Source organism: Photorhabdus bodei, assembly GCF_003287735.1.
GTDB lineage: Bacteria > Pseudomonadota > Gammaproteobacteria > Enterobacterales > Enterobacteriaceae > Photorhabdus > Photorhabdus kayaii.
The window spans coordinates 57672-115342 of the sequence record NZ_NSCM01000007.1 but is presented as its reverse complement, the minus strand read 5'-3'; the positions used below and the strand labels follow the sequence as shown (position 1 = coordinate 115342).

Here is a 57671-nt window from a genome sequence, read left to right as displayed (position 1 = left end):
GGGTGAGCGAGTGCAGCCAACAAAGAGGCAACTTGAAAGATGACGGGTATATTGGCCTTTGAATAACAAGACTCCATCAGGTTTATCTTGCCAGTAAGCCCATAATTCGATCTCAGTTGTGACTGCTCCCCGCCGTAAACGTGCTTACTTTTAAATGCCGGGAAACGCGCTTTCAATTTCGGATTAAAGAAGTTATCAAACGCGGTATGCAGGTTAATCACCGCCTGCTGCAAGGCAATAGAATCATATTTTTTAAGCCAGGCATATTGACGGGATTTTTTTGCTACTGCCAGCAAAGGCTTCAGGTCTTTACGCGGGTTTAAATTTACGCCGTAACGTTTATAAGCGTGTTTTTTGATGTGCAGAGCCTTGTTGTACGCGAAACGGACCGCACCGAACTGGGTAAGGGTTTACGGCGGTTTTTGCTAACATGATGGCCGATATTTTCGTAACGAATATGCGTAGGTGATAAACCTCGATAGTTGCGGGTTGATGTTCCTTCATATCGGAGTTCATAGCTAGTAGCGAATCCTGTTAAATAGCCATTTCTGAATAGAATACAGATTAATAGTAGTAAGCGTTATTGATATTTGTCAAGAAAATGGGGTTTAATTGGGTTTTTATTATTTTATAGGTAATATTAGATAGGAAATTAATTTGTAAAAAATTAAAATATCAATGTTCAGAAATAGATTTAATACAATTGTTTTAATATGTTGTTATCGGGTGTGTTAAATATATGATTAATAAATTTATTAGAGTTAATTTTAGGTCTGTTATTGTTTTTTTTATTACTCTCGTAAGTTTTTATTTTCTATTTGAAATGGTTTTTAAATTCATTGAATATAGATTAATGACACCGAAATAGCATTATTGAAATAAGATATTATTTATTAATTATCGTGAATTTATACCTTATGGATTTCAAGATGGATCGCGGCGGCAAGGGAGCGAATCCCCGGGAGCATAGATAACTATGTGACCGGAGTGAGTGAGTGCAGCCAACAAAGAGGCAACTTGAAGGATGACAGGTATAAAGCGGTGTTGTTAGAACAGGTAGAACCTTGTGATTAAGGTTCTGCCTGGAGAAGGGAGTAACTGGTAGAAAATATTTTTAGCTTTTACTCAACATCAGCTTTGTTCTACCAGAGAAATACTACACTCAATTTCTATTGTAACAATAAGGAATTAGGTGGAGCTATTTGGCAATTTATGACTTTATATTAAGAAGCCAATAATGTTGCGTTGTAGATATAATTGTAACCACCAGGAGAAACCGCTGATGAAGAAGTTATATTTACACGTTTGTTATTACTGCAAGCGTTCAGAAGAAGATGATACAGTGCTGAACCTCTGTAGTCCTGAGCATTCCACCATAACAGATAGTTAAATTTGCCGTTAGGGAACTGCATAGTGACAGTCACTTGCAATTGGTTTTGATCAGGTGCAGCCTGAACTGAAGTTACTGTACCAACAGCGAAATAGTAATTAGGGTTTGGAGAAGTCTGTTCAGGTTTATTTTCTGTTACCGCTTCATTAGAAGAAGGATTTGTATAGTTCATCGTGTTAACCTTTTAATTTAACGTAATTGAAAAATAGAATTTTTTACTAAAATGTACGGAGCAGTCATTTGTCCGCCGAAGAAATATAAGGTAATTTGTAATTGTAATCTATATTAAAAGTTTATCTGTATTATATAATTATTGATGCTGTTAAAAAGTCGCCAATAATATATTTCCTCTAAATGGTTATAATAATCAAATGCATCACTCTAATCAAAAAATAATATTGATATTTATTTACTACCGTTGAAATGGAGAAATTACAATCTGTTCCGGTGGGCATTATTTATGCAGGATATTCTTATTAATAGAGTATGGGTATGGAAGGGGCGGCAGGAATTGAAGCGTACTGGCAGTATGTGGTGAATGATTTAAATATTAATTTTCTAGTTGATATTTAAATAAAACATTATGAAATTATTCTTATCCTATAGTATTTCGCATGGATATATATGATTGCAATCTTTGAAATTAATTTACTTAAATCTATTTTAGATTTAATAATACCTAGGTGTATAATATTTTATTAACAATTACAATGTGTAAATATTATTGATGTAATTACCTATATTGTTAAGTATTTACGGGGTGCAATAAAGAGGTGTTGTTCTACCCTGTTTTTAAAGATTGAGTGGATGGTATGTGCTATTATTAAAATAATTTCTAAAATAAATTATTTTGAGTGAAATTAAATTTTAATAATAATATGTTGATATTTTTGTGTAAAATAGATAACTAAGGTAATTAATTTTAATTTATTGAAAATTTGTTTTCTGTTATTTTTATGATTTTCTTTTTTTTATTAAATGTAACTATTGCAGGCAGAACGTTAATATTACGCTCTGCCTTAGATAGGATAGAATGTGCTGTTATAAAAATCAGCTTCATTATACCAGAGAAATGTTGTGCCAAATTCCTATCACAATAGTACTGTATTTTGCGATCAATGAGATTGCTTCAATCAAATTGAGTTTCTATTAGGAGTCTATTATTTGGCCCAAGCATTTCAACAAGCAATTATTTTACATAGAGATTTCTACGCAATTAATGTAATCGCAGCCGAGAGGACCAACTTTTCCTACGGTGCCTATTTTCACATCTTTCTTAGCGCAAAGCGCTTCCATCAGGACTTTATAAATCGCCATGCCTCTATTGTCTAGCAGATTCCATTTCAAAAGCATTTCTTCACATGTGCCATCATGCATTAATACAGTCACCATAACTTGCATAACTTTGTCTGGCATAACTTTCATTGCAATGATTTTACAGCTACGTAGCATTACGTCATCTACTATATTAGTATCTTTAATTAAAGAAGGATGCATGTCATTAATCATAATATAAACTCCAAAATATAATTTAATTAATTGATAAATAAGCCTATATTATCTCAGAATAAATAACGGAAAACCGTCCGTTTGAGAAATATAAGGTGGTTGGTACTTCTACTATAAAAGCAATCTACATAAGAAATTTTTTTTGCGCTAAAAATATAGGACAGTTAACGTATTTAATTGGCATATAACATTTTCTCTAACACATATAACTATAGGTGCCATTTATAGGTTGTCAAATAAATTTGAAAAAATAATGTAATTATCTGATATATGGAGTCATTTTATTAAAAAATAGAAAATAGATTGTTGATATGAGAAATATAAAATAACTGGAATTTTTCACATCGTATATAATTATATTAAATTAAAATATAATTGAAAATTTATTTGTTTTGAATGATTAGTTTGATAATTAAAATTTTAAATTATATTTTTGATTGTTGTAAATAAATATGGTTAATTTATTTGTTTGAAATTTATATATACCTTATGGATTTCAAGATGCATCGCGACGGCAAGGGAGCGAATCCCCGGGAGCATAGCAAACTATGTGACCGGGGTGAGCGAGTGCAGCCAACAAAGAGGCAACTTGAAAGATAACGGGTATAGATTCAATCCAAGTAATGGACGAGATAATATTTTGACAGATATGCAGGTGTCGAAAATCAAGACGGGGAAATATATTGATCAATATGGTCATGATGAACAGTATGAGGTTCTTGGTCTCCTTGGTGGCATGGGAACATTTCCTTTACATTCAATATTCGGTACGTTTAGCAAAAACCGCCGTAAACCCTTGCCCAGTGCGGGCAGGGATATCAGGCGAAAAGCCCAAAGGGCTTTAGGGCTGGCTACTGCGACGTCTCCTGGCTGAATGGATATTTGCCTGTAAAACAGGCTAAAATGAATGCACTTTATTCATGAGCGCTGAATATGTTAAGAGCCATCAAAGTACGCATCTACCCCACACCCGAACAGGCCGAGTATCTTAACGCCCAGTTCGGTGCGGTCCGTTTCGCGTACAACAAGGCTATGCACATCAAAAAACACGCTTATAAACGTTACGGCGTAAATTTAAACCCGCGTAAAGACCTGAAGCCTTTGCTGGCAGTGGCAAAAAAATCCCGTCAATATGCCTGGCTTATCGTGTAGTTTAAATTTTTCCGCTAGCTAGCTCATGTCATTATTCGGTTGCTGCCCGCTTGAAGAGAACAGCAACCAAATATTTATTATGCAAACAGTGAGTAGAGGACAGCAGAGATAGCAACTAACCCCATAAAGACGATAAACAGATTACTCAGCTTGCCGCTATATTTGCGCATTGCAGGAACTTTGCTGATTGCATACATTGGCATAAGGAACAGCAACATTGCGATAATAGGACCACCTAATCTTTCGATCATTTCCAAAATACTTGGATTCAGAGTAGCGACAATCCAAGTCGTTACTAACATGAAAATGGACGTGATACGATTCAGCTTTTTAGGCTCAATAGTTTTACCTTGGTCACGCAATGTCTTAACCACGATACCATTAAAACCTTCACGTGCACCCAGATAATGACCAAGGAAAGATTTGGTAATTGCTATGAATGCAATAAACGGAGCAATGTAGGCAATCACTGGTGTATTAAAGTGGTTAGCCAGATAAGACAGAATAGAAATATTTTGTGCTTTGGCTTCTGCCAGATTTTCTGGAGACAGGCTCAATACGCAGCTGAATACGAAGAACATCACGGTTACAACCATCATGATATGGGCGTAAGCCAGAATGCGGGAGCATTTTTTCTCAGCATTTTCACCATATTCTCCACGTTTTGCCACAGCAAACGCCGAGATAATTGGCGAGTGGTTGAAGGAGAACACCATTACTGGGATCGCTAGCCATAGAGTGATGAGCAGCCCATGACTTGCACTCGATGCAGAAACGCTGATGTTTTCGAAGATTGCGGTATTCCAGTTAGGGATCAGATAAAACGCCAGTAGCATCAAAACGGCAACAAATGGGAATACCAGTACGCTCATTGCCTTAACAATAGCCTGTTCACCGAAACGGATGATGGTCATTACACCAATAATTAGGATCAGAGCCAGCAGGGCACGGGGGGGGGATGGCAGATGTAATTGGTGAACAATAAAGCTGTCTACAGTGTTGGTAATAGCAACGCTGTAAACCAAGAGAATCGGGTAGATAGCGAAGAAGTAGAGCAGGGTGATAAGTTTACCTGCCAGGCTGCCAAAGTGTTCTTCTACGACTTCGGTAATATCTTCGCCAGGGTTTTTACCGGATAGAACGAAACGACACATCCCGCGGTGGGCGAAGAAAGTCATTGGGAAAGCCAGTAGCGCCATCACCAAAAGAGGTAGTAGGCCACCAATACCGGCATTGATGGGTAAGAATAATACACCGGCACCAATCGCAGTACCATATAAGCCAAGCATCCATACTGTATCTGATTTACGCCAGGTTTTATAATCGCTTGGGTTGGTCGCCTGTGATGCGATCGTACCTGTTTGAGTCATATCCATAGTTATCTCCGAGAATAACGCGGTAAATTAAAAAATGAAATTACAATGCCGCAAGTATGCAATAAATGCAAATACATGTGGCCTTTATAAAAAATAAATTTTTTAAATATCTCTGGTGGTTATTTAAACATTTTTATTACCACATTAACATCTTGTTCGAAAATTGGACTTTAAATTAACAAGCCAAAATTTTCGCTTTACTTTCTTTTTTGAAAGAAAGTCTGGAAATTTTAAGACCAGACTTTTGATAGTGGCAAGATAGCGATTTTTAGTGAATAGTACCGTGATCATAGTCTCAAATGCGGAATATATCTCGGAAAGTCATCATGCCACGAGATTTAGTGTAATTGTTGCCTAAATATTGCGAATTTTAATGAGGTTAAATTATAACCTCAATTTGCCCATTACTCAACTCTTATTATTCTCTTATGTTTTTGTTATTTTCTGTCTATTTATTTACATATTAATGAATAAAAATAGCAAATAGAGTAAATGGTTAATAAATTGATAAATATCAATTTTTTACCAGATTTTAAAATAGATATCTCTTATGTAATGTTTGTATCTTTGTGAAAGATATAGATAAAACCAGAATAATAGATTAATAGCATCAATAATATGAATGAAAGATGTGCTAGCCATTCTTTGATCAAGTTTTAATAATCTCTTTCGTTATATATCTATTTACATAGTGATTTATATAGATTTATTGATTTATATGAAAATCGTTGAGTTGAATTTAAGCGCAAATAAATGCTAAATAGGGTACAGGATATTACCCTGCTGGTTAACTCATGTCCATTTTGGTATGTAAAATTAGCCAATAATTTCTAATAAAAAGACTTTGGTTGAAATAGCGTTCGTTTATCTCAAGTCACTAAGTTACATTTATGTTGCTAGCTTTTTATCCAGCCTTTACGGATAGGAAAAGCGCAGCAATGTTGGTACAGACTGTTCAATCTTTTTTGTAAACGTTCACCGGACAGGCTCCATATTATTTGTGCAAAAGTGCATCCCATTAGGCTGACGATAAATGCCCCGACCATATCCATCGGCCAGTGAACGCCTAAATAGACTCTGGCCCATGCAATTGCCAGTGCAATCGCCATCATGCATAAGCCCGGCCAAATCCTATACCAGAATAAAAAGGATAAAGCGAAAGTGAAGACGGTTGTTCCATGATGACTTGGGAATGAGGTTGTTGGCGCGTGAGGAAGAAAGTTATAACCAAAACCTTCTGCAAAAGGGCGGTCGTGAGGGCAGAGTAAACCGATACAGTATGAAGTTAGCATAGCAAAACAGAAGGCAACGGTGGTTTTACTGACGATAACCCGATGATAAGGGCGAGTACGCTCTGAACTCCAGAACCAGAAACTAGCCAATATTAGAGGGAAAATAAGAACCAGGTATTTTGCAATAAACGTCGCTATTGCAATCATGGCTGGTGATGATTCAGGCGTAGCATTGAAAAAGGTAAACAGATCATGATTTATTTGTTCTAACAAATCGGGCCTCACATATAGTCACTTATGTACATCACGACAGTCGGACGCAAGAGAGTAAAGTTGGCTGACCTGAGAGTAAAGCGTAATTATCTTAATTGTTGGTGTTATTTATTTTTGGTTTATATTTCCACCAAGGGAATATCTGGCGGTTATCCTGACAAAAACTAATCAATTCATTGATATATATGATGATAATATCTAGATCAGCGCGTTGATAGTATCGGTGGTTGATAGGTTGATCATCTGTAGAATCGGTTATGTGTTTATGAACGGTATACTCTTCAGACAATAAAAAAACCCGATAGTCTTGAACCAAAATGGATTAACTATCGGGTTCCTCAATATGGGGATATCAAAGAAAAGCAGTGGCATTAATTCAGACTACGGTTTGGCAAAAAAGTTCTTCGTGATAAGAAAAAAAAACAGATTTTTTTCAATTTGATGAAAATAACATTTTTTGCACAAATCAACCGAGCCCATTGTGACGAATAATCAATGGCGGTTTTTACCGCAGCGAAAGTAAAACGGGAAGTTCGATTATTGTAGCAATTGGTGTTCTTTTACGTACGCTTCGAAGTCAGTGCAGCCACCGATATGTTTCTCATCAACAAAAATTTGCGGGACGGTTTCTACGGGTTTACCAACTGTTTTTTCCAGATCAGCTTTAGTGATACCTTCTGCGTGAATATCAACATAACGGAAGTCAAAGTCATCACGCTGCTCTTTCAGTCGTTCCGCCAGCTCTTTCGCGCGGACACAGTACGGGCAGCCAGGACGACCGAAAATCACAGTAAACATATAAACTCCTCTTGGTTATATTAAAATAATGCGGTTTGATGCGTTACTCATGCTTATTTGATAGCTACTATGCCTGTATCGATCGGTAAAAAAAAGCAGAAATTGCCTTTTGTTTTAATTCATCATACCAATTTTGGTAACAGTGTTTCCGGTAGTATAATGTAGCATCAGGTTGTTAAGAGAGGATGCGATGAAAAGTCATCAAGGCAATATGAGTTCATTGGCAGATATGCCAAAACAGGTTATCCTGCTAGAAATTGTCGGAATTTTATGCTTAATCCTGTCATATTTGACTATTAATGATATTGTCATCTTAACAGATTTACTAATGACGCCAGAAGCACATGTTGTTATGATTTTCATCGGCATGGGTTGTTTGGTTCCTGCCGCGGTTAATATCATTTGGCGTGCAGTGTATGGCCTCTCTTTTTTGGGCGTTGATCATGCTGATCATAAAAAAGAGAGCAAAAATAAGGTAGAAGGTAGTGATAACGGTAAGTAAAAATAATTTATCAGTTATTGGTGATGGCGCGATAAAGAATTATTTCGTAAGCTATAGCGCTTTTTCATTTTCCGTTGTATGGGGTTGTTAGATGAGTTCACTTGTCATTCCTGACTTATCAGTATTGCGTGAGTGGTTGGATCAGCTCAAAATTTCCTACTTTGAGTGCGATTCATGCCAGGCGCTGCATCTACCTCATATGCAGAATATTGATGGTTTATTTGATGCTAAAATTGATCTGTTGGACAATGTAATCTTGTTTTCTGCGTTGGCTGAAGTTAAACCGACCGCCATTATTCCTTTGATGGCTAATCTAAGCCAGATTAATGCCAGTTCGCTGACAATCAAGGCTTTTCTTGATATTCAGGATGAAAACCTACCGAAATTGGTGGTGTGTCAATCTTTCCTTGTTTCAGCCGGGCTGACTTTTTCCCAGTTTTCTCATTTCTTGCAACAAAGCGAAGAGCAGATTGCGGGGGTGATTTTTGAAATTCACAGTAATAATTTGTTGTATATTAATCGTGATATCGAAATCGAGAGTGACATTGAAGAGGAAGAGGAATCACAAGCTTCTGCTAAGGTGCCGACTTTTACTTTGCACTAATATTTTCAACACGGTCATCCAACCATGCAATGTACGCATTATTCTGCGGGGCACTGTCACTCTTGTCAGTGGCTCGAAAAACCCTATTCTCAGCAGTTAGAAGATAAACAGCAGAATTTAAAGCAGTTATTACCTCAAGCTATTGTGAAGCAATGGTTACCTCCAATTGCCAGCCAACAAGATGCCTTTCGTAATAAAGCTAAAATGGTCGTCAGTGGCAGTGTGGAACGCCCATTGCTAGGCATGTTGCATCGTGATGGAACGGCGGTTGATCTGTGTCATTGTCCCCTCTATCCAGCGCATTTTCAGCCTGTATTCGATGTTGTTAAATCGTTCATTGCTTGTGCCGGCTTGACGCCGTATAACGTTGCTCGTAAACGGGGTGAACTGAAATATTTGTTGCTGACAGAAAGCCGTCATAGCGGTGAAATGATGTTACGTTTTGTACTGCGTTCTGAAACAAAAATTGCTCAACTGGAGCGTGCTTTACCCCGGTTGTGTGAGCAATTGCCACAGCTTACGGTGATCTCTGCCAATATTCAGCCAATCCATATGGCGATTTTGGAGGGGGAAAAAGAGATTCTGTTTACTGAACAAAAGGCGCTGAAAGAACAGTTCAATGGCATTCCTCTTTACATCCGTCCACATAGCTTTTTCCAGACTAACCCGAAAATGGCTTCTGAATTGTATGCAACAGCAGGGCGTTGGGTTCGTGAACTGAAAATCAGTAGCATGTGGGATCTATTCTGTGGTGTTGGGGGTTTTGGTCTGCATTGCGCAGATAAAAATACCTGTTTAACCGGCATTGAAATCAGCTCAGAATCCATTGATTGTGCCCGCGATTCGGCGAAAACACTGGGTTTGGAAAACATCGAGTTTCAAGCTTTGGACTCAACACATTTTGCTGTAGCAAAAGATAAAATTCCGCAATTGGTTTTGGTCAATCCGCCTCGTCGGGGAATTGGTAAGGTGTTGTGCGATTATCTCAGTAAAATGGCGCCGGATTATATTCTTTATTCAAGCTGTAATGCTCAGACAATGGCGAAAGACATTGCTGCGCTAGCTAACTATCGTGTAGAAAAGACACAGTTGTTTGATATGTTTCCTCATACTGAACATTACGAAGTTTTAGCGTTATTGATATTAAATCATAACTGAATAACGAAAGGATGTGTGGGGATGGGGTTCCAAAAGAGAACGCCCTATCCCGTTTAGTCATGGCGCTCAAAAGCAAGTGCACGGCGTTCAATCATCCGCATCAGCAAAGTCAGGATACCGTTGACACATAGATAAATCACCCCTGCGGCCATAAAAGCCATCACATCATAATTACGGCCAAATAGAAGCTGACTGTATCCCATTACTTCCAGCAAAGTAATAGTACTTGCGAGAGAAGTACTCTTGAAAATCAATACAACTTCGTTGGAATAGGAAGATAACGCCCGTTTAAAAGCATAGGGCAGCAGGATCTGCATAGATTGTGCTTTAGACATGCCCAATGCTTGACAGGATTGCCATTGACCAGCAGGAATTGCCTTTACTGCGCCATAGAATAGCAGAGTAGAATATGCCGCACTGTTAAGCGCTAGCGTTACCATTGCGCACAGCCAGGGCTCAGACAGTAATTGCCAAAGCCACGGGTACGCTTTTATGGATGGAAACTGCCCAGGCCCGTAATAAATCAGAAAGAATTGTACTAACAAAGGCGTACCGGTAAACAGAGTAATGTAGGTTTTTACCAGTTGTGTCAGTACTGGCAATTTCATGGTCAGAACCATAGTGAACAGGACGGACATCATGAAAGCAACACAAAGCGCTGTGACGGTCAGGCTTAGACTGGTTTGCAGACCTGGTAAAATTTGTTGAATATACTCAAACATCAGGGAGCACTCCGATCAAAGCGAGTGGTATGCATCTCAATTTTCTTTAGAATAAACTGACTGATCAGCGTGATAGCCAGATAGATAAGCGCCACAATCATATACCAGGTAAAGGGTTCCTGAGTGCGTGTGGCAATACTTTTGGTTTGCTGCATGAGATCATTCACACTGATAAGCGATACCAGCGCGGTATCTTTCAACAAAACTAACCATTGGTTACCGAGCCCGGGTAGAGCATGTCGCCACATTTGAGGCATGATCAGGCGGAAAAATATTTCAGCGCGACCAAGACCTAATGCTTGACCGGCTTCCCATTGGCCGGCAGGAATGGCTTTTATCGCACCACGGAGTGTCTGGGATGCATAGGCAGAGTAGAGTAGGGAAAGTGCAATGACACCACAAAGGAATGGGCTGACATAAAAGTCTTGAATATCTATCTGAATTCTGGAATGCCAGAAGATAAGATTAATGTCAAAGCCATCAGCCAGTATCATGAGAAGTTGTGATGCGCCGAAGTAAACGAACAGCACGACCAAAATTTCTGGCAATCCTCTGAACAGAGTGACCCAACAGGTGCCAAGTATGGCGAAGGGTTTCCAACGGGCTGATTCCCAAGCAGCAAATAGCATAGCTAAAATCAGACCAAGTACTAATGCAGACACGGCAAGGCCGACGGTGATGCCGGCGGCGCTTGTTAGAGATTGGAATTCATTCATAGAGATTCGGCTACTTATTTAAACCATTTTTTATAAATGATGTCATAAGTGCCATCTCGTTTGATGTCAGCGAGTGCTTTATTCAGCTTATCTTGTAGATCTTTGTTACCCTTACGAACTGCAATACCTAAGCCGATACCAAAGTAATTTTTGTCAGTGACTTTGTTACCTACGGTACTTAAGTTTTCATTCTTTTTCAGCCACTCGTTAACAACGGCAGTGTCACCGAAAACGGCGTCCAGACGGCCATTTTTCAGATCCAGAATCGCATTTTGATAGCTGTCATAAGGAACGGTTTTAATCTCTTTTCGTTGTTCCATCAGATATTTTTGGTGAGTTGTACCATTCTGGATACCCACAAGTTTGCCTTTCAGATCTGCGGTGCTGGAGACTTTGCCTTTAACGGAGATAAAAACCGCGGAGTTATCGTAATAAGTGTTAGTAAAATCAACCTGCTTTTGGCGTTCAGGGGTAATATCAATACCTGCGGCTAAAGCGTCGAAGCGACGGAATTTCAGGCTAGGGATCAGGCTGTCAAAGGATTGATTAGTGAAGGTACATGTTGCATTAATTTTCTCACAGATGGCATTGGCCAAATCGACATCAAAACCCTGAATTTTATTATTTGCATCGATGAACTCAAACGGAGGGTAAGTAGCTTCTGTGGCAAAACGAATGGTCTCTTTTTCCGTGGCGGTTGCAGATAAAGCTACTGTGCCTAAGAGGGCTGCAAAAAGTAGTTTTTTCATCGCTATATCCTATTAATAGTTAGTGTGATAGATAATTAGCAAAGGCTTTGGTTTGTGGTTGCGTAAAATGGCTGATATCACCTTGTTCTATAATGTGGCCGTTTTCCATATATACGACATGGCTTGCGGCCTTACGGGCGATTTCCACTTCATGGGTAACGATAATCTGTGTAATACCCGTAGCGGATAATTCATGGATGATATTGACAACCTGTGCTGTAATTTCTGGGTCCAGCGCTGCCGTTGGTTCATCAAATAATAAAACTTGTGGTTCCATCATTAATGCTCGTGCAATAGCAACCCGTTGCTGTTGCCCTCCAGATAAATGTTGTGGGAAGCGGCCAGCAAAATCATCTAAGCGCAAACGGGAAAGGAGCTTATCCGCTTTTTCCTGCGCTTGTTGCTTGGATAAACCCAGTACGCGACAAGGCGCTTCGATCAGGTTATCCATAACAGTAAGGTGTGGCCACAAGTGATATTGCTGAAAAACCATACCTACATTCTGGCGTAGAGAACGAATCTCCTTTGTTCCTGGTGTTTGTTCGAAATCGAATTGATGATTAGCAATATGCAACTGGCCGGATCGTGGTATTTCCAGCAGGTTTAGTACTCGTAACAATGTACTTTTACCTGCACCACTTGGCCCTAGCAAAACCATCGTTTCCCCTGAAGAACACTCAAGATTAATATCAAACAGTGCCTGATGGACACCGTAATAGCAATCAATACTTTTTAATTGAATACTCATGCTTTAATTCTGAATAGTCAGTGATTTAGTTCGATGCTAAACCCGTTAGCATAATTATGCAATATCTTATGTACAGAATATTATTAATTGATATTTCAATTACATGTCTGATTAACGTGCTCTATTTTCCCCTTAGTGCAATTTGCCAACAAAAGCTTATTTATTCTATTGGCATACTGCGAAAAGATGAATAGGTCACAAATGGGCCAGCATTAGGATAAGTAACCACTGTTGACGACTTATGACCATGAAACGCCCGAACTGTTATTTATGACATCAAGTATTATTGTGGCTCAAATTCTGGTTAAGTAAAGAATGCGATCAGCAAAGGTGCGAGCAAACTCAGGACGAAACCGTGAACTATCGCTGCTGGAACAATACTGACACCACCGCACCGTTGTAATACTGGCAAGGTGAAATCCATCGAAGTGGCACCACTTAATCCTAGAGCGCTTGAGCGATATCGATTGATTAGAATCGGAATTAGCATAATTGCTGCCAGTTCGCGTGCCAGGTCATTAAAGAATGCAGCACTACCGATTACCGGCCCGTAAGCATCAGAAAGTAAGATGCCAGAAAGGGAATACCAACCGTAACCGGAAGCCAACGCTAAACCTGTTTTCACTGGCAGCCCAAGAATAAGTGCTGCGATAGCCCCGCCAGTAAGCGCACTGACAGCAATGACAATTGCAATAATGGTACCGCGGCGGTTTAGCAATATCTGTTTCAGGCTCATACCGCTGTTACGTAATTGAATTCCGACGAGTAACAGTAAAACGATTAAGGCAATTTCACTGGCATGATTGGAGAAGTGCAGCCATGACCAGCCAGTGAGCCCAAATAGGAAACCTAAAATCAGTACACCACATAATTTCAGTGATTCAAAAATCATATGTAAACGGGAAGGGGGTTTTTCCTGTTTATGCGGACTAATAATCCAAGGATCGTGTTTTTCAAGCAGGAATAACGCTAGCATATTAGCAGTAAAAATACATAAAAAAAATGTTATCGCATATTGAAAGATAGAGAAGAGGTTACGGCCTAAATCGTCCAACAAAGCCAGGCTGATTCCCATTAAAAACAGGATGATATAGACCATTGCGTTAAGAAAGTGATGAACAGCACTTAACAGTGTCTTATTATTCAAATGGGTAAGATAGCCTAGCGTTAACGGCAAAAGAATGATCAGCAGCCCAGAGTACATAATTAGCATCCTTTAAAACGATTAACGTCTTTTTATCCAAATTCAGTATAAAAATCGATTGTAAAGACTATAAGAATAAAAGATAACAATTTTTTTACATTAAGAGAATAGCCAGGATAGAGTGAAATGTATTGTTGCTCAAAGAATTTTTTATTCTTAAGGTGGGTGTGTTATTAATAACTTTCAGTGGATATAAAACGTAAAGGGAACGGTATCTATCTGGAATGAGTGGAAATCTCAGGTTTTCGTGGTATTGCAAGAAATAAGTTTTTACTATTTTTCTGAATCCAATGCTTAATATGGTGATATTTAAATGAATTTTATTCGTTCGAAACGTCGATGGGTTGTATTGTTAGCTATTGTGACCGTTATCACATTGGTTCTGGGATATTTTCTGTATAGGCCAGAAGCGATTAAATATCAGACAGTCTCTATCATTAAAGGCGATTTGGAAAAAAATGTACTGGCAACGGGGAAATTGGATGCGGTCAGAAAAGTGGATGTGGGCGCACAGGTAAGTGGTCAGTTGCAGAATTTGTATGTTGAAGTGGGTGATAAGGTGACAGAAGGCCAGTTATTGGCATTGATTGATCCTAAACCTGCGCAAAACCAGGTCAAAGAAGTTGAAGCCACGATCAAAGAATTGAGTGCTTATTTGATAGAAGCCAAGGCACAATTGGAATTGGCGCAGGTGACATTACAGCGTCAGAATAATCTGGCAAAAGTGCGGGCGGTCTCACTTCAGGAATTGGATCAAGCTAAAACGGATGTTGAAGTGAAAAGAGCGAAGGTAGAAACTTTATTGGCGCAAATCAGTAAAAATCAGGCCAGCCTTGATACTGCTCAGACTAATTTGCAATATACCCGGATTACCGCGCCAATGGATGGTATCGTTGTCAATATCAAAACCCTTCAGGGGCAAACAGTCATTGCGGCACAGGAAGCCCCGACTATTCTGACACTGGCTGATCTGGGAACGATGTTGGTAAAAGCGGAAGTGTCAGAGGCCGATGTTATTTACCTGAAACCGGGCCAGAAAGCCTCTTTTACTGTATTAGGCGCACCGGATAAAAATTTTCCTGGTGTGTTGAAGGATATTTTGCCGACGCCAGAAAAGATTAATGATGCCATTTTCTTCTATGCCCGCTTTGAGGTGGCTAATCCTCAGCAACTTTTGCGTTTGCAAATGACCGCCCAAGTGAAAATTCAGCTTGATTCCCATCGTGATGTGTTAATGATCCCGATCTCTGCTCTGGGTAAACAGATTACGCCAACTCGCTATGAGGTGGATATCTTGAATGGCGATAAAGAAGAGAAACGAGAAGTGACCATTGGTGTGCGCAATGATGTAAATGTACAGATTCTATCTGGCCTGAAAGAACATGAGCAGGTGATCACTGGTCGTAGTGAAGAAGTCGAGGATGAGTAATGGATGCGTTACTTGAGCTGAAAGGTATAGAGCGCAGCTATCCCGCTGGTGAGCAGCAGGTAAAAGTACTAGATGATGTCACCTTGTCTATTCATGCCGGTGAGGTGGTTGCCATTATCGGCGCGTCAGGTTCGGGTAAATCGACACTGATGAATATTCTTGGTTGTCTTGATAAACCCAGTCAGGGTGAATACCGGGTCGCAGGACAGAATGTTGCTGAACTGAGTGATGATGAATTGGCAGCACTAAGGCGGGAACATTTTGGCTTTATTTTTCAGCGTTATCATTTGCTAACTCATTTGACCGCTGAACAGAATGTGGAAATTCCTGCTATTTACTCAGGAGCCTCTAAAGCGGTACGTCGCCAGAGAGCCATAGAATTACTTGGTCGTTTGGGGCTTGAAGAGAGAACCTGCTATCGTCCGGGGCAGCTCTCTGGTGGACAGCAGCAGAGGGTTAGTATCGCCAGGGCGTTAATGAACGGTGGTCAGGTCATTTTGGCCGATGAACCAACGGGAGCGTTGGATAGCTATTCTGGCGAAGAGGTGATGGCGATCCTCAAACAACTGTGTGAACAAGGGCATACCGTCATTATTGTCACTCATGATCCGAAAATTGCAGCGCAGGCACAGCGGGTTATTGAGATCAAGGATGGTCATATTATGAGTGATTCCGGCACGCAAAGGGGTAGAAAAGTCACTCAAACTCCGTCGTTAACATCAAAAATATCTTCGATACGCCAGACCCTTGGGCGGTTTAATGAAGCTTTATTCATGGCATGGCGGGCGATGGTTGCCAACAAGATGCGAACGTTACTGACCATGTTGGGGATCATCATTGGTATTGCTTCTGTCGTGACTATTTTGGTTATCGGAGATGCGGCCAGGGCATCGGTGTTATCCGATATTAAAGAGATTGCGACCAACACCATTGATATTTATCCGGGAGAAGATTTTGGCCTTGATGATCCGGTCAGTATGCAAGCGCTGAAAATAGAGGATGCAGACGCGATTAAAGCGCAACCCTATATTTTGGCGGTTTCACCAGAAATTGAGGGGCAAATGCGCCTTCGTAAAGGGAACATTGATGTTGCTTCGAGAGTGACTGGCGTTGGTGATGAATTTTTTCAGGTTTATGCTCTGCGTTTTGCTCAGGGAATGGGGTTTTCATTGGATATGATACGCCGTCAGGGGCAAGTTGTGGTTATCGATAAAAATACTCAGCGTAAATTGTTTCCTCACCAGAAAAAGGTGATTGGGGAGGTGATTTTGGTGGGTAATATGCCGGCCACAATTGTGGGAGTGATATCTGATAAGAGAGCTGCATTTGGCAGTAGCAAATCATTGCATGTCTGGTTGCCTCATAGCACGATGACTAGCCGTCTGATAAACCGGCATTATCTGGATTCAATTACTGTCAGAATAAAGGATGATTATAACTCTAAGGATATAGAAAAGAAGATAGTTCAATTGCTCACTTTGCGCCACGGCAAAAAGGATGTTTTCACCTATAACGTGGACATGATGGTAAAAGCAGCGGAAAAAACGGCCCATACTTTACAACTGTTTTTGACGATGGTGGCGGTGATTTCACTGATAGTTGGCGGTATTGGCGTCATGAATATTATGTTGGTTTCAGTAACTGAACGTACAAGAGAGATCGGCATCCGTATGGCAGTAGGCGCAAGAACCAGTGATGTGATGCAGCAGTTTCTGATAGAAGCTATTTTGGTTTGTCTGGTTGGTGGCGTTTTGGGCATTGCACTCTCTTATATGATTGCATTTATCGCTCAATTAGCGCTCCCTGGCTGGAGCTTTGTTTTCCAGCCTGTTGCTTTACTCAGTGCTTTCGCCTGTTCTACCGCAATTGGGGTGATATTTGGGTTTCTGCCGGCCCGTAATGCTGCTCGTCTTGATCCAATCGAAGCGTTGGCAAGAGAATAAGCGGAAATAATATGACGCCGCAGGTAATTGCCTGCGGCGTATGAAAATAATACCTGGTTATGACCCACAGGCCAGGCTATTTAGCCTTTGGGTTCGTTTTCAAGAGGAACAATAATACTGGCATGATTTCCCTTTGGTCCTTGGTGAACGCTGAAATTCACCTTTTGGCCCGCTTTCAGCGTCCGGTAACCGTCCATCTGAATGGTTGAGTAATGAGCGAATATATCTTCTCCGCCGCTTGCCGGGCAAATAAACCCAAAACCCTTGGCATTATTGAACCACTTAACAGTACCTGTCTCCATACTTCTACATCCCTCGTCTAATGATTTCGGTTGAGATGAGCCATTAATATAACAGTCGTAAACAATCACATGTAAACAGTGGCATTATCTATGTTTGTTCACAAAACATACTGTAGTAAAAATCAAATTCTCGTCAAGCACAGAACAAATGTCTGGTTGTTTTGAATGACTAAAGTTTGATATAGATAACGATATGAGTTTCGTTCATGCACTTTTATGCCGAGTTTTCATAGGGGAATAGTCTGTGGTAAAAGGAGTTGCCCAGATAATGATAAGATAAATGGCAACATAATTTATTTGCTGGCAGTGGCTGGTTTTAGAGATTAATCCGTTGGGAAAATAATGAGCGAGTATCATAACAATTTGAAAAGTAAGGAATCTATTAAGGATGAGCGACAACAAAAACTGCAACCGCCGTCAATGTATCAGGTCATTCTTAACAATGATGATTACACTCCGATGGAGTTTGTAGTTGACGTATTACGAAAGTTCTTTTCTTATGATATTGAACGGGCAACGCAATTAATGTTGGATGTCCATTATCAAGGGAAGGCTGTTTGTGGGGTTTATACTGCTGAGGTGGCAGAAACTAAAGCAGCCCAGGTAAATATGTATGCCAGGGAGTATGGGCATCCATTACTTTGTACGCTGGAAAAAGTTTGACCAGGTATACTGATTTTTAGGGGGAGGTGCTTATGCTCAACCAAGAGCTTGAACTTAGTCTTAATATCGCCTTTGCTAAAGCACGGGATAACAGACACGAGTTTATGACCGTGGAGCACTTATTGCTGGCGTTGTTAAGTAATTCATCAGCGCGTGAAGCATTGGAAGCCTGCAAGGTCAATCTGGCTCAATTGCGTAAGGAGCTGGAGAATTTTATTTCACAAACGACACCGTTGTTACCTGAAAATGATGAGCGGGAGACTCAGCCAACGTTGAGCTTCCAACGTGTTCTTCAGCGCGCGGTATTTCATGTTCAATCCTCTGGGCGTTCAGAGGTTTCTGGTGCTAATGTGCTGGTGGCTGTTTTTAGCGAACAGGAGTCTCAAGCGGCTTATTTGCTGCGTAAACATGATGTGAGTCGTCTAGACGTGGTTAATTTCATTTCTCACGGAACTCAAAAAGAGGACTCGGAATCGGATCATCAGGAGACAGGCACGCAATCAGCAGAAGAGCAGCTTACAGGAGAGGATCGGTTGGAAAATTTTACAACTAATCTTAATCAACTCGCTCAAAGAGGACAGATTGATCCATTGATTGGCCGCCAGGATGAGTTAGAAAGAACAATTCAGATATTGTGCCGCCGTCGAAAAAATAACCCATTGTTGGTCGGAGAATCGGGGGTTGGTAAGACAGCTATTGCAGAAGGGCTGGCGTGGCGGATTGTGCAAAAAGATGTACCGGAAGTGATGGCGGATTGTACGATTTATTCGTTGGATATTGGTTCATTGCTAGCGGGAACTAAATATCGTGGCGATTTTGAGAAGCGCTTCAAAGCATTGTTAAAAACCCTTGAGCAGGATAGAAAAAGTATTCTATTTATAGATGAAATCCATACCATTATCGGTGCGGGGGCTGCGTCAGGGGGGCAGGTCGATGCGGCTAATCTGATTAAGCCATTGTTATCCAGTGGACGTATCAGAGTGATTGGTTCTACGACCTATCATGAATTCAGTAATATTTTTGAAAAAGATCGGGCATTAGCGCGTCGTTTTCAGAAGATTGATATTGTTGAGCCTTCACCCGAAGAGACGGTACAGATTATTAGAGGGTTGCGGCCAAAATATGAGGCGCACCATGATGTACGTTATACCACGAAAGCTATCCGTGCTGCGGTTGATTTATCGGTGAAATACATTACTGATCGCCACTTACCGGATAAGGCGATCGATGTGATCGATGAAGCTGGGGCGCGTACTCGTCTGGTGCCGATTAGTCGCCGTAAAAAAACGATTAATGTGTCGGATATTGAATTCGTCGTTGCCCGGATTGCCCGGATTCCTGAAAAAACCGTTTCTGCCAGTGATAAAGATGTCCTAAGAACGCTGGATGAGCGGCTGAAAATGTTGGTATTCGGTCAGGATACCGCGATTGCGGCATTGACCGAAGCTATTAAGATGAGTCGTGCAGGGTTGGGGCAGGATAATAAACCGGTGGGTTCTTTCCTACTTGCAGGTCCGACAGGCGTAGGGAAAACGGAAGTCACCGTACAGCTTGCTAAAGTGTTGAATATCAAATTATTGCGTTTTGATATGTCAGAATATATGGAGCGCCATACAGTAAGTCGTTTAATTGGTGCACCACCGGGATATGTTGGTTTTGATCAAGGAGGATTGCTTACGGATGCTGTGATTAAACATCCTCATTCAGTATTGCTGCTTGATGAGATTGAAAAAGCACATCCAGATGTATTTAACCTGTTATTGCAAGTCATGGATAACGGTACTCTGACTGATAACAACGGGCGCAAAGCGGATTTTCGTAACGTCATTTTAGTCATGACAACGAATGCGGGTGTACGTGAAACACAGCGCAAATCCATTGGATTTAAGCAGCAGGATAACAACTCCGATGCAATGGAAGAAATTAAGAAAGTGTTTACACCGGAATTCCGTAACCGTCTTGATGGTATCATCTGGTTTAATACGCTTTCTATTGAAGTCATTCAACAGGTAGTTGATAAGTTCATTGTCGCTTTGCAAGCACAATTGGATGAAAAAGGCGTTTCGCTGGAGGTCAGTGCGGATGCTCGTCAATGGTTATGTGATAAAGGCTATGATAAAGCAATGGGTGCTCGTCCAATGGCGCGGGTTATTCAGGATAGCTTGAAAAAACCGTTGGCAAATGAACTCCTATTCGGCTCATTAGTTCACGGTGGTTCGGTGAGTATCGGCTTGGATAAGGCAAAACGCATACTGACTTACGATTTCAGCAATGCTTATAAGCAGAAGCCGGAAGATGTAGTGCACTAATAGAAGAGCGACACCACAGGTGAATACAAAGTTGTTAAATACAAAGTTGCTACCTGTGGTGTAATATCTGAAAACGGTAATGAATCAGCGGCTACGGAAGACGATACGGCCTTTGCTCAGGTCATATGGGGTCAGCTCAACTGTAACCTTGTCGCCTGTCAGGATGCGAATATAGTTTTTACGCATTTTACCTGAAATGTGAGCAGTGACTACGTGCCCGTTTTCTAATTCAACGCGGAACATAGTGTTTGGTAGTGTGTCTAGCACAGTACCTTGCATTTCAATATTGTCTTCTTTGGCCATCTAATCCTCTAAGTTTAATAACCATCGTTTTTAACGGGCAAGATAATGCCGAAAAACCCTCATTATGTAAAGGAATGTTGTATTTTAACCCGTTATTTTGCAAATAGTGCATAGTGATATTTATGTTATCAGCAACATGAATCGGTCAAATGTTGATTATAATTCCAGTACTTGTTGTAACCAGCAACCAGGTTTTAATGACCGATTTCTGAATTGATAAAGATACTGAATAAATTCTTCCCTGGGGATCTCTTTTGCACCCAGTGAAGCTGTGTGATGGTTAAGCACTTGGCAATCCAGTAGTTCACCACCGTGTCGCAGAAAATGGTGATAGAAGGCAATGAACGCACATTTGGATGCATTCTCCATTCTGCTGAACATAGACTCACCGCAGAATAGTGTGCCAACGCTGACACCGTACAAACCACCAACAATTCGCTCATTGTGCCAGACTTCTACTGAATGCGCTTGTCCTATCTGATATAATTTTTTATAACCTTGTTGAATATCCTTGCCTATCCATGTTCCTTCCTGCCGTTGAGCACAGAAATGAACCACCTGTTCAAAAGCATGATTCACCGTAATATGGTATGGGGGATTGCGCAGAAACCGGCGTAGGGTTCGGCCGATATGCAATTCACCCGGAATGATTACCGCACGCGGATCGGGGGACCACCAAAGTGGCATTTCACTGGGTAAAAACCAGGGGAAAATACCTTGATGGTAGGCTGCATTTAATCGCTTAGCGGATAAATCTCCCCCGACTGCCAGTAGGCCGTTAGGCTCCGTTAATGCTTCTTTCGGGTGAGGGAAATCATATGAATCAGCATCCAGTTGAATTATTGGCATCATGTGTTACTGCCCCGGTTTAAGACGAATCTGATGTGGCCGCTGATAAAACTGATAATAGCGACCTTGCTGAGCCAGTAATTCATTATGTTGCCCTTGTTCAATAATAGTGCCGCCATCCATGACGTAAATACGGTCCATATGGTCAAGCCCGTACAGGCGGTGGGTGACAATAATCAGTGACTTATGCTGACAATGCTGACGCAATAGAGATAGAATTTGTTGTTCAGTATCCGCATCGAGTCCTTCCGTAGGTTCATCCAGTAACATCAGCGGTGCCGAGTGCAGTAACGCTCTGGCAATTCCCAAGCGGCGCTGTTCACCGCCTGACAACTGACGACCGCCTTCGCCCATCCAGCAGTTTAGTCCCTCATTGGTTTCCAGTAGATTGCTTAAACCTACCTGTTTCAGTACAATTTCTAGTTCATTATCGGTTGCATTTGGTTTTGCCAGTAATAAATTCTGTCGTAAAGTATGACTGAACACATGAACACGTTGTGAAACAACCGATATCATACTGCGCAGAGTTGATTCGTCATAAGCAGTAATAGAATGCTGATTCAGACAGATTGAGCCTGAATCAATATCCCAGGCCCGGGTCAATAATTGTAGCAAGGTAGATTTACCACAACCGGTTTTGCCTAACAGCGCGACATGTTCCCCTGCTTTCAAGCAGAGAGAAACATTTTTCAGGACGGCCATTGGCTGATCAGGATAAGTGAAACTGATATTTTTGATATCAATACTGGCTTGAGCTGAACTTTCCGGCCCTGATGTAGGAAAGGTTACTTCTGGTTCTTGTTGCATCAATTGAGAAACCCGGGTTGCAGAGGTAATGACCTGTCCTAGATGTTGAAATGCAACAGTGACGGGGCCCAGAGTTTCAAATGCGGCAAGAGAACAGAAGACGAACAGTGCGATTAATGCCCCCGGCTGGCTGTTTCCTCCCACACCGTTAGCCGCCAGCCATAAGATCAATGTAACGGTCATACCGGTGGCAAAAATCATGACTGCCTGTGACAAGCCGGTTAGATTCGCTTGCTGTTGCTGACGTCTTAACCAACGTGACTCAATATCAGCCATTGACTTGCGGAAACGGCCAGCAGCACCGAATACCATCAATTCGGCTTGTCCTTGCAATGCCGCTGTGAGTTGGGTGCGGTATTGACCGCGCAGAATAGTCAGATTGCGGCCAACGGATTTACCTGCGTTATAAAATACTGATGGCAGCAGGATCAACAGAGCCAGCATAATACCGCCAAGGGTATAGGCTAATGTGAGATCCAGAAAGCCAAGGCCGAAAGTGAGGACCATGATAACGATAAGAGCTGATAATATCGGCGAAATCACCCGTAAATAGAGATGATCCAATGTTTCAACATCAGCAACTAGTCGGTTTAATAATTCTCCTTGGCGAAAACGAGCTATTCCTCCCGGTGAAAGTGGCAAAATTTTCTGAAAGGCAAAAACCCGTAAATGTGCCAATACCCGGAAAGTGGCATCATGGCTAACCAACCGTTCAGCATAGCGCCCGGCAGTTCGAAGAATGGCTGAGCCACGGACACCGGCTGCCGGTAGCATATAGTTGAATGTATAACCAGCAAGACCTGCTAGTGCTGCGCCTGCAAGGAACCAGCCAGAGAGGGTCAGTAAACTTATGCTGGCGAGTAGTGTAACAACGGTCAGAACCATGCCTAAACTGATAAGAAACCAATGACGGCGATAGAGCGCCAGAAAAGGAAGCAATACCCGCATAACTACAGCTCCTCACTTCGATGGGATAACAGGCGGGTGAATACCCCTTGAGATTGGCTTAGCGACTGGTAATCTCCCTGTTCAATAATCAACCCCTTTTCCATGACCCAAATCTGATCATATTCCAGCGTTTCTTCCAATTGATGGGTAACTAACAGGGTCGTCTGATGATGAGATGCCTGATTGAGTGTTTCCATCACCTGTTGTTCGCTATGCGCATCCAGGCTGGCGCCAGGCTCATCCAGTAATAATAACCGGCAAGGTTTCAATAGGGCACGGGCAACAGCGATACGTTGGGCCTGACCAACGGATAATCGTGCTGCATTATCACCGATGATGGTATTCAGCCTATCGGGTAAATCGTGAATAAATTCAGTGACGTATGCTTGTTCCATAACCTGATGGATTTGTTGTTGATTGGCATTAGGTTGGTTCAGACGAATATTATCAAGCAAAGTCTGCTCAGGCAGATGTGGATTTTGTCCAACCCAGCTCAGTTGATTACGCCATCTCTGCTGATCCAACTCACACAGTTCGGTGCCATTAATTTGTATTGAACCACGATAGGGCAGGAACCCTAACAGTAAATTCAAGAGGGAACTTTTACCTGCTCCACTTTGACCAACTAATGCCACCCGTTGATTTTTCTCTATAGTAAAATTCAACGGGCCAGCAAGCCGGTTGCCGTCGTGGGCCAAAATTTCCAGATTATTAGCAATGATGGTCAACGGATCTTGGGGGGGAAGTGTTTTATCACCACCGGCAGGTGCATATTCACCATCACTGCTCAATAAAGTCACTAATGCTTCGGCGGCCCCAATCGCCTGTGCTTTAGCGTGATAATAAGTACCTAGATCGCGTAATGGCTGAAAAAATTCTGGGGCGAGGGTTAACACCAGAAAACCGGCAAACAGGGTAACACCCATCCCGTAACTGCCAAAATTAAGTTCCCCCAAATAGGAGAAACCGAAATAGACAGCGACAACGGCAATAGAAATGGCAGCAAAGAACTCCAGCACCGCAGAAGAAAGGAACGCTAATCTCAGCACTTCCATTGTTCTGCAACGGAAGTTTTCGGTGGATTCGTTGATTTGTTGTGTTTCTACTTTGCCGCGATAAAACAAGCGCAACGTTTCTAACCCACGTAACCTATCAAGAAAATTACCGCTTAACCGCCCTAGTGCGACAAAATTACGCCGATTAGCGTCTGCGGCACCTAAACCAACCAGCGCCATAAATAACGGGATTAGGGGAGCAGTAGCGAATAAAATTAGCCCGGCAGCCCAGTTAACAGGGAATAGGGTGATCAGAATAAGAATAGGGATTATGACGGCGAGAGACATCTGTGGCAGATAGCGGGAATAATAATCCTGCATATCTTCTATCTGCTCAAGAATAATGGTTGCCCAGCTACCGGCTGGTTTACCCTTAACCCACATTGGGCCAAGTTGTTCCAGCTTATCCAATACCATAGCGCGGATTTTCTGACGCACGACTTTGCCACAGATAAAACCGATTCGTTCCCGAATGGCACTGATGATAGCTCGTAACACAAAGGTGGCTGCTAGCAACCAGAATTCGTTCGTAATGTGCTCGCGTGGAAGATTATCCATGATTAAAGCTTGCAGAATTGAGGCCAGTAGCCAGGCTTGAGCAATAATCAATAATCCATTGATTAAGCCAAATAACATGGACAGGCGGAGCCAGCGTTGGGCCGGGGCACTTTGCTGTTTCAGCCAGCGAACCAATTCATACTGTCTTGTTTTGTCCATAAGGAAAAATTCTAATTTAACAGGTGAGAATAATGGTGTACCAAAAGGCTGGACATATCCTATGTGTCAACATCCTGCTGATATGTTACATGTTAAAAAGCGCTACCGAAATAGCGCCTTGAAAGAAAAAGAATTTATTTAGCGGCTAGCCCATCCAGGAAACGTTCTGCGTCAAGGGCTGCCATACAACCTGTACCGGCGGACGTAATTGCCTGTCGGTAGGTATGATCCATGACATCACCGGCGGCGAAGACACCGGGAATAGAGGTCTGAGTGGCGTTACCCTGTAAACCGGATTGAACTTTGATGTAACCATTATCCAGTTCTAATTGGCCTTCAAAGATAGCGGTATTGGGAGTATGGCCGATAGCAATGAAGGTGCCGGTAACCGCCAATTCTTCTGTAGCGCCACTTTGGGTATCGCGTAGGCGAACACCGGTAACGCCCATATCATCACCGAGTACTTCATCCAGAATACGATCGGTGTGCAGGATGATATTGCCATTTTTGACTTTATCCATCAGGCGACTGATCAAGATTTTCTCTGAACGGAAGGTATCACGGCGATGAATTAGATGAACTTCCGCTGCAATATTTGCCAGATATAAGGCCTCTTCCACCGCAGTATTACCACCGCCAACAACGGCGACTTTCTGGTTACGATAAAAGAAACCATCACAAGTTGCACAGGCTGAAATACCACGCCCTTTGAATGCCTCTTCAGAAGGTAAACCTAAATAACGGGCAGAAGCACCTGTTGCGATAATCAGTGCGTCACAGGTATATTCTTGTTCATCACCATAAAGGCGTAAAGGCCGGTTTTGCAGATCAACTTTTTGAATATGGTCAGAAATGATTTCAGTTTGGAATTTTTCAGCATGTTGGTGCATGCGCTCCATTAACCCTGGGCCGGTCAAATCTTCAGGATCGCCTGGCCAGTTTTCGACCTCGGTGGTTGTAGTCAATTGACCGCCTTTTTCAACCCCGGTAATAAGAACCGGATTTAAATTTGCTCGGGCAGCGTAAACCGCAGCAGTATAGCCTGCTGGACCGGAGCCAAGAATAATGAGTTTGTGGTGTTTGGCGGCGTTCATGAATACCTCATTTCCATTTATCACCTATCGAATATCGAACGATTGTAGGAGAAATAGGAGGGTAAAAAAAGTTAAAAGACTCATGTTACTAACGATTTTACCGATAGATATTAACTAACAATGATTTTAACCTGAGAAAAGTGTCCTTTTAGTGCTGTTTGGATTTTATTTGCTCGTTTTCAATTAATGATAGACTATCGAAACGATTAACTGAAAATTTGTTCCACAGGTTGTTCTGATTTTTGCTCATTTACTTTGACAATCGGCTGTGCATTTGCGAAAACATCACTGTAAGAGATAATTATCCACCTCGCTAAATTCGTTTCTATAAAAATCGACATGCGGATAATTCCCTCTAGTGTAGCATTAAAAAAATGGCCTGTGAGTTGCTTTACGCTGATAGAGCGAGGCTTTAACTTTAAGACATCTTTTCCAACTCAAACTCAAGAGATAGGGGAAAATGTTATGGGTGTAGGAAAATAAAGAGAGATCAACAAAATGATAGATAATAAAAAACGTCCGGGAAAAGATCTTGATCGCATAGATCGTAATATCCTAAATGAGCTACAGAAAGATGGGCGAATTTCTAATGTAGAACTGTCTAAACGGGTAGGTTTGTCTCCAACCCCGTGTCTGGAGCGTGTTCGTCGTCTGGAACGCCAAGGGTTTATTACTGGATACACGGCATTGCTGAATCCTCACTATTTGGATGCATCTTTGCTGGTATTTGTTGAAATTACCTTAAACCGTGGTGCTCCAGATGTTTTTGAACAATTCAACGCTGCTGTACAAAAATTGGAAGAGATTCAGGAATGCCACTTAGTTTCCGGTGATTTCGACTATCTATTGAAAACTCGCGTACCAGACATGTCAGCTTATCGTAAGTTGCTAGGCGAAACTTTGTTGCGTTTGCCAGGTGTTAATGACACCCGCACATATGTTGTGATGGAAGAAGTTAAGCAGAGCAATCGTTTGGTCATTAAGACTCGCTAAAATCTTACCAAAAATGTACAGGTGCAAAACTGGAAAAACTTAGGTACACTCCTGTTTATGCATACAGTTTCAACGCTGAGCTATCTCGGCGTTGTTCCGTTAAATCAACAGGAAACCTGGAGAGCCTTTCTTGAGCCAGGAATATACAGAAGATAAAAATATTAAATTAAAGAGACTGAGTAGTGGGCGCAGGCTGTTAGAAGCTGTGTTGCTTATCATTGTTATCCTAGCGGCTTATCTGCTGGTCGCACTTGTCAGTTTTAACCCTTCTGATCCCAGTTGGTCTCAGACTGCATGGCATGAGCCAGTGCATAATTTGGGGGGGGGTGTGGGTGCATGGCTGGCCGATACGCTGTTTTCTGCATTTGGCATTCTAGCTTATGTCATCCCGCCAGTGATGATATTGGGTTGCTGGACTGCTTTTAAGCAACATGATGACCGAGAGTATGTCGATTTCTTTGCGTTGGCTTTGCGCGTTATTGGCGCATTGGCAATCGTTTTGACTTCATGTGGATTAGCGGCACTGAATGTTGACGATCTCCATTACTTTGCTTCCGGCGGTATTATTGGCAGTCTGTTTAGTAGTGCGATGTTGCCCTGGTTTAATGAATTAGGTGCAACTTTGGTCTTGCTGTGTATTTGGGCAATTGGGTTGACGTTATTTACTGGTTGGTCATGGTTAACCATTGCTGAAAAAACGGGAGCAGTAATTCTGGGAGCAATAGGATTTATTACCAATCGTAGCCGTAATGAACAGGAATATATGCCATACGGTGAAACGGCTATTGAGAGGGAAGATCCCGCCGATGATAAAACAGAATCTGAATTTACAGCGGCTGATATTGATCATGATGATGTACTATTTACAGCACCTTCAGCCGTAGAATTAGCAAAAGCTGAACTGGACGAACCAGAATCGGTGAAAGCAGAAATCGAACAAGAACAGCCAATAGATATTCCTACCACTAATATGGCTGATATTGATGCTGAACCTGAAATTCTGGTTAATACATCCGGTGATATTGCACGGCCTCAGTCATTAGTAGAAGAGAGCGAAAAGAATAATGACGAACCTGTTCGTTATATATTTGAAACGCCTGCTGAATACCATTTTGAACCTATATCTGAATTTAATCGTGAAGCGACGCCAACATTTGAGCCCGTCGAAAATAGCCGGAATGGCAGCGACACTTTCACTTTTATGCCTGAAACAGAACCAAAAAATGTTGTAGCAGCCTCAACCTCTGCAACGGTTATAACAGGCAACTCTCAGGTTAAGCAAGGAATCGGGCCAGAACTACCCCGTCCTAATCCTGTCCGTATTCCAACCCGCCGTGAACTGTATGGCATTAAAGTGCCTTCACAACGTCTTGCGGAACAACAGCGTGAAGAAGAGGTTAAACAACAAATAGGTGGAGCGGATGATGATATTGAGTCTGATAAACAGCAAGAAGCGTTGCTGAGTCAGCAGTTTCTTGAACAACAGCGCGAGCGTTATCGTATTACGGCGGATACAGAAGAACAGGCCCCAATCCAGCCTCAGATAAGACAGAATTTATTTGAGCTGGAAAATGAGCCTTCGGTGGAAAAATGGGCTCAAACAGCGACAGAGACTGTCAAACAGACAGTTGAGCAGCCGCAATATAAGCGTTATCAGGAGCAAGGTCACCAGGAGAAAAAAGAGCTTTCTGCTCTGGAGAGTTTATCGATTTTAAATAATTTTTCACCGGTTGAAGATTTAGTCGAAAAAGAGCCGGCAGAGCCGTTATTTATGCCTTCTGTTCAATCAGCACCGGAAAATCAATCAGAACGACCCACAGAAATTGCTTTTGCGCCAGCACCTGTACACAATGTTGCGCAGCAACCGCAGCAACCGCAGCAACCGCAGCAACCGCAGCAACCGCAGCAACCGCAGCAACCGCAGCAAGATAGCTTATTCCATCCGTTTTTAGTTCGTAACGATCAACCGTTGCCAAAACCAACGACACCAATGCCTTCGCTCGATCTGCTAACCAATCCTTTAGCGGAAGAGGAACCCGTTGATATGTTTGCCCTTGAGCAAACGTCCCGTTTGATTGAAGCGCGTCTGAGTGATTATCGAGTTAAAGCTGATGTTGTGGGTTTTTCACCCGGTCCGGTGATTACCCGGTTTGAACTGGATTTGGCTCCGGGTGTTAAAGCCTCACGTATTTCCAACTTATCAAGAGATTTAGCACGTTCTCTATCAGCGGTCGCTGTGCGTATTGTTGAAGTGATTCCGGGTAAACCTTATGTTGGCTTGGAATTGCCGAATAAAAAGCGCCAGACGGTCTATTTGCGTGAAGTATTGGATTGTGAAAAATTCCGCGATAATCCGTCACCACTGACAATTGTGTTGGGTAAAGATATTGGCGGCCAGCCGGTTGTCGCTGATTTAGGTAAAATGCCGCACTTGCTGGTGGCGGGTACAACCGGTTCGGGTAAATCTGTTGGCGTCAACGCCATGATCCTCAGTATCCTCTATAAAGCAAAACCAGAGGATGTCCGCTTTATTATGATTGACCCAAAAATGTTGGAGTTATCGGTTTATGAAGGTATTCCGCATCTGTTAACCGAAGTTGTTACCGATATGAAAGATGCTGCTAATGCACTGCGCTGGTGTGTCGGTGAAATGGAACGCCGTTATAAACTGATGTCTGCATTGGGTGTGCGTAATCTGGCGGGTTATAACGAAAAGGTTAAGCAGGCAGAAGAGATGGGACGCCCAATTCCTCATCCATTCTGGAAGCCGGGTGACAGCATGGATGCTACTCATCCGGTGCTGAAAAAAGAACCGTATATTGTTGTTATGGTAGATGAATTTGCTGACTTAATGATGACCGTCGGTAAAAAAGTTGAAGAGCTGATTGCCCGATTAGCACAGAAAGCGCGTGCTGCTGGTATCCATTTGGTTCTGGCGACTCAACGCCCATCTGTCGATATTATTACCGGCTTGATTAAAGCGAATATTCCGACTCGTATTGCCTTTACGGTTTCCAGCAAAATTGATTCCCGCACCATCCTTGATCAAGGCGGCGCTGAATCCCTGTTGGGCATGGGGGATATGCTTTATCTGGCGCCAAACTCCTCGATTCCGGTGCGTGTTCATGGCGCATTTGTTCGGGATCAGGAAGTTCATGAAGTGGTTAATGATTGGAAAGCCCGCGGTCGTCCAGAGTATATTGATAGCATTCTCAGTGGTGGTGATGATGCTGAAGGTGGCTTAGGCCTTGACAGTGATGAAGAGCTAGACGCCTTGTTTGATCAGGCAGTTCAATTCGTGACGGAAAAACGACGAGTTTCGATTTCTGGTGTCCAGCGCCAATTCCGTATTGGTTATAACCGAGCGGCGCGTATTGTGGAACAGATGGAGGCACAGCAGATTGTCAGTGCTCCGGGTCATAATGGTAATCGTGAAGTATTAGCTCCACCGCCACATGAGAGCTGATATACCCGTTATCTTTCAAGTTGCCTCTTTGTTGACTGCACTCGCTCACCCCGGTCACATAGTTATCTATGCTCCCGGGGATTTGTTCCCTTGCCGTCGCGATGCATCTTGAAATCCATAGGGTATAGTGAATATTGAACGTTGAAAACTCTGATAATAAATCATTCAAGTAACAACGTTGAGAAAGAAGTAATAACGCTGAGAAAGGTATCTCTTACATGAAAAAGCTGATATTGATTGGTTGTTTAATGGCTGGCATGAGTATCAATGCGGTATGGGCAAGTGCCAGCCAGAATTTGCAGGAGCGTTTGGGTAAAGTAAACAGTTTTCATGCCAGCTTTACTCAAACCGTCACCAGTGATGATGGAGCAACAATTCAGGAAGGTGAAGGGCAATTGTGGGTTAAACGACCAAACCTATTTAACTGGCATATGACATCACCTGATGAAAGCGTTTTGGTATCGGATGGTAAAACATTGTGGTTTTATAATCCATTTGTTGAGCAGGTAACGGCTAATTGGTTGAAAGATGCCACAGGTAACACGCCGTTTATGTTAATTACTCGTAACGATGCTAAAGATTGGTCCCAATATAAAATTAGCCAGCAAGGGAATGATTTTGAACTGACGCCGAATAATGTCACTGGTAATCTGAAACGTTTCTCGATTACCGTCACGACGGATGGCACTATCCAAAAATTTTCTGCTATTGAGCAGGATGGACAAAAGAGTGCTTATCAATTAAAAGGGCAGCAAAATACCCATGTGGATGCGGCAAAGTTCAGTTTTGTGCTACCGAAAGGCGTTACGCTGGATGATCAGCGCCAGTGAGGTTTAAGTGAACAACCTGTCACTCGATTTTTCTCAAAATGAATTTCAGCCACTGGCCGCGCGTATGCGGCCGATGACATTAGAGCAATATATCGGGCAGCGGCATTTACTCGCTGAGGGAAAACCTCTGCCAAGGGCTATCCGGGCTGGACAACTGCACTCCATGATTTTATGGGGGCCACCGGGGACGGGCAAAACAACATTAGCTGAAATTATTGGGCATTATGCTCAGGCTGATGTTGAACGGATATCTGCGGTCACTTCCGGTATCAAAGAGATACGTGAATCGATTGAAAAAGCGCGTCAGAACCGGAATGCAGGGCGTAGAACTATCCTGTTTGTTGATGAAGTACATCGTTTTAACAAAAGCCAACAGGATGCTTTTCTGCCACACATTGAAGATGGCACGATCACCTTTATTGGTGCGACGACAGAAAATCCTTCTTTTGAACTGAATTCCGCGTTACTTTCACGAGCGCGTGTCTATCTACTTAAGTCATTGACAACAGAAGAGATTGAGCAGGTTCTTGAGCAGGCCATGAATGATAAAGAGCGTGGTTATCGTGGACAGAATATCGTTTTGCCCGAAAATACCCGTCACATGGTGGCGGAACTGGTTGCAGGCGATGCTCGTCGCTCACTGAATCTGCTTGAAATGATGGCGGATGTGGCAGAAACCGATGCTCAGGGGCTGAGGGTTTTGACACCGGGGCTATTGAAAGAAGTCAGTGGAGAGAGAAGTGCGCGTTTTGATAATAAAGGTGATCGTTATTACGATTTGATTTCAGCACTGCATAAATCTATTCGTGGTTCTGCACCTGACGCTGCGCTTTATTGGTATGCTCGAATTATTACTGCCGGTGGTGATCCGTTATATGTTGCCCGTCGTTTATTGGCTATTGCTTCCGAAGATGTTGGTAATGCCGATCCTAGGGGAATGCAGGTAGCGATTGCTGCATGGGATTGTTTTACCCGTGTTGGGCCGGCAGAAGGTGAAAGGGCGATTGCTCAGGCTATTGTTTATCTTGCTTGTGCCCCGAAAAGTAACGCTGTTTATACCGCTTTTAAAGCAGCAATGGCTGATGCGAAGGAAAAACCTGATTATGATGTTCCCGCACATTTGCGCAATGCACCGACAAAATTGATGAAAGGGATGGGGCTTGGCGAGGAATATCGTTATGCCCATGACGAACCTAATGCTTATGCTGCGGGTGAAGTTTATTTTCCGCCTGAGATGCGGGAAACTCGTTATTATCATCCGGCTAACCGAGGATTAGAAGGTAAAATAGGCGATAAACTCACCTGGCTTGCTGAACAGGATCAAAATAGCCCGATAAAACGCTATCGCTAACGTTATTGTTGCGGTAAGGTTGACGGGTAAAAATACCTTATGGCCCATCAACTTGTGTGGGTCTATTCACATCATCTATACCCAATGGATTTCAAGATGCATCGCGACGGCAAGGGAGCGAATCCCTGGGAGCATAGATAACTATGTGACTGGGGTGAGAGAGTGCCGCCAACAAAGAGGCAACTTGAAAGATAACGGGTATAACTTAATAACGACAAGCACAGGACTAGCATGCTCGATCCAAACATACTGCGTAATGAGCTAGACGCAGTCGCCGAAAAACTGGCTCGCAGGGGTTATACCCTTGACGTGGATACGCTGCGCAAACAAGAAGAGCGCCGTAAAGTTTTACAAGTTGAAACTGAAACCCTGCAAGCAGAACGTAATTCCCGATCGAAAGTTATTGGTGCAGCAAAAGCCCGTGGTGAAGATATTGATCCGCTACGTCAGGAAGTGAACCAGTTAGGTGAAAAGTTGGATACAGCGAAAGCCGAACTGGAAAAACTTCAAGCTGAAATCCGTGATTTGGCTTTAAGTATCCCTAACATTCCAGATGACTCTGTACCGGTAGGTAAAGATGAGAACGATAATTTGGAAGTGAGCCGTTGGGGTGAGCCAGGTAAATATGATTTTGAAATTCAAGATCATGTTTCATTAGGTGAATTGACCAATGGTCTGGACTTTGCCGCTGCGGTTAAACTAACCGGTTCACGCTTTGTGGTGATGAAAGGGCAAATTGCCCGTCTGCATCGGGCCTTGGCGCAATTTATGCTAAACCTTCACACAGAACAGCATGGCTATTTGGAAACTTATGTTCCCTATTTGGTAAACCATGAAACCTTATATGGTACGGGCCAATTGCCGAAATTTGGTGAAGATCTTTTTCATACTAAGCCGCTGGAAGAAGAGGCGGAAAGCCATTACGCGCTGATCCCAACTGCTGAAGTTCCGATAACCAACTTGGTTCGTGGTGACATTCTGGATGAAAATGAATTGCCATTGAAAATGACCGCTCATACCCCTTGCTTCCGTTCAGAAGCGGGTTCTTATGGTCGTGACACTCGTGGCCTGATCCGTATGCACCAGTTTGATAAAGTTGAGTTGGTTCAGATTGTTCATCCTGATGAATCAATGGATGCATTGGAAGCATTGACAGGACATGCAGAGAAAGTACTGCAATTACTGAACCTGCCATATCGTAAAGTTTTATTGTGTACCGGTGATATGGGTTTTAGCGCGTGTAAAACTTATGATTTGGAAGTGTGGTTACCGGCTCAGAACACATATCGTGAAATCTCTTCCTGTTCTAATATGTGGGATTTCCAGGCGCGCCGTATGCAAGCACGTTTCCGTGGCAAAGAAGATAAGAAAACTCAATTACTCCATACCCTGAATGGCTCTGGTCTGGCAGTTGGCCGTACTCTGGTTGCCATTATGGAAAACTATCAGCAAGCCGATGGTCGTATTGAAATACCCGAAGTATTGCGTCCATATATGGGTGGTTTGGAATATATTGGTTGATTATTGTATTAATGAAAAGCGCCAGATTTGGCGCTTTTTGCTGTCTATTTGATTAATTATAAATTTACTGAAAATAAAATTACTGGATTCAGTAAATAATAGATGTATCTTTATCTTTTAATTAACTAAAGTCGATGATTTCTCTTTACCGATAAAAATGCTACGGTAAGAGGAGTAATAGCTGGCGAAATATATGGGTATAGAGACTAAAAGGCCCAAGCCTAAAGTCACTATAGAAAGCACCATCATTAACCCAAAGAGACTAAAGAATAATAAACCGGGTAATAAATTCTTCTTCACAGCCTCCAGGCTCATTGATACGGCAGCACCAAATTTCAAATTATGAAGAATGATTAACGCTGGTGCAAACCAGGTTAAAGCAGCAGCAATAATGCTGAAGATGAACAGAATAAAGAAACTAAGAAATAATGGGGACAAATCACCCAGGAATATGTCAACAGGAATTTCACCAGATTGACTAGCTAAGAAGATATTAATCACTGCATTACCGCCGGTAATAAACATTGCTATGATACCAAGGATCATAATACCAAACGATAAAGCACCAACGCCAAGTAGTGACGCAAAGTTTTTCTGAAATCCGCTGAATAACAGCCCGAATTCAAATTCTCCGGTAGTTCTCTGTTTTTCACACAGAGCAATAATGCCTCCGGCCAGTACTGAGCCTAAAATCCCTGTAAATATCCCAAGGAAAGGAATAAGCTGTAAACCAGATATGATAATGAAATAAATGATACTAAGTAGTATCCACATACCCAATTTACATTTTACGAGACTCCATGCTTGACTAATCCATTCCATACCTTCTGTGCTACTGAGGGATTGACCACCAGGGATAAATACCTCTTGATTGTTGGGTATAGTGTTGGAATTAAAATTTAGATTCTTATTATTCATATATTTTCCAATTTCATTATTAACTTGTAATTTATTAAATCGCTTTTCCTGTCTGCATCTTAAAAATTACAGTCATCTGAGAAAAGCTGGCAGGTATAATATATTAAATTTATTAATAAAAAAGTACTAAATAGGAGTAATTACCTAATGGGTGTGGTGGATTTACAAGCAATGTGTTGCTGTGTGTGTTTTAACTTGTTCGAGAGGTCTTATATTTACCTAAATAACTAAGTTATTTAGGTAATATATTGTGGTTTCTATCATGGAATTTAATTAATATTTATATTTCAATGTCGACTTTACATCATAGATTATTTAACTGGTTTATAAAAAATTTACTCTTGTGATTAAAAACGCTATTAAAGCCGTTTCCTTTGGAAAAACAGATTGTTTGATTAATCTATTCATATCCTTATTTTATGGGTTATGTGACTCTTAATAAAGCAGTTTTTGTTTTCACTTATAAGCTTTACCAAGGGAAGGTTTTACGCTGTTATTAAAAACCATTGTTTTAACCTTAGGTTTTAATTGGCATAAGGTTTTAACCATTTTTTTACCACTTTTAACGTCTGCTTTTTATTAAGTTTAATCATTATGAAACATCGTGTTTTACATTTAACCGACATTAATCATACTTTTTTATCTTTACTGGCTCTGTTTTACCTTTATCTTATCTTTATAAATCAGCCAGTAAGTAGCCTGATGATATAAAGATATCCCTTTATGTTTTCTCGAATAATACCTTACTTTTTCAGCGCTTAAATCCTGATACATTAACGGTTTTATCTGTTTTTTATTAAGTTATTTTTATGGTTTGCTGCATAAAATAATGGCGAAAAAACACCTTAATATTAATTTATTTGGATAATATTCCTTTGCATGCTGATTTCTTTTCAGTTCTCTATTAATGGTTAATAGATTTAGATTAAGTGTAATTAATTGTATTTATAAAAAATTGCACCATAGTTAAATCTTCCTGTCACATAAAAGCCTTAATCTCTTTATATTCGTGCTTTTGAATGGTTATGGTAAGTTAAATAAATATAAAATGAGCGGGGGATAAAATCGTCGATAAATGCATTAAACATGACAGAAAATAGGTTGTTTTTAGAGCCTGTACTTTTTTAAAATCTGGCATTAATGGTATTAAAATCAATGCCTATTTCTTTAATAGCTTTTAATCTTTTTAAATTTTTTTATGTTAATCTGGTTAATCTAAGGATTTTCTGGTCCATTTTAATGATTTATCTGATTTTTCGAAAGCGTATTACGGCTATGTAAAATCTTTTGTTTAAGCAAGTTTACTTAATATGCGGGATTTGTCGTTTTGCCACTTTATTAATCAATTTAAACCTTGTTTTTCCTGATGTTTTTTTCTTCCAATATCAGTATAACTTCGGATTCTTTTACTCGTTTTAAATGATCCTTAAATGGTTGATGCTTTGCGGTAAAAATTCAACCTATAATGACAATCAAATGGGGTTAAGAGGGGAAAATGGCAGGAGTTTTCCCATCAAAAAAAACAAACCTCGTTTTAAATAGCGAGGCTTGCCAACCTAAATATTTTTTAGTCGATTAAAATGTTGATGATTTCTCTTTACCGATAAAAATGCTGCGATAGGAGGAATAATAACTAACTAAAAGTATTGGTATAGAGATGAGAAAACCTAAACCAAAAGTCATTACCGAGATTATGAAGATGATCGCGGAGATGATAAAGAATAATAAACCGGGTAATAGATTCTTTCTCACTGCGGCTAAACTCATTGATATGGCAGCATCAAATTTCAGATTATGGATGACAATTAGCGCTGGCGCAAACCAAGTCAATGCGGCATTCACAATTAAGAAAACCATCAGAATAAAGAGACTAAGAAGTAATGAAGATAGGCCATTTTCAAGCATTTCGGCTGAGATTTCACCATGCTGAACGGCGAATAGGATATGAAGTACGGCACTACCACCGCCAATAAACAGTGCGATAACACCGAGGAGTATGATACCAAGCGTTAAAGCGCCAACGCCGAGCAGTGACGCAAAGTTTTTCTGGAATCCGTTGAATAACAGCCCCAGTTCGAATTCTCCGGTAGTTCTCTGTTTTTCGCACACAGCAATTATACCGCCGATAAATACTGGGTTCAAAAGCCCGGCAAATATTCCAATAAAAGGAATAAGCGCGAAACCAGCTATACATATAGAATAGATAATATAGAGTAGTATCCACATGCCCCATTTATCCTTGGCGAGTTGCCATGCTTGACCAATCCATTTCACACCTTCTGTGCTACTGAGGGACTGACCATCAGGAATAAATATTTCCTGACTGTCGTCAGGCATAACATTGGAGTTTGAGTTTGGATTTTTATTATCCATATAGTTTTCCAATTAAGTTTGTTAATTCATAATATTTTAAATCGCTTTTTTGACGGCATCTCGGAAGATGCAGTCAGATTGAGAGATTAGGTAAACATATTATATTAATTCCATTATTCAACAAGTGTTAAATATAAGTGACGACCAGAAAATATAAATAATTTCCTACAAATTGTTGCTAATTGTTTTTAATTGTATCAAATTGATAATAATTGTAATAAAGTGTTTCAATGTTAACTGATGGCTGAATTTAATTAACTTCCAACCCATATGATCGGAATAATTTTAATTCCATTGGGTGTTTTTTTCTGTAGAATGGAAATCCCTACTAATAGTTAGTAGTTGGCATTTTAACGCTAATAAGGAGCACATATGTCAGACTTAATCTATTTAACCTTAAAGGGCCGTAAGCAGGGATTGATATCGGCAGGTTGTTCATCGATAGATTCAATAGGAAATAAAGGCCAATTAGATCATACAGACCAGATATTCATATATATACCCTATGGATTTCAAGATGCATCGCGGCGGCAAGGGAGCGAATCCCCGGGAGCATAGATAACTATGTGACCGGGGTGAGAGAGTGCAGCCAACAAAGAGGCAACTTGAAGGATAACGGGTATAATCTTAATCATTCTTTAACTTGGGATCAGCATGCCAAGCACCATCCTATAACATTTAAAAAACCTGTTGATAAATCGTCACCGCTTTTGGGAATAGCGATGTCAGAAAATGAAGTATTGGACGGTATCTTTGATATTTATAGAACGAATCGATTCGGGATTCAGGAGTTATATTACACTATAAAGGTAATTGAGGCGACGATAGTTGATTTAGCTGTTTATCACCCCCATTCGATAACACATGCTGGCGCACAGCCGCAGGAAACGATATCTTTACGTTATAAGAGTATCACATGGACTCATCATATAGCAGGGACAAGTGCTTATAGTATTTGGGATGATCGCGTTTATTAATTTATTTGCCGGTAAAATAGTGTTATTTTACCGACAAGATTACCATTTGTTTTTCCTATAGTGCCTGCTGTGTGCGATCATAAATGTGATATTACATAGTATGGCTAGTACAATAGAACTATAAAATACAAAATCATCATATGAAGTAGGCACGCTAAAAAATGGAATGCATCCGGTATGAAAAACATGTATATGGAAAAGATCAGATGCCATCATAAGTAATATAGATAATAAATTAATATAAACATCATAGGGAGTTAGGAGTTTTTTAAAAGCAATATATAGAGGATAAAGTGCAAGTAAAGAAAAAATAACATATAAATAATCAACCATCCTCTTCTTCCTTCAATATGATCTATATTGTCCATAAACGGTATTCATGTCCCCTAAGACTTCAAGAGTTATTTCTTTATAACTCATAGTTTCCATACCTAGTTGTTTTAAGCTAACAAGTAGATCAGCATTAATATACCGATACAATCGTTGACTATCTGGTTCAAGCCTGTAGCCAAGTAGTCCATTAATAGACATTCCAACATCAACCGATGTATATATCACATCAGCATTGTGCTTATCCATTCCAAAAGCTTTTTCTCCAACCCCTTCATAGATGAATTTAACTGGCCCAGTATAGCTTTCGCGATAAAGGATATAATAACCACTTTCAACAATATTATTGAAGCCATGAGCCATCAATGGTGCTCCAAGCGTTGCTCCAACACCGCTATCAATAGCAAGAAATCCACCAATGAGTTGTATACTGCCAGATACAAATCCAATCCATGAGACAATCAAATTAACTGTCTCATTATTTCTACTTTTAGCATTTTCACTGTTTATCTTTTTCTTTACAACAATGGCTTGCCTTACACTCTTTTGAGAAAGCATTGAATCTTGCTCTTCTAATGATCGGATTTCTTCGTCTAATAAAGCTATTGCTTCAGAGATTGAGATCTCCCCGGTATTTATCTTTGATGTGTTTTCTTGGCAATAAGCCATGACTTCACCGATAAAATGGTCTTTGGCCAGACTCCATTTTACATATTTATCGGCAACTTGGTTCATAAGCATCATCAACTCATTTTGTTTATCCATTTGAATTTTTAGGAGTTTTCTTTCTTCATTGGTACTGTTATCCAAGTATCCTCTGGCCGAAGGATTTCTTTCGTAAAATTCATCTAAAGCATCCATAATGAGTAACCTGTTTCTTTGAAATTTAGTTTAACATAGCGTTATGTACTAAAAGTATACAATTGAAATTATAAGTCAAGGTTTATTTTTACTTGTAATTTACTTGTAAGGATACTTTTTTAGCGTGTTTTAAGACGTAGGATTATTAGAAAAATTCGTTATAAATTTTCTTCAATGCAAATACTAATTTCTTTATTCATTTTCTGGATGTGTTTTTACATTTAAGAAAAGTGTGATGTAATTATTTTTTTTATAAATTAATGCTTTGATTTTTTTCGATGTTTGATAAGCTTATTGTTATTAGCGTTGTTGTGAATATAAAGTTTCCTCGTTTTTTCTTTTCTGATATTTGATTCTTTAGGCGCTTATATTAATGCATTCGGTAAAGACCTGCCTGAGAAAATATGGGAAGATGTTCTTTGTAACTTGATTGCGGGTTTTCCAGAGATATTATAGCCTTGATAATGAGTGGCGATGATTAACTGATAAGACAGAGAAACGGATTGTGGCAAAGAAAGAAAAACGACCTCACCATGACGCGTTATTCAAGCATTTTTTAACGCAGCCTGAAACGGCCAGGGAGTTCTTATCCCTTTATCTGCCCGAAGAGGTCCAGTCGTTGTGTGATTTATCCACATTGAAACTGGAACCCGGCAGTTTTGTGGACCGGCATTTACGTCAACTGCACAGTGATGTGCTGTACTCGGTTGAAACGGCTCGGGGACAAGGTTATATCTACTGTCTGATTGAACATCAATCCACCCCTGACCCGCTGATGGCCTGGCGGTTGATGTATTACGCCATGTCAGCGATGGCGGCTCACCTGAAAAAAGGCCATACTGAACTCCCGTTGGTGGTGCCGCTGCTGTTTTATCATGGTGAGGTTCGGCCGTATCCTTACTCAAACCGGTGGCTGGATTGTTTTACGCTCCCCGAACAGGCTGCTCGCTTATACCGCCAGGCGTTTCCGTTGGTGGACGTCAGTGTGCTCAGCGATGAAGAGATCCTGACACATAAAGGCGTTGCCCTGATGGAGCTGGTGCAAAAACACATCCGCCGCCGGGATATGCAGGAATGGCTCCTCCAATTGGTGGAACTCTTGAATGCAGGGTATAATACAACCGAGCAGCGCAATGTGGTGTTACGCTATATTTTACTGAATGGACATACGCTGGATCTCTCACACTTTGTCNAGGCCATACTGAACTCCCGTTGGTGGCGCCTCTGCTGTTTTATCATGGTGAGGTTCGGCCGTATCCTTACTCAAACCGGTGGCTGGATTGTTTTACGCTCCCCGAACAGGCTGCTCGCTTATACCGTCAGGCGTTTCCGTTGGTGGACGTCAGTGTGCTCAGCGATGAAGAGATCCTGACACATAAAGGCGTTGCCCTGATGGAACTGGTGCAAAAACATATTCGCTGCCGGGATATGCAGGAATGGCTCCTCCAATTGGTGGAACTCTTGAATGCAGGGTATAATACAACCGAGCAGCGCAATGTGGTGTTACGCTATATTTTACTGAATGGACATACGCTGGATCTCTCACACTTTGTCCATCAACTGATTGAACAATCTCCGGAGCATGAAACGATGTTGATGACTATTGCAGAAGAGCTTGAACAAAAAGGGCGCGAGCAAGGTATCAAGCAAGGTATCGAGCAAGGCCGAACAGAAGGCCGAACAGAAGGCCGAACAGAAGGCCGAGCTGAAGGTAGAGAGGAAGGTAGAGAGGAAGGTAGAGAGGAAGGTAAACTGGAAACGGCTCGTGCCTTATTACGGCATGGCGTGAGTTTGGATATTATTGTCACCAGTACCGGACTGAGCCGGGATAAAATTGAAGCGTTAAAGCATTAAATTAATCTTCTGTTTCACAGTAAAATGCCGATATTCAAGATCGGCATTTTTGTTCTTATTCAAGGTGATGGCTGTACAGGGGACTTTTACGTTTGCCCGGCGAAGTTGAAACTGGTCAGACTGAAGCAACTATCTCCGGAGCATGAAACGATGTTGATGACTATTGCAGAAGAGCTTGAACAAAAAGGGCGCGAGCAAGGTATCAAGCAAGGTATCGAGCAAGGCCGAACAGAAGGCCGAGCTGAAGGTAGAGAGGAAGGTAAACTGGAAACGGCTCGTGCCTTATTACGTCATGGCGTGAGTTTGGATATTATTGTCACCAGTACCGGACTGAGCCGGGATAAAATTGAAGCGTTAAAGCATTAAATTAATCTTCTGTTTCACAGTAAAATGCCGATATTTAAGATCGGCATTTTTGTTCTTACAGGATGATGACTGTACAGGGGACTTTTACGTTTGCCTGGCGAAGCTGAAACCTATCAGACGGAAACAACTTTATCGGGGCCCTAAGAGCATGAGGAACGCGATTAAGTGAGTTGTTTGCGGAAACAAATGACTCATTCTGTTTCGTCAAAACCTCAATGTTCATGTACCTGATGTGACTGTTTATTACTGATTTTGGTATCCAAACAGAGTTCATGAACTCCTTTGTTGTAAGGTATCAAAATTTACAAATTCTGGTACCGGGGAATTTGCTACATAATGCAATATTAAAAGCCATGATATTCTGAAGTTGTTATTGCGACTTTAAAATGTCACTTCTGGAATGAAAAAGTGGGGTGATTGGCTTTATCTTCTGAGGCGACCCCTTGTTATTTTAATGGAGACTGTAATTAATCTTTATGGAGTTTTATTTGCTGTGGTTATTTCAATGCCTATTGCACTTTTCTTGATGCCAGTTAACTTATTTATATTTATGAAGAAATATAAAAATATAGCATCATCGTGATAAATATTTTTCTGATTATGTGGATTGTTTTCTTTTTATATTATGATGAAATTTAGTGTATATTAGTCAGATTGATTATTTATTGGGATGTTTAGATAATGACAAAACAGAAAATAGAGGCATTATTAATGATAAAGAGTGGATTTAATTCTCGTGAGATAAACTTAATAAAATCAGTTGAAAAAAGAGATGGAATACCGATAATAGATGAAATTAATTTGTTAGGGAATAGGTTTTATAGATTGATTTTTGATTTTTGATTTTTGATTTTTGATTTTTGATTTTTGATTTTTGATTTTTGATTTTTGATTTTTGATTTTTGATTTATTGTTTATTATATGAATAGTATTGTCCTATTTTTCTATAGAGAATATGATTGGTTTTTATATGGTTTTATCTTCTGTAGTAGTTATTATTCCTATTGCATATACCTTATGGATTTCAAGATGCATCGCGGCGGCAAGGGAGCGAATCCCCGGGAGCATAGATAACTATGTGACCGGGGTGAGTGAGTGCAGCCAACAAAGAGGCAACTTGAAGGATGACAGGTATATTCCTTATTACCTGTGAAGTTAATCTATACCCTATGGATTTCAAGATGGATCGCGACGGTAAGGGAGCAGAGGTAACTATGTGACCGGGGTGAGCGAGTGCAGTCAACAAAGAGGCGATTTGAAAGATAACGGATATATAAGTCGTTTATATTTATGAAAAGATATAAACGACTTATACCTTAATCTTTTATTCGTTATTTGAATCATATGCTGACTCGCTTATTGGCTTGACCGCAAGGCTCCCCCATTGTCAAATAATATTCACTGCTTCTATTACGATCTCTGTTTAATATGAAGTCCATCTTTAATAAGCCATTTCATCCAAAATACTATATCCACTTGTGCGTGTAGTTTGATCCTGGCAAGCCAGAGTTTGATATTTAAAATGGTTTTTCCTACTGTTTTTAAACGTTATTTCAGAGATGGAAGTTAACTAATTTAATTAATAGACAACCTTATGATCATAACTTTCCAAAATGTTTTTCACTCTCTCCATTGTCTCTTTTGCTGGCGGTTTTACACCTTCCAACTGATATTTTTCCCCCATAGTTGTCCATTTATGTTTACCCAGTTCGTGATAAGGCAGAAGCTCGATTTTTTCAATATTTTTCATATCATTGGTAAATTCACCTAGCTTATGAACGGATTCATTATCATCGGACCAACCCGGAACCACAACGTAACGAATCCAGGTTTTCTGGTTACGTTTAGCCAGATAGCGGGCAAACTCCAAGGTGCGATGATTGGAGACACCGACTAATTTCTGATGAATCTCATCATTAAGTTGCTTCAAATCGAGCATAACGAGATCTGTGGCATCCATTAATTCATCAATAACCGGACCATAGCGGCGGACAAATCCATTAGTGTCAAGACAAGTATGAATACCTTCGGCACGACAGGCTCGGAACCAGTCACGTACAAATTCAGCTTGAAGAACGGCTTCACCACCCGATGCAGTAACCCCGCCACCGGATGCGTTCATAAAATGACGATAGGTTGTCGCTTCTTTTATCAATTCTTCAACAGTCACGTCTTTGCCACCGTGGGTATCCCATGTGTCGCGGTTATGGCAATAGAGACAACGCATCAGGCAACCTTGAAAGAAAACAATAAACCGGATACCGGGGCCATCAACGGTGCCACAAGATTCGAAAGAGTGGATACGACCAAGTACGGACATAACAGGTTTACTCCAAAACTGGCAGGATAAACGAATAGAGGCCCTAAAATTCAGGGCCTTTGCTAACAAATTATTACATAGATTGGGTAAAAGTACGGGTAATTACATCCTGTTGTTGCTCTTTAGTCAGTGAGTTGAAACGTACGGCATAACCTGATACCCGGATGGTGAGCTGAGGATATTTCTCAGGGTCTTCCATGGCATCGAGCAGCATGTCACGGTTCATCACATTGACGTTCAAATGCTGACCACCTTCAATTTCTGCTTCATGGTGGAAATAACCATCCAGCAAACCAGCCAGATTAGTTTTGCGTGTTTCATCATCTTTGCCTAACGCGTTTGGTACGATAGAGAAGGTATAAGAGATACCATCTTTTGCATAGGCGAAAGGCAATTTAGCCACAGAGGTCAAAGAGGCGACGGCACCTTTTTGATCACGACCATGCATTGGATTGGCACCGGGTCCAAATGGTGCGCCAGCACGACGTCCGTCAGGGGTGTTACCGGTTTTCTTACCATATACCACGTTAGAAGTGATGGTCAGAACGGATTGTGTCGGTACCGCGTTGCGATAAGTATTCAGTTTCTGGATTTTTTTCATGAAACGTTCAACCAAATCACAGGCGATATCATCAACACGTGAGTCGTTGTTACCGAATTGTGGATATTCACCTTCAATCTTGAAATCAACCGCTAAACCATTTTCATCACGGATCGGTGTCACTTTGGCATATTTGATGGCAGACAATGAGTCAGCGGCGACAGATAGACCGGCAATGCCACAGGCCATAGTACGGTAAACATCACGGTCGTGCAGTGCCATCAGTGCCGCTTCATAGCTATACTTATCATGCATATAGTGAATGATGTTTAGTGCAGTAACATACTGTTTTGCCAGCCAATCCATAAAGTGATCCATGCGGGCCATAACCTTGTCGTAATCCAGCACTTCATCTTTTATTGGCTCTTCTTTCGGGCCAACCTGCATTTTCAGCTTTTCATCTACACCGCCGTTAATAGCGTACAGCATCGTTTTAGCCAGATTTGCGCGGGCACCGAAGAATTGCATCTGTTTACCCACAATCATAGGGCTGACGCAACAAGCAATAGCGTAATCATCGTTGTTGAAGTCAGGGCGCATCAAATCATCGTTCTCATATTGCAAAGATGAGGTATCGATGGAAACTTTTGCCGCGAATTTTTTGAAATTTGTCGGCAGTTTTTCGGACCATAGGATGGTCATGTTGGGTTCTGGTGATGGGCCCATTGTGTATAGGGTGTTCAGGAAGCGGAAACTATTTTTAGTCACCAGCGTGCGACCATCTATTCCCATACCTGCCAGCGATTCTGTTGCCCAGATTGGGTCACCGGAAAACAGTTCGTCGTATTCAGGTGTTCGCAGGAAACGAACCATACGCAGTTTCATCACCAGATGGTCAATTAATTCCTGAGCTTCAACTTCTGTCAGCTTACCCGCTTTCAGGTCACGTTCGATGTAGATATCCAGGAAACTGGAAACGCGACCGAAGGACATTGCGGCACCATTTTGAGACTTAACCGCTGCCAGATAAGCGAAATAAGTCCACTGTATCGCTTCCTTAGCGTCAGTGGCGGGGCCAGAAATATCATAGCCGTATTTAGCCGCCATCTCTTTAATCTGGCCCAGAGCGCGGTGCTGTTCAGCGATTTCTTCACGCAATTGAATAATCATTGCCAGATCTTCACCGCTTTCCAGTTTTTCCTGCAATGAATTGAACTGAGCTAATTTATCATCACGCAAGAAATCGATACCGTATACTGCAACACGACGGTAGTCACCAATAATGCGACCACGGCCATAGGCATCAGGCAGACCTGTCAGAACACCAGATTTTCGGCATTTAAGAATATCTGGTGTGTAAACATCGAAAACGCCTTGATTATGCGTTTTGCGGTATTCAGTGAAAATCTGTTTCAATTTAGGATCGAGTTCACGGCCATAAACTTTACATGATCCTTCTACCATTTTGATGCCGCCAAATGGGATTAGGGCACGTTTTAATGGGGCTTCCGTTTGCAGGCCAACAATGGTTTCCAGATCTTTTTCGATATAACCTGCGTCGTGGGAGGTAATAGTAGCAGCAACATCAGTATCAAAATCAACCGGCGCATGAGTGCGGTTTTCGATTTTGATACCTTCCATGACTTTTTCCCATAAGGTATCGGTCGCTTTTGTCGAACCTGCCAGGAAAGATTCATCACCCTCATATGGCGTATAGTTTTTTTGGATGAAGTCACGAACATTGACTGCGCTTTGCCAATCACCCAGGTTAAAACCTTGCCATGCTACAGAGAACTTTTTATTTAATTCAGTCATGATACTTCTACCTTTGTAATAATCGAACTTTTAAGAAATCAGGCGAGAGAGCTAATTAATGTTTTTGCTCACTACGCAGATAAATTGACCAGTAAGTTAAACCCACCAAAATGGCCCCACCGATAATGTTACCAATAGTGACTGGAATTAAATTGTTAGTAATAAAGTGTGCAATGGTGAGTTGAGAAAATTGTTCAGGCGTTGCCCCTACGTTAATCCAAAATTCAGTTGGTGCGAAATGCTTAATAGCAACACCAAGCGGGATTAAAAATATATTCGCAATACTGTGCTCAAAGCCGCTGGCAACGAACATACTTACTGGCAAAATCATGGCGAATATTTTGTCCATTAAACTACGTCCGGCATAACTCATCCAAACAGCGAGACAAACCATTAAGTTGGCGAGAATGCCTAAAAATAGCGCTTCAATAAAAGAGTGGTGCATTTTATGGTTTGCTGTTTGCAAGACATTCAAGCCCCATAATCCGTCGGCAACACGGTATTGACCGGCAAACCAGATAATGGCGACGAAAAATAGCGCGCCAATCAAATTACCGAGATAAACGTTAATCCAGTTTTTAATCATTTGATACCAGGTTATACGCCCGGTGGCTTTGGAAATAATTGTCAACACAGTAGAAGTAAATAAATCTGCTCCGCAAACGACCACTAACATTAATCCAAGGGAAAAACAGATACCGCCGACTAATTTAGCTAGCCCATAAGGGACAGATGTGGTTCCTGTCGTCGCGGTAATATAAAAGACGAATGCAATGGAAATAAAAATTCCGGCGGTTATTGCTGACAGATAGGTAATGGCAACAGGTTTAGTCGTTTTATAAACACCAATATCATTGGCGATTTGTGTCATTACCGCAGGTGGTAATAGGTTAAAGGGGTTGTCAGCTTTCATACCAACATTCTCTTTATCATTAATAAGTTACGGTATGTAATGATAGTAACAAAGGCGTGAAGGGGAGAATTTGATATAGATCATAATTCCCTAGGAGTGGACTCTGTTTTGGGGAGTGAAAACGGTTCAAATTAAACTTAATCTATTGATTTCAATGAAATAAAAAAATTTTAAAAATTATAATATTTTTTTATTTAACCCATTGGTAGGAAGTTTGATAAGTAAAATTACAGGCCAAATTGTTGTTTACTTGTTGTTGCAAATAAATTTAATTTAACCTGAATTTTACTTTTAATTATAAATTGTCTTTTCTACAATTTTATTTTGCGTTCCAGAAATCGCATTTTGCTTTTTGCAGCTTCTCATAAGCAGCCAATAAAGCCTGATGAGCGGGCAGTGATTTTAAATCTGCATCAACTGACCACAGACCATAAAAACAGTGTTCACCAGAAATAGCTGCTGATGCTGCTTCAACAGCATCTTGCCCATACATTTTTACGAATGCTTGATAATATTGTGTAGGCGCTTTATCCGCTTCCAGAGCAAGTAAAAGTAGTGTTTGCAAACAGCGATAATAATTAGCGCGTTCGGCCGTAAAGATTGAGGCGTTAAAATCTTGAGTCCATTCCACCCAAATTAAAGCCTGTTCCAAATCACCGCCAGCCAGCGCCAACATGGATTTCAGTTCACCAATCCGTAAATTGCTCCAGCCATTATCTTTACCCACCGCAATGCCAAACAACTCACGGATACGGGTAAAATCATCCAAACCTTCTTCATCTAATTGCTCAATCAGTGCCAGATATTCTTCGGCTTGCCACTGGCTATCCGGTAATGCTAATAAAGCTTCCCGCAAATGCGTTCCCATCGTGTTATTAGCAAGATGTAAATCTTCCACAGGATAAATATCAGACATTCCCGGAACTAAAATACGGCAGGTATAAACACCAAGGTGCTCGTAGTCAGCAATATAAACTTCGGCATCCAATTGTTTGAAGATAGCCATCAAAGTGGCGAACTCTTCTTCTGTCGTGCCGCTGAAATTCCAGTCATCGAACGCATAATCAGCATCTTGTTTGAATAAATCCCAACTGATTAAACCGCTCGAATCGATAAAGTGAGTTTCCAGATTGGTATGTTCTGCCACTTCTTCATTATCGAAAGTCGGCGCATTGAACACATCCAGATCTTTCAAACTGCGTCCTTGTAATAATTCGGTCACAGTACGTTCCAGTGCTACACCAAATTCAGGATGTGCACCAAAAGAGGCGAAACAAGTCCCGTTATTAGGATTAAACAGCACTACGCAAATAACCGGGAACTGTCCACCGAGAGAGGCGTCATAACAATAGAGTGGGAAACCTTCATCCTGTAATTTGCTGACTGCGGTAACAACGCCGGGATAACGGTTCATCACTTCCTGGGGAATTTCTGGCAGGCTGATGCCTTCGGCGATAATACGATTTTTCACATAGCGTTCAAAAACTTCAGATAATCCCTGAACTCTGGCTTCATTCATAGTGTTGCCAGCTGACATACCATTGGAAACATAAAGATTGCCAATAATATTCATCGGAATATAGACGGTATGATCATCAGACTGACGAGTAAATGGCAGCGAGCAGATACCACGCTCTTCATTACCTGATTGCAAATCGACTAACTGACTGGCGCATAACTCATTTTCAGGATTATAAAATTGGTGTAACCGGTCATCCAGAATGCCTGCTGGTAGAGAATCATCTTCCGGTAAAGCAAACCATTTTTCATTCGGATAATGGACAAAATCACCGTTAGCGATAGCTTCGCCTAAATAGAAGTCAGCAAAAAAATAGTTAGTTGACAAGCGTTCAAAATACTCCCCTAAAGCAGAAGCTAAAGCGGCTTTCTTGCTGGCACCTTTGCCATTGGTAAAACAGAGAGGGCAATCGCGGTCGCGGATATGAACCGACCAGACATTAGGAACCGGGTTCAGCCATGAAGCTTCTTCGATATTAAAACCAAGGTGTTGCAGTTTTTGCTGAAAACGGTTGATTGAGTCTTCCAGTGCGGCGTCTTTGCCGGGAATAAAGGTTTGCGTCATGGTATTCACTTATGAGTGCTCGTTATGGGGCGCTCATCATACGAGTTTTTTTTCAGTAGCTAAAGTCTGGTATGTATCACAGATTTATTGTTATCATCATCCATAATCTAACAGGATATTTTTTATTAAGGAAGAAGCATGAAAAAGATGAAACACACAGCTTTAGCCAGTTTATTGGCATTAATTAGTGGTTCTGCTTTTGCTTTACCAAATATTACGCTTTTGGCGACAGGAGGGACGATTGCGGGTGGTGGGAAGTCTGCAATCCAATCCAACTATGTTGCTGGAAGAGTTGCTATTGATGAATTAGTCAATGCTATTCCTGAGATCAAAGATATCGCCAACCTAAAAGGTGAGCAGGTGGTGAGTATTGGTTCGCAGGATATGAATGATCAGGTGTGGTTGACGCTAGCGAAAAGAATCAACGCTGATTGTGGCAAGACCGATGGTTTTGTTATCACCCACGGTACTGACACAATGGAAGAAACTGCTTACTTCCTCGATCTAACTACCCACTGCCAGAAACCGATTGTCATGGTTGGTGCGATGCGCCCGTCTACGGCGCTTGGTGCCGATGGCCCGTTAAATCTGTATAACGCCGTGGTGGTTGCCGGTGATCAAGCATCAGCCAAACGTGGTGTGTTGATGGCAATGAATGATGCGGTTATCAGTGGGCGCACTGTGGTGAAAATGAGCACCACCGAAGTTCAGGCATTCCAGCCAGTTAATGCGGGTGCTGAGGGCTTTGTTCATAATGGCAAAGTTAATTATTACGCTGACGCTAAGCCGAGAGCGAGTAAGGCGATTTTTGATGTCAGTAAACTGGATAAACTGCCTAAAGTAGGCATTGTCTATAATTATGCCAATGCGTCTGATCTGCCGGCGAAAGCTCTGTTGAGAGATGGTTACCAAGGTATTGTCAGCGCTGGTGTGGGCAACGGTAATATGTATAAGGCGATTTTCGATACTTTGGCTCAAGCGGCTAAAGATGGGGTCGTGGTCGTCAGATCAAGCCGTGTACCGGTGGGATATGTTACTCAGGATGCGGAAGTGGATGATAGCAAGCATGGCTTTGTCGCTTCTGAACGTCTGAACCCACAAAAGGCCAGAGTGCTTTTACAATTAGCTCTGACTGAAACGCGTGATCCGGTAAAAATTCACGAGATGTTTGTGAAATATTGATTTGTGATTCAGAGATAACAATAGAGCGCACAGGTGCAGCTTGTTTTGTCGCGCTTCATGATCACCGGGTAGTGACTCTGGCTGCTGCCGGTATCCAGTTGACCAACCTCCCTACGGTTACTATTAAGAAACTGCCACGATACCCAACAGTGCCGGCAGTACGGATGGGGAGGTTGGCCGTTGATCAGGCATTTAGAAATCAGGGACTCGGTGGAGCATTGCTAGCTGATGCTATTGAGAGGACCATTCGTGCCGAAATTGCGTCTTATGCGCTGCTTGTTGATGCAAAAGATGATAATGCAGTGCGATTTTACCGACATCATGGCTTTATTGCTTACCCGATTCGCCATTTCACATTATTCCTTCCTCTCATAGCTGTAGATAAAAAAGGTAAAAAATAAGCGGCTCATCTGTAATAGCGCTGAATGAACAAGTTTATTGGCTATTTTTGCGATAGTTTTGTTCAACGTTTGAATAACCATTGCAGCAATGAAATGGGAATGGTACAACCGATATATCAGATTATTTATTGTTATCAATCATTGTTATTTCGTCAGAATAAGGTGAGGTAAATGAATCAGGTATATAATTTCAGTTCAGGTCCCGCTATGTTACCGGTCGAAGTATTGCGTAGAGCTGAACAAGAGCTCTGTAACTGGCATGGTATTGGGACTTCAATTATGGAGATCAGTCACCGAGGTAAGGAATTTGTCGCAGTGGCAAAGGAAGCTGAAAATGATCTGCGAGATCTATTGTCAGTGCCTGAAAACTATAAGGTATTGTTCTGCCATGGTGGCGCCCGTGGTCAATTTGCCGCTATCCCAATGAACCTGCTGGGTGATAATGTTAAAGCTGATTATATTGATGGCGGTTACTGGGCTGAATGTGCAGTCAAAGAAGCAGAAAAATATTGCACGCCGAATGTGATTAATATCAAAACCGAAATTAATGGCTTGAAAGGCGTTAAACCAATGAGTGAATGGTTATTAAGTAATGATGCGGCTTATGTCCATTATTGCCCGAATGAAACCATTGATGGTATCGCAATTCATAAAGATCCAGATTTTGATGATAATAAAATTATTATTGCGGATTACTCTTCCTCTATTCTTTCCGGGCCGTTAGATGTTAGCCGTTATGGCATGATTTATGCTGGAGCGCAGAAAAATATTGGTCCGGCGGGGCTCACACTGGTTATTGTTCATGAAGATTTATTAGGCAAAGCCCGTAAAGAAACCCCGTCTATTCTTGATTATACGGTGCTGGCAGAGAATGACTCCATGTTCAACACGCCGCCAACGTTTGCCTGGTATCTCTCTGGTTTGGTCTTCAAGTGGATGAAAGAGCAAGGCGGGGTACAAGAGATGGCAAAACGTAACCGTGCTAAGGCTGAGTTACTTTATAATGCCATTGATAACAGTGATTTCTACCATAACCAAGTCGTCCTTGAAGATCGTTCCCTGATGAATGTGCCGTTCAAGACGGCTGATGCCTCACTGGACAGCAAATTTCTGGCAGAAGCAGATGCGCAAGGGTTGCAGGCATTGAAAGGTCACCGGGTTTCCGGCGGTATGCGTGCTTCTATTTATAATGCAATGCCTGTCGAAGGGGTTCAGGCTTTAGTTGATTTTATGGCTGATTTTGAGCGTCGTAACGGCTGATTTGTCAACTTTACCGGGAACAATGGTTCCCGGCCTATCTCAGGGTAGAAAAAAATATTTCCTCAAACGTAACAATGACTCACTTATAATTAAAAATAACCTAATTGAGAATCGGAGAGCCCGTTATTTATGCAATCCCTGATGCTACAACCTATTTCCTCCATTAATGGAACTATTAACCTGCCGGGGTCAAAAAGTGTTTCTAACCGTGCGTTATTACTGGCGGCTTTCGCCAAAGGTACTACCTGCTTAACTAACTTGTTGGACAGTGATGATATTCGCCATATGCTCAATGCTTTGGCTGCGTTGGGTGTCAGTTATCGTTTATCTGATGATCGTACCCGTTGTGAAGTTGATGGTATTGGTGGGTTGATTACTCATAAAGGCCCGATAGAACTGTTTCTGGGTAATGCCGGCACGGCAATGCGTCCCCTAACCGCCGCGTTATGCTTGGGCAAAAATGACATCGTTCTTACCGGCGAACCCCGGATGAAAGAGCGCCCGATTGGTCATCTGGTGGATGCTTTGCGTCAAGGGGGCGCAGAAATTGATTATCTGGAGCAGGAAAATTATCCGCCGTTACACGTCAAAGGGGGGGGTGTTGGCGGCAAAGTGACGGTAGATGGTCGGGTTTCCAGCCAATTTTTGACCGCATTGCTGATGGCTGCGCCATTGGCGGAAAATGATTCTGAGATTCATATTCAAGGGGAATTGGTTTCCAAACCTTATATTGATATCACTCTGGCATTGATGAAAAGTTTTGGTATTACCGTAAATCACGATCAATATCAGATTTTCCACATTAAAGGCCGACAGCAATACGTTTCTCCGGGGCACTATTTGGTTGAAGGTGATGCCTCTTCTGCTTCCTATTTTCTGGCGGCGGCGGCAATTAAAGGTGGTACTGTGCGGGTGACCGGAATTGGTAAAAATAGCCTTCAAGGGGATATCAAATTTGCCAATGTGCTGGAGAAAATGGGGGCGAAAATTCGTTGGGGTGATGACTTTGTTGAATGTGAACGAGGCTCTCTCACTGGCATTGATATGGACATGAATGAGATCCCTGATGCAGCTATGACCATTGCAACCACTGCGTTGTTTGCGGCAGGGGAGACCGTCATTCGCAATATATACAACTGGCGGGTAAAAGAGACGGATCGGCTGCATGCGATGGCAACTGAATTGCGTAAAGTCGGTGCAGAGGTGGAAGAGGGGAGTGATTACATTCGCATCACACCACCACCAAGATTGTTACCTGCTGAAATTGGTACCTATAATGATCATCGAATGGCGATGTGTTTCTCGTTGGTGGCGCTGTCCGATACACCGGTTACCATTCTCGATCCAGGTTGTACAGCAAAGACCTTTCCTGATTATTTCAATCAATTGGAGAGATTAAGCCAGCGAAAGTCATAATTATCGATTATTATGATTTAATAAAGCGTATTTCTTTGATCAAAATCTATCTACATGGCATACGCTTATTTCGTTCACTCTGTGAGTGCGTATAATAAACGGCAGATATTGATTATTTTATTGAGTAAATATTCAGCATCTGGTGAAGTGTTAACTTGCCATGCTAAAGGAGAACAATAATGGTGGCGATAGCCCCAGTAATAACTGTTGATGGGCCAAGCGGTGCGGGTAAAGGAACATTATGCCAGGCACTGGCAGAGGCCTTAGGCTGGCAACTGCTTGATTCAGGTGCTATTTATCGAGTGTTGGCACTGGCAGCGATTCATCATCAGGTGGATATCCAGTCTGAAGACGCGTTAGTTCCTCTGGCTGCTAATCTTGATGTGCGCTTTGTCCCGAGAAAAGGGAAGCTCAGTGTGATGCTTGAGGGCGAGGATGTCAGTAATGAGATCCGGACCGAGACGGTCGGCAATACTGCCTCGAAGGCGGCTGCTTTTCCACGAGTTCGTGAAGCCTTGTTACGGCGTCAGCGTGCTTTTCGGGTTGCACCGGGCTTGATTGCAGATGGCCGTGATATGGGAACTGTGGTGTTTTCTGATGCCCCGGTAAAAATATTCCTTGATGCCAGTGCAGAAGAACGTGCGCGCAGACGTATGCTACAGTTGCAGGAAAAAGGCTTTAGTGTTAACTTTGAATGTCTTTTGTCCGAGATACAGGAACGTGATTACCGCGACCGTAACCGGGCAGTTGCGCCGTTAGCGCCGGCTGGAGATGCATTAATATTGGATTCAACCAGTATGTCTATCGAAGAAGTTATCGACAAGGCGCTAAATTATGCGAAAAAAATTCTCTCAATTACCTGAGCGATTTTAAGTTTTTAGCTTATAATTGATGACGATGTACTAAAAATTAGGTACGCGGGTATCGAATTTTTCCGCAAACCAAACAACCTTGTTACAGGGAATAGTAGCAGGGCATGTAAAACAACCCCATTCGGCGGGAAGCTAAATGGACGTTAAATTAAAATCTTGAAGATCATTAACATGACAGAATCTTTTGCTCAACTCTTTGAAGAATCCCTGCAATCTATTGAAACTCGTCCAGGTGCTATCGTTCGCGGCATCGTTGTTGCTATTGATAAAGACGTTGTATTGGTTGATGCAGGTCTGAAATCAGAATCCGCTATTCCTGTAGAACAGTTTAAAAATGTTCAGGGTGAGCTGGAAATCCAGGTCGGTGATGAAATTGATGTTGCGCTAGACGCTGTTGAAGATGGTTTTGGTGAAACTGTTCTGTCTCGTGAGAAAGCAAAACGCCATGAAGCGTGGCTGATGCTGGAAAAAGCTTACGAAGACGCAGAAACAGTTACCGGCATCATCAACGGTAAAGTAAAAGGCGGTTTTACTGTTGAACTGAACGGTATCCGCGCATTCCTGCCTGGTTCTCTGGTTGATGTTCGTCCAGTTCGTGATACAACTCACCTGGAAGGTAAAGAGCTTGAGTTTAAAGTCATCAAACTGGATCAGAAACGCAACAACGTCGTGGTTTCTCGTCGTGCTGTTATCGAATCTGAAAACAGTGCGGAACGTGATCAACTGCTGGAAAACCTGCAAGAAGGTATGGAAGTTAAAGGTATCGTTAAGAACCTGACTGACTACGGCGCATTTGTTGATCTGGGTGGCGTTGATGGCTTGCTACACATTACTGATATGGCTTGGAAACGTGTTAAACATCCAAGTGAAATCGTCAATGTGGGCGATGAAATCGCAGTTAAAGTACTGAAATTTGACCGTGAGCGTACCCGTGTATCTCTGGGCCTGAAACAACTGGGCGAAGATCCTTGGGTAGCAATCGCTAAGCGTTATCCAGAAAGTACTAAACTGACTGGTCGCGTAACTAACCTGACTGATTACGGTTGCTTCGTGGAAATCGAAGAAGGCGTTGAAGGTCTGGTACACGTTTCAGAAATGGACTGGACCAACAAAAACATCCACCCATCTAAAGTGGTTAACGTTGGTGACGTTGTGGAAGTTATGGTTCTGGATATCGACGAAGAACGTCGTCGTATCTCCTTAGGTCTGAAACAGTGTAAAGCTAACCCTTGGCAGCTATTTGCTGAAACTCACAACAAAAATGACCGTGTTGAAGGTAAGATCAAGTCTATTACTGACTTTGGTATCTTCATTGGTCTGGATGGCGGCATTGATGGCTTGGTTCACCTGTCTGACATCTCCTGGAACGTTGCTGGAGAAGAAGCCGTTCGTGAATACAAAAAAGGCGATGAAATCGCGGCTGTTGTTCTGCAAGTAGATGCAGAGCGTGAGCGTATCTCTCTGGGCATTAAACAACTGGCAGAAGATCCATTCAATAACTACCTATCTGTGAACAAGAAAGGTGCTATTGTTACTGGTAAAGTTACCGCAGTTGATGCTAAAGGTGCGACAGTAGAACTGGCTGACGGCGTTGAAGGTTACCTGCGTGCATCAGAAGCTTCTCGTGACCGTGTTGAAGATGCAACGCTGGTTCTGAACGTGGGTGATGCAGTTGAAGCTAAATATACTGGTGTTGATCGCAAAAACCGCGTTATCAACCTGTCTGTTCGCGCTAAAGACGAAGCTGACGAGAAAGACGCTATCGCTTCTGTGAACAAACAAGAAGACGCAAACTTTGCAAACAATGCAATGGCTGAAGCTTTCAAAGCAGCGAAAGGCGAATAATTCGAGTGAATAACGGTGGATAACACGTAAGTGTTATCCAAGTACGGTAGTTTAGGGAGGTACTCATGACCAAGTCTGAATTAATTGAAAGACTTGCTGGCCAGCAGTCTCATATTTCGGCCAAAACCGTTGAAGATGCAGTGAAAGAAATACTCGACCATATGGCAATAACATTGGCAGATGGTGAACGTATAGAGGTGCGCGGATTCGGCAGTTTTTCTCTTCACTACCGTGCTCCGCGCGTAGGTCGTAACCCTAAAACGGGTGATAAAGTGGAGCTGGAAGGTAAATACGTTCCCCATTTTAAACCTGGCAAAGAGTTGCGTGATCGCGTGAATATCTACGATTAAGTTTGAAGATAACAAGTTATTGCTTATTCTAAACGGTGTCTTTGGTGCTGTTTTAGATTAGTAATAAAGTGCTGGCCTTTTGGTCAGCACTTTTATCTAATTAAGATTCATATAAAAAGAGCTAACTTTTATACTGAGAAAACCTTCCCCATAATCCTGTCAATTTGATGTTGTGTCCCCAGAAATCACTTGCATGTAAAATCAATATCGTCATTGGTTTCAAATTTATGCGTGATATTCGCTTCTGATAAAAAAATGTATCAAAAATGTTATAAAACATG

Annotated in this window: 49 protein-coding genes and 5 pseudogenes; 29 read left to right on the top strand and 25 right to left on the bottom strand. The window is 41.7% G+C overall.

The window, feature by feature from the left end; genetic code table 11:
* Positions 1-140 precede the first annotated feature (140 nt).
* The 3 genes and pseudogenes from CKY02_RS23675 to CKY02_RS07610 form a co-directional block, all read right to left on the bottom strand.
* Positions 141-401 (bottom strand): annotated as a pseudogene (locus CKY02_RS23675) (helix-turn-helix domain-containing protein); the annotation flags it as partial.
* An 822-nt stretch (positions 402-1223) separates the two neighbouring features.
* Positions 1224-1562, bottom strand: coding sequence for a hypothetical protein (locus tag CKY02_RS07615; protein ID WP_112879000.1), 339 nt, complete (start codon positions 1560-1562; stop codon positions 1224-1226).
* A 1022-nt stretch (positions 1563-2584) separates the two neighbouring features.
* Positions 2585-2899 carry a Cro/Cl family transcriptional regulator gene (locus tag CKY02_RS07610; protein ID WP_112894822.1) on the bottom strand — a complete coding sequence of 105 codons (315 nt, stop codon included), beginning with the start codon at positions 2897-2899 and terminating at the stop codon, positions 2585-2587.
* Between the two features lie 469 nt (positions 2900-3368).
* On the opposite strand from CKY02_RS07610, the gene CKY02_RS24440 reads away from it, so the two are divergent.
* Together CKY02_RS24440 and CKY02_RS07600 are read left to right on the top strand one after the other, a co-directional pair.
* Positions 3369-3773, top strand: coding sequence for a hypothetical protein (locus tag CKY02_RS24440; RefSeq protein ID WP_162120690.1), 405 nt, complete (start codon positions 3369-3371; stop codon positions 3771-3773).
* 59 nt (positions 3774-3832) lie between these two features.
* A pseudogene (locus CKY02_RS07600) lies at positions 3833-4042 on the top strand (helix-turn-helix domain-containing protein); the annotation flags it as partial.
* Between the two features lie 86 nt (positions 4043-4128).
* Here CKY02_RS07600 and CKY02_RS07595 read toward each other — a convergent pair.
* From CKY02_RS07595 to CKY02_RS07585, 3 genes are all read right to left on the bottom strand, one after another.
* Positions 4129-5427, bottom strand: a complete 1299-nt coding sequence (locus CKY02_RS07595) for an HAAAP family serine/threonine permease (RefSeq protein ID WP_112894820.1) — start codon at positions 5425-5427, stop codon at positions 4129-4131.
* 896 nt (positions 5428-6323) lie between these two features.
* The gene (gene ybjG / locus CKY02_RS07590; protein WP_112879012.1) at positions 6324-6932 is read right to left on the bottom strand and encodes an undecaprenyl-diphosphate phosphatase; all 609 of its coding nucleotides are present in this window, start codon (positions 6930-6932) and stop codon (positions 6324-6326) included.
* Between the two features lie 537 nt (positions 6933-7469).
* Positions 7470-7730: a GrxA family glutaredoxin gene (locus CKY02_RS07585; protein ID WP_011145878.1), complete on the bottom strand. Its 261-nt coding sequence runs from the start codon at positions 7728-7730 to the stop codon at positions 7470-7472.
* A gap of 190 nt (positions 7731-7920) precedes the next feature.
* Between CKY02_RS07585 and CKY02_RS07580 the strand changes: the two genes are divergently transcribed.
* The 3 genes from CKY02_RS07580 to rlmC all read left to right on the top strand — a co-directional run bounded on the left by CKY02_RS07580 (position 7921) and on the right by rlmC (position 9994).
* Complete coding sequence (locus tag CKY02_RS07580; RefSeq protein ID WP_112894819.1) at positions 7921-8232, top strand: YbjC family protein; 312 nt, start codon at positions 7921-7923, stop codon at positions 8230-8232.
* A 91-nt stretch (positions 8233-8323) separates the two neighbouring features.
* On the top strand, positions 8324-8836 hold the full coding sequence (locus CKY02_RS07575) for a type III secretion system chaperone family protein (RefSeq protein ID WP_112894818.1): 513 nt from the start codon (positions 8324-8326) through the stop codon (positions 8834-8836).
* Between the two features lie 24 nt (positions 8837-8860).
* Complete coding sequence (gene rlmC, locus CKY02_RS07570; RefSeq protein WP_112894817.1) at positions 8861-9994, top strand: 23S rRNA (uracil(747)-C(5))-methyltransferase RlmC; 1134 nt, start codon at positions 8861-8863, stop codon at positions 9992-9994.
* A 53-nt stretch (positions 9995-10047) separates the two neighbouring features.
* Here rlmC and artM read toward each other — a convergent pair whose 3' ends face one another.
* The 5 genes from artM to CKY02_RS07545 form a co-directional block, all read right to left on the bottom strand.
* Positions 10048-10716 carry an arginine ABC transporter permease ArtM gene (gene artM, locus CKY02_RS07565; RefSeq protein ID WP_112894816.1) on the bottom strand — a complete coding sequence of 223 codons (669 nt, stop codon included), beginning with the start codon at positions 10714-10716 and terminating at the stop codon, positions 10048-10050.
* Positions 10716-11432 (bottom strand): arginine ABC transporter permease ArtQ, encoded by a 717-nt coding sequence (artQ, locus tag CKY02_RS07560; protein ID WP_112894815.1) that lies wholly within the window; start codon positions 11430-11432, stop codon positions 10716-10718. The genes artM and artQ overlap by 1 nt, the downstream gene beginning before the upstream one ends.
* Before the next feature lie 14 nt (positions 11433-11446).
* Positions 11447-12181: an arginine ABC transporter substrate-binding protein gene (artJ, locus tag CKY02_RS07555; RefSeq protein WP_112894814.1), complete on the bottom strand. Its 735-nt coding sequence runs from the start codon at positions 12179-12181 to the stop codon at positions 11447-11449.
* Between the two features lie 19 nt (positions 12182-12200).
* On the bottom strand, positions 12201-12929 hold the full coding sequence (artP, locus tag CKY02_RS07550) for an arginine ABC transporter ATP-binding protein ArtP (RefSeq protein ID WP_112894813.1): 729 nt from the start codon (positions 12927-12929) through the stop codon (positions 12201-12203).
* 304 nt (positions 12930-13233) lie between these two features.
* The gene (locus tag CKY02_RS07545) at positions 13234-14133 is read right to left on the bottom strand and encodes a LysO family transporter (RefSeq protein WP_112894812.1); all 900 of its coding nucleotides are present in this window, start codon (positions 14131-14133) and stop codon (positions 13234-13236) included.
* 313 nt (positions 14134-14446) lie between these two features.
* Between CKY02_RS07545 and macA the strand changes: the two genes are divergently transcribed.
* Both macA and macB read left to right on the top strand, forming a co-directional pair.
* Positions 14447-15562 (top strand): macrolide transporter subunit MacA, encoded by a 1116-nt coding sequence (gene macA / locus CKY02_RS07540; protein WP_112894811.1) that lies wholly within the window; start codon positions 14447-14449, stop codon positions 15560-15562.
* Positions 15562-17505: a macrolide ABC transporter ATP-binding protein/permease MacB gene (gene macB / locus CKY02_RS07535; protein ID WP_112894810.1), complete on the top strand. Its 1944-nt coding sequence runs from the start codon at positions 15562-15564 to the stop codon at positions 17503-17505. Before macA ends, macB begins: the two co-directional genes overlap by 1 nt.
* Before the next feature lie 80 nt (positions 17506-17585).
* On the opposite strand, the gene cspD is transcribed toward macB, so the two are convergent.
* Positions 17586-17807, bottom strand: a complete 222-nt coding sequence (cspD, locus tag CKY02_RS07530; RefSeq protein WP_036814644.1) for a cold shock-like protein CspD — start codon at positions 17805-17807, stop codon at positions 17586-17588.
* 342 nt (positions 17808-18149) lie between these two features.
* Between cspD and clpS the strand changes: the two genes are divergently transcribed.
* On the top strand, positions 18150-18470 hold the full coding sequence (gene clpS / locus CKY02_RS07525) for an ATP-dependent Clp protease adapter ClpS (RefSeq protein WP_112878986.1): 321 nt from the start codon (positions 18150-18152) through the stop codon (positions 18468-18470).
* A 32-nt stretch (positions 18471-18502) separates the two neighbouring features.
* Complete coding sequence (gene clpA / locus CKY02_RS07520) at positions 18503-20779, top strand: ATP-dependent Clp protease ATP-binding subunit ClpA (protein ID WP_112878985.1); 2277 nt, start codon at positions 18503-18505, stop codon at positions 20777-20779.
* Positions 20780-20863: 84 nt separating this feature from the next.
* On the opposite strand, the gene infA is transcribed toward clpA, so the two are convergent.
* The 5 genes from infA to trxB form a co-directional block, all read right to left on the bottom strand.
* Entirely contained in the window at positions 20864-21082 is a 219-nt protein-coding gene (gene infA, locus CKY02_RS07515) for a translation initiation factor IF-1 (RefSeq protein ID WP_002211347.1), read from the bottom strand.
* 156 nt (positions 21083-21238) lie between these two features.
* Entirely contained in the window at positions 21239-21931 is a 693-nt protein-coding gene (aat, locus tag CKY02_RS07510; RefSeq protein WP_112879011.1) for a leucyl/phenylalanyl-tRNA--protein transferase, read from the bottom strand.
* Positions 21932-21937: 6 nt separating this feature from the next.
* Entirely contained in the window at positions 21938-23686 is a 1749-nt protein-coding gene (gene cydC, locus CKY02_RS07505) for a heme ABC transporter ATP-binding protein/permease CydC (RefSeq protein ID WP_112894809.1), read from the bottom strand.
* Between the two features lie 2 nt (positions 23687-23688).
* Positions 23689-25458: a heme ABC transporter permease/ATP-binding protein CydD gene (cydD, locus tag CKY02_RS07500; RefSeq protein WP_112894808.1), complete on the bottom strand. Its 1770-nt coding sequence runs from the start codon at positions 25456-25458 to the stop codon at positions 23689-23691.
* A gap of 134 nt (positions 25459-25592) precedes the next feature.
* Entirely contained in the window at positions 25593-26552 is a 960-nt protein-coding gene (gene trxB, locus CKY02_RS07495; RefSeq protein WP_112894807.1) for a thioredoxin-disulfide reductase, read from the bottom strand.
* A 498-nt stretch (positions 26553-27050) separates the two neighbouring features.
* On the opposite strand from trxB, the gene lrp reads away from it, so the two are divergent.
* Positions 27051-27545 carry a leucine-responsive transcriptional regulator Lrp gene (lrp, locus tag CKY02_RS07490; RefSeq protein ID WP_011145896.1) on the top strand — a complete coding sequence of 165 codons (495 nt, stop codon included), beginning with the start codon at positions 27051-27053 and terminating at the stop codon, positions 27543-27545.
* Between the two features lie 130 nt (positions 27546-27675).
* Positions 27676-31011: a DNA translocase FtsK 4TM domain-containing protein gene (locus tag CKY02_RS07485; RefSeq protein ID WP_112894806.1), complete on the top strand. Its 3336-nt coding sequence runs from the start codon at positions 27676-27678 to the stop codon at positions 31009-31011.
* Here CKY02_RS07485 and CKY02_RS23665 read toward each other — a convergent pair.
* Positions 30950-31180 carry a hypothetical protein gene (locus CKY02_RS23665; protein WP_146747407.1) on the bottom strand — a complete coding sequence of 77 codons (231 nt, stop codon included), beginning with the start codon at positions 31178-31180 and terminating at the stop codon, positions 30950-30952. The two genes, CKY02_RS07485 and CKY02_RS23665, sit on opposite strands and share 62 nt — an antisense overlap.
* 49 nt (positions 31181-31229) lie before the next feature.
* Between CKY02_RS23665 and lolA the strand changes: the two genes are divergently transcribed.
* Genes lolA through serS form a run of 4 tightly spaced genes read left to right on the top strand, consistent with a single transcriptional unit; the run spans position 31230 to position 34713 of the window.
* A complete protein-coding gene (gene lolA, locus CKY02_RS07480; protein ID WP_112894805.1) occupies positions 31230-31841 on the top strand; it encodes an outer membrane lipoprotein periplasmic chaperone LolA in 612 nt (203 codons plus the stop codon).
* Positions 31842-31848: 7 nt separating this feature from the next.
* Positions 31849-33192, top strand: a complete 1344-nt coding sequence (locus CKY02_RS07475) for a replication-associated recombination protein A (protein ID WP_112894804.1) — start codon at positions 31849-31851, stop codon at positions 33190-33192.
* A 19-nt stretch (positions 33193-33211) separates the two neighbouring features.
* Positions 33212-33457: a hypothetical protein gene (locus CKY02_RS23660; RefSeq protein WP_146747406.1), complete on the top strand. Its 246-nt coding sequence runs from the start codon at positions 33212-33214 to the stop codon at positions 33455-33457.
* Entirely contained in the window at positions 33424-34713 is a 1290-nt protein-coding gene (serS, locus tag CKY02_RS07470; protein WP_112894803.1) for a serine--tRNA ligase, read from the top strand. The genes CKY02_RS23660 and serS overlap by 34 nt, the downstream gene beginning before the upstream one ends.
* A gap of 117 nt (positions 34714-34830) precedes the next feature.
* Here serS and CKY02_RS07465 read toward each other — a convergent pair whose 3' ends face one another.
* Together CKY02_RS07465 and CKY02_RS07460 are read right to left on the bottom strand one after the other, a co-directional pair.
* Entirely contained in the window at positions 34831-35631 is an 801-nt protein-coding gene (locus CKY02_RS07465) for a BPSS1780 family membrane protein (protein WP_112894802.1), read from the bottom strand.
* A gap of 1575 nt (positions 35632-37206) precedes the next feature.
* Positions 37207-38004, bottom strand: a complete 798-nt coding sequence (locus CKY02_RS07460; protein ID WP_238399224.1) for a BPSS1780 family membrane protein — start codon at positions 38002-38004, stop codon at positions 37207-37209.
* Between the two features lie 372 nt (positions 38005-38376).
* Between CKY02_RS07460 and CKY02_RS25630 the strand changes: the two are divergent.
* Both CKY02_RS25630 and tssD read left to right on the top strand, forming a co-directional pair.
* A pseudogene (locus CKY02_RS25630) lies at positions 38377-38501 on the top strand (type VI secretion system tube protein Hcp); the annotation flags it as partial.
* A 69-nt stretch (positions 38502-38570) separates the two neighbouring features.
* Positions 38571-38981: a type VI secretion system tube protein TssD gene (gene tssD / locus CKY02_RS07450; RefSeq protein WP_240002023.1), complete on the top strand. Its 411-nt coding sequence runs from the start codon at positions 38571-38573 to the stop codon at positions 38979-38981.
* Between the two features lie 345 nt (positions 38982-39326).
* Here tssD and CKY02_RS07440 read toward each other — a convergent pair whose 3' ends face one another.
* Positions 39327-40172, bottom strand: coding sequence for a DUF4225 domain-containing protein (locus CKY02_RS07440; protein ID WP_112894799.1), 846 nt, complete (start codon positions 40170-40172; stop codon positions 39327-39329).
* A 505-nt stretch (positions 40173-40677) separates the two neighbouring features.
* Between CKY02_RS07440 and CKY02_RS07435 the strand changes: the two are divergent.
* The 5 genes and pseudogenes from CKY02_RS07435 to CKY02_RS24430 form a co-directional block, all read left to right on the top strand.
* Positions 40678-41376: pseudogene (locus tag CKY02_RS07435) on the top strand (Rpn family recombination-promoting nuclease/putative transposase); the annotation flags it as partial.
* Between the two features lie 11 nt (positions 41377-41387).
* A complete protein-coding gene (locus CKY02_RS07430; RefSeq protein WP_240002022.1) occupies positions 41388-42026 on the top strand; it encodes an Rpn family recombination-promoting nuclease/putative transposase in 639 nt (212 codons plus the stop codon).
* A gap of 117 nt (positions 42027-42143) precedes the next feature.
* A pseudogene (locus tag CKY02_RS07425) lies at positions 42144-42392 on the top strand (ISNCY family transposase); the annotation flags it as partial.
* A 681-nt stretch (positions 42393-43073) separates the two neighbouring features.
* Positions 43074-43235 (top strand): hypothetical protein, encoded by a 162-nt coding sequence (locus tag CKY02_RS24435; RefSeq protein ID WP_162120405.1) that lies wholly within the window; start codon positions 43074-43076, stop codon positions 43233-43235.
* Positions 43236-43362: 127 nt separating this feature from the next.
* A complete protein-coding gene (locus tag CKY02_RS24430; RefSeq protein ID WP_162120404.1) occupies positions 43363-43545 on the top strand; it encodes a hypothetical protein in 183 nt (60 codons plus the stop codon).
* A 426-nt stretch (positions 43546-43971) separates the two neighbouring features.
* Here the strand turns inward: CKY02_RS24430 and pflA are convergent, their stop codons facing one another.
* The 4 genes from pflA to ycaO form a co-directional block, all read right to left on the bottom strand.
* A complete protein-coding gene (gene pflA, locus CKY02_RS07415) occupies positions 43972-44712 on the bottom strand; it encodes a pyruvate formate lyase 1-activating protein (protein WP_112894797.1) in 741 nt (246 codons plus the stop codon).
* 73 nt (positions 44713-44785) lie between these two features.
* Positions 44786-47068 (bottom strand): formate C-acetyltransferase, encoded by a 2283-nt coding sequence (gene pflB, locus CKY02_RS07410; protein WP_112894796.1) that lies wholly within the window; start codon positions 47066-47068, stop codon positions 44786-44788.
* Between the two features lie 55 nt (positions 47069-47123).
* Entirely contained in the window at positions 47124-47981 is an 858-nt protein-coding gene (focA, locus tag CKY02_RS07405) for a formate transporter FocA (protein ID WP_112894795.1), read from the bottom strand.
* Positions 47982-48300: 319 nt separating this feature from the next.
* A complete protein-coding gene (gene ycaO, locus CKY02_RS07400) occupies positions 48301-50064 on the bottom strand; it encodes a 30S ribosomal protein S12 methylthiotransferase accessory factor YcaO (protein WP_112894794.1) in 1764 nt (587 codons plus the stop codon).
* 138 nt (positions 50065-50202) lie between these two features.
* Here ycaO and ansB point away from each other — a divergent pair, with 138 nt between their 5' ends.
* The 7 genes from ansB to ihfB all read left to right on the top strand — a co-directional run bounded on the left by ansB (position 50203) and on the right by ihfB (position 57390).
* Complete coding sequence (gene ansB, locus CKY02_RS07395) at positions 50203-51246, top strand: L-asparaginase 2 (protein WP_112876635.1); 1044 nt, start codon at positions 50203-50205, stop codon at positions 51244-51246.
* Positions 51243-51647, top strand: a complete 405-nt coding sequence (locus CKY02_RS07390) for a GNAT family N-acetyltransferase (protein WP_238399154.1) — start codon at positions 51243-51245, stop codon at positions 51645-51647. Before ansB ends, CKY02_RS07390 begins: the two co-directional genes overlap by 4 nt.
* A 171-nt stretch (positions 51648-51818) precedes the next feature.
* A complete protein-coding gene (serC, locus tag CKY02_RS07385; protein ID WP_112894793.1) occupies positions 51819-52907 on the top strand; it encodes a 3-phosphoserine/phosphohydroxythreonine transaminase in 1089 nt (362 codons plus the stop codon).
* A 129-nt stretch (positions 52908-53036) separates the two neighbouring features.
* A complete protein-coding gene (gene aroA / locus CKY02_RS07380; protein ID WP_112894792.1) occupies positions 53037-54323 on the top strand; it encodes a 3-phosphoshikimate 1-carboxyvinyltransferase in 1287 nt (428 codons plus the stop codon).
* A gap of 179 nt (positions 54324-54502) precedes the next feature.
* Positions 54503-55186 carry a (d)CMP kinase gene (gene cmk, locus CKY02_RS07375; RefSeq protein ID WP_112894791.1) on the top strand — a complete coding sequence of 228 codons (684 nt, stop codon included), beginning with the start codon at positions 54503-54505 and terminating at the stop codon, positions 55184-55186.
* Between the two features lie 180 nt (positions 55187-55366).
* Positions 55367-57040, top strand: coding sequence for a 30S ribosomal protein S1 (gene rpsA, locus CKY02_RS07370; RefSeq protein WP_065390862.1), 1674 nt, complete (start codon positions 55367-55369; stop codon positions 57038-57040).
* A gap of 65 nt (positions 57041-57105) precedes the next feature.
* The gene (gene ihfB, locus CKY02_RS07365) at positions 57106-57390 is read left to right on the top strand and encodes an integration host factor subunit beta (RefSeq protein ID WP_011145915.1); all 285 of its coding nucleotides are present in this window, start codon (positions 57106-57108) and stop codon (positions 57388-57390) included.
* The last annotated feature ends 281 nt before the right edge of the window (positions 57391-57671 follow it).

Bases quoted from the DNA above. Each gene is read 5' to 3' on its own strand.
- CKY02_RS07585 (WP_011145878.1), bottom strand. From the start codon at position 7,730: ATGTTTACTGTGATTTTCGGTCGTCCTGGCTGCCCGTACTGTGTCCGC.
- artM (WP_112894816.1), bottom strand. From the start codon at position 10,716: ATGTTTGAGTATATTCAACAAATTTTACCAGGTCTGCAAACCAGTCTA.
- rlmC (WP_112894817.1), top strand. From the start codon at position 8,861: ATGCAATGTACGCATTATTCTGCGGGGCACTGTCACTCTTGTCAGTGG.
- aat (WP_112879011.1), bottom strand. From the start codon at position 21,931: ATGCCAATAATTCAACTGGATGCTGATTCATATGATTTCCCTCACCCG.
- cydD (WP_112894808.1), bottom strand. From the start codon at position 25,458: ATGGACAAAACAAGACAGTATGAATTGGTTCGCTGGCTGAAACAGCAA.
- artJ (WP_112894814.1), bottom strand. From the start codon at position 12,181: ATGAAAAAACTACTTTTTGCAGCCCTCTTAGGCACAGTAGCTTTATCT.
- CKY02_RS07615 (WP_112879000.1), bottom strand. From the start codon at position 1,562: ATGAACTATACAAATCCTTCTTCTAATGAAGCGGTAACAGAAAATAAA.
- CKY02_RS24435 (WP_162120405.1), top strand. From the start codon at position 43,074: ATGACAAAACAGAAAATAGAGGCATTATTAATGATAAAGAGTGGATTT.
- CKY02_RS07580 (WP_112894819.1), top strand. From the start codon at position 7,921: ATGAAAAGTCATCAAGGCAATATGAGTTCATTGGCAGATATGCCAAAA.
- cspD (WP_036814644.1), bottom strand. From the start codon at position 17,807: ATGGAGACAGGTACTGTTAAGTGGTTCAATAATGCCAAGGGTTTTGGG.
- artP (WP_112894813.1), bottom strand. From the start codon at position 12,929: ATGAGTATTCAATTAAAAAGTATTGATTGCTATTACGGTGTCCATCAG.
- ycaO (WP_112894794.1), bottom strand. From the start codon at position 50,064: ATGACGCAAACCTTTATTCCCGGCAAAGACGCCGCACTGGAAGACTCA.
- macB (WP_112894810.1), top strand. From the start codon at position 15,562: ATGGATGCGTTACTTGAGCTGAAAGGTATAGAGCGCAGCTATCCCGCT.
- rpsA (WP_065390862.1), top strand. From the start codon at position 55,367: ATGACAGAATCTTTTGCTCAACTCTTTGAAGAATCCCTGCAATCTATT.
- serC (WP_112894793.1), top strand. From the start codon at position 51,819: ATGAATCAGGTATATAATTTCAGTTCAGGTCCCGCTATGTTACCGGTC.
- artQ (WP_112894815.1), bottom strand. From the start codon at position 11,432: ATGAATGAATTCCAATCTCTAACAAGCGCCGCCGGCATCACCGTCGGC.
- trxB (WP_112894807.1), bottom strand. From the start codon at position 26,552: ATGAACGCCGCCAAACACCACAAACTCATTATTCTTGGCTCCGGTCCA.
- serS (WP_112894803.1), top strand. From the start codon at position 33,424: ATGCTCGATCCAAACATACTGCGTAATGAGCTAGACGCAGTCGCCGAA.
- CKY02_RS07610 (WP_112894822.1), bottom strand. From the start codon at position 2,899: ATGATTAATGACATGCATCCTTCTTTAATTAAAGATACTAATATAGTA.
- CKY02_RS07465 (WP_112894802.1), bottom strand. From the start codon at position 35,631: ATGAATAATAAGAATCTAAATTTTAATTCCAACACTATACCCAACAAT.
- focA (WP_112894795.1), bottom strand. From the start codon at position 47,981: ATGAAAGCTGACAACCCCTTTAACCTATTACCACCTGCGGTAATGACA.
- clpS (WP_112878986.1), top strand. From the start codon at position 18,150: ATGAGCGAGTATCATAACAATTTGAAAAGTAAGGAATCTATTAAGGAT.
- CKY02_RS07595 (WP_112894820.1), bottom strand. From the start codon at position 5,427: ATGGATATGACTCAAACAGGTACGATCGCATCACAGGCGACCAACCCA.
- aroA (WP_112894792.1), top strand. From the start codon at position 53,037: ATGCAATCCCTGATGCTACAACCTATTTCCTCCATTAATGGAACTATT.
- infA (WP_002211347.1), bottom strand. From the start codon at position 21,082: ATGGCCAAAGAAGACAATATTGAAATGCAAGGTACTGTGCTAGACACA.
- pflA (WP_112894797.1), bottom strand. From the start codon at position 44,712: ATGTCCGTACTTGGTCGTATCCACTCTTTCGAATCTTGTGGCACCGTT.
- CKY02_RS24430 (WP_162120404.1), top strand. From the start codon at position 43,363: ATGGTTTTATCTTCTGTAGTAGTTATTATTCCTATTGCATATACCTTA.
- lolA (WP_112894805.1), top strand. From the start codon at position 31,230: ATGAAAAAGCTGATATTGATTGGTTGTTTAATGGCTGGCATGAGTATC.
- macA (WP_112894811.1), top strand. From the start codon at position 14,447: ATGAATTTTATTCGTTCGAAACGTCGATGGGTTGTATTGTTAGCTATT.
- CKY02_RS07545 (WP_112894812.1), bottom strand. From the start codon at position 14,133: ATGTACTCTGGGCTGCTGATCATTCTTTTGCCGTTAACGCTAGGCTAT.
- ansB (WP_112876635.1), top strand. From the start codon at position 50,203: ATGAAAAAGATGAAACACACAGCTTTAGCCAGTTTATTGGCATTAATT.
- CKY02_RS07575 (WP_112894818.1), top strand. From the start codon at position 8,324: ATGAGTTCACTTGTCATTCCTGACTTATCAGTATTGCGTGAGTGGTTG.
- CKY02_RS07460 (WP_238399224.1), bottom strand. From the start codon at position 38,004: ATGGATAATAAAAATCCAAACTCAAACTCCAATGTTATGCCTGACGAC.
- CKY02_RS07440 (WP_112894799.1), bottom strand. From the start codon at position 40,172: ATGGATGCTTTAGATGAATTTTACGAAAGAAATCCTTCGGCCAGAGGA.
- cmk (WP_112894791.1), top strand. From the start codon at position 54,503: ATGGTGGCGATAGCCCCAGTAATAACTGTTGATGGGCCAAGCGGTGCG.
- cydC (WP_112894809.1), bottom strand. From the start codon at position 23,686: ATGCGGGTATTGCTTCCTTTTCTGGCGCTCTATCGCCGTCATTGGTTT.
- clpA (WP_112878985.1), top strand. From the start codon at position 18,503: ATGCTCAACCAAGAGCTTGAACTTAGTCTTAATATCGCCTTTGCTAAA.
- lrp (WP_011145896.1), top strand. From the start codon at position 27,051: ATGATAGATAATAAAAAACGTCCGGGAAAAGATCTTGATCGCATAGAT.
- ihfB (WP_011145915.1), top strand. From the start codon at position 57,106: ATGACCAAGTCTGAATTAATTGAAAGACTTGCTGGCCAGCAGTCTCAT.
- pflB (WP_112894796.1), bottom strand. From the start codon at position 47,068: ATGACTGAATTAAATAAAAAGTTCTCTGTAGCATGGCAAGGTTTTAAC.